The organism is Duganella caerulea, from assembly GCF_040362985.1.
Classification (GTDB): Bacteria; Pseudomonadota; Gammaproteobacteria; order Burkholderiales; family Burkholderiaceae_D; genus Rugamonas; species Rugamonas vulcania.
This window is the reverse complement of sequence record NZ_BPWJ01000002.1, coordinates 788482-843066: the sequence shown is the minus strand read 5'-3', so window position 1 is coordinate 843066 and position 54585 is coordinate 788482. Positions and strand designations below refer to the sequence as shown.

The window sequence follows — 54585 nt, the reverse complement described above, 5'->3', positions numbered from 1 at the left end:
CATCAGCGTCAGGTTGGCGTCGACGTTTTCCATCATCGCGCTCTCGGTCAATTCCAGCTCCAGCAGTTGCGGCGGCAGCCCGCACTCGGCCAGCAGCGCCTCGATCTCGTTCATCAGGTTGGGGTCGCCCGCCTGGTGGGCCGACAGGTTGACCGCCACGTGGGCGATGCCGTCCAGCAGACCCTGGCGCCACCACAGCGCGGCCTGGCGGCAGGCGGTCTGCAGCACCCAGCGCCCCAGCGGCACGATCACGCCGCTGTCCTCGGCCACCGGAATGAACTCGGCCGGACTGACCGGCCCCAGCTCCGGGCAGGTCCAGCGCGCCAGCACCTCGAAGCCGGTCATGCGGCCGCTGCGGGTGTCGATCTGCGGCTGGTAGTGCAGGGTCAGCTCGTCGTTCTCCAGCGCGCGCCGCAGGTTGGCCTCCATCTTCAGGCGGCGGTTGGCGCGCTGCGTCATCTCCTGGCGGAACACCTGGCAGGTGTTCTTGCCCAGGCTCTTGGCGTGGTACATGGCGGTGTCGGCGCCGCGCATCAGCGACTCGGCGCCGTCGGCGTCGGCCGGGTAGATGGCCACGCCGATGCTGGTGCTCACGTGCAGCAGCTGGTGCTCGAGCTGGAACGGCTCGGCCAGCGCCTGCAGGATCTTGTGCGCCACCTCGGCCGCCTCGTCGGCCGCGTCCGAGGTCTCGACAATGACCACGAACTCGTCGCCGCCGATGCGGCAGATCAGGTCGGCTGAGCGCAGCGCGCCGCGCAGCCGCTGCGCCACCAGCCGCAGCAGCGTGTCGCCGCAGCTGTGGCCCAGCGTGTCGTTGACCACCTTGAAGTTGTCGAGGTCGAGCAGCAGCAGGCCGACCGCGCCGGCCAGGCGGTCGGCGCGGCCCAGGCAGGCGTCCAGGTGGGCGTTGAAGGCGTTGCGGTTGGGTAGCGCCGTGATGGGGTCGACGTGGGCCAGGTAGTGCAGGTGCTGCTCGGCCGCGCGCACCGCGGCGCGCATGCGCGCCACCAGCAGCCACGCCAGCGCCATCGACGCCAGCGCCACCACCAGCGTGTAGACGGCGAACGCGGCCAGGCGCCGGTACAGCGGCATCAAGGTGGCGCGCAGCACCACGCTGCCGATCACGGCGCCGTTGGCGGCCACCGGTTCCAGCACGTCCAGCGCGGCGATCGAGAACACATGGCGCTCGGCCAGCAGCGCGGCGCCGACCTCGGGCGGGGCGGCGCCGGCGCGCCGATAGCCGGCCAGCGGCACGCCGCGCGGATCGAGGATGGCGGCGCTGTCGACCGCCGGCGACAGCGCCAGCCCGGCCAGCGTCTCGGTGGCGGCGCGCTGGTCCTGGAACATCAGCGCGGCGCTGCTGTTGTTGCCGACGATGCGGGCCTGGACCTGCAGGTCGCCCAGCAGCGCGGCGCGCAGCACCACGAACTGGAACACCACCAGCAGCACGGCGGCCACGCCAAGCGCGGCGCCTGCCACCAGCAGGTTGCTGCGCGCGACCCTGAGGTCGAGCGGGCCGGCCGCCGGAGACTGATGGGCGGGCGTCATTGCACGCTCCGGGCCAGGCGCAGCAGCTTGGAGCTGAGCACCATGCGGGCCGCGCGCAGCGCGCCCAGGTCGGCCTCGAACACCACCCGCTGGTCCTCCATGGACAGCGCCAGCATGGCGCCGGCGCGGGCGATCTGGCGGTCGTTGGCGACGGTCAGCACGCTGGCGCCGCCGGCCGCCAGGTCGTGGTGCAGCTGCGGCCAGGCGTCGCGGTCCTGCCGGTCCAGCACCAGCAGATGGCAGGCGCGCGGCGCCGCGCCGGCGGCCAGCGCGTGCACCTCGAGCCGGTGGCCGTTGACGCTCTTGTCGCGCAGTTCCTGCAGCGCGGCCAGCAGCGCGTTGCCGTGGTAGGCGCACATCACCAGCGGGCTGGCCGGCGGCAGCGCCTCGGCCGGCCACTCGGCGAACACCGCGAAGTTGAACACGAAGGCGGCCTTGAGCTGCTGTTCCGACACCGGCGCCGCCGCGCCCTGCGCGCGCGCGGGAGCGCTCCAGCCCAGCAGCAGGGCCAGCGGCATCGTGGCGCACCACGCGGCGAGGACGCGTACCGTCGGCATCTCAGTACTCCAGCGTCAGTTTCAATTGCAGCCGCCGGCCGTCCTGCGCGATCGCGTCCTGCAGGTGCTCGAGCGAGGCTGGATCGGCATAGCGGCGGTTGAGCAGGTTGGTGGCGGTCAGCGCCAGGTCGGCGTGGCGCGTCAGCCGCTGCGAATACAGGTTCAGGTTGGCGACCAGGAAGGCGCCTGTGGAGCCGCCTTGGTACAGCGTGCGGCGGCCCACATACTGCGCCTCGGCGCCGACGCGCCAGGGGCCGCGCAGCGGCAGCGTCAGGTTCAGCTTGGCCAGCTGGCTGGGCGTGTTGACGTTGCTGCCGGCGCTGGCCAGGTCGTCCTGGTAGGTGCGCTGCCAGCTGTAGCTGGCCTTCAGGCGCGCCGCGTTGTCCCAGTTCTGCTCGTATTCGAGCTCGACACCGCGCGCCACCGCGCGGCCGGCGTTGACGAACATCGGCAGGCCGTCGCGCTCGACCTGCGAGATCAGCGCCGACACCTCGTTGCGGAAGGCCGAGACGGTCACGCGCCGGTTGCCGGCCAGCTGCCGCACCAGCGCCAGCTCGGCGCTGCCGATGCGCTCGCGGCCCAGGCCCGGATTGGCGCGCTGGCCGCCGTCGCCGCTGACGCTGTAGAAGCGCTCGTAGCTGTTGGGCGCGCGGTAGGCGCCGCCGTACATGGCCTTGACGGTGGTGGCGGCGTCCCACTGCCGCACCAGCGCCAGCCGCGGGCTGAACACGCCGCCGGTGGCGTCGTGGCGGTCGTAGCGCAGGCCGGCGTTCAGCAGCAGCGCCGGCGTCAGCGCCACCTGGTCCTGCAGGTACATGCCGTAGCGCCGGCCGTCGTGGTTCTCGTCCAGGTACAGCGTGTACGGCGCGACGTCGAAGTTGCGCATGCGCTGGCGGTAGTCGTCCTCGAACGACAGCCCGGCCAGCAGCTTGTGGGCGCCGGCCGTGGCCAGCAGCGTCAGCTCCGCTCCCCACCAGCGGGCGGCGAACACGTCGCGGTTGAGGGTGACGTTGGCGTCGTCGCTGGCGTAGTAGCCCAGCGAGCCGTACTCGGCCCAGTAGGCGCGCGCGCTCAGCTCGACCTGCGGCGACAGCGGCGCGTGGTAGCTCAGGTCGGCGTAGTTCTGGGTGTCGACGGTGCGCGAGCGCGGATCGTTGAAGTGCTGGCTGTACGAGGCGGTGGGCACGCCCTTGTCGCGCTCGGCGTGGATCAGGGTCGCGGTGTAGTCGCCGTGGACCGCCTTGGCGAACAGCCGGTGGCCGGATTCGTAGTCGAGCCCGTGCGCCACGCCGTCATTGGCCCCGCCGTCCGCGTACTCGGGATAGAACAGGTCGCGGCCGTCGGTCTTGTAGCGGCTGGCCGCCAGCAACCAGTCGGTGCCGGCGGCGTCGGTCCAGGCCTGGCTGGCGGCGGTGCGGCGGGCGCCGTCCTGGCCGCCCGAGACCGCCAGCGCGCTGCCCTCCATGGCCTGCGCGCGCCGCGTGATGACGTTGATCACGCCGAAGAAGGCGTTGGCGCCATAGACCGACGAGCCGGGACCCGGCACGTATTCGATGCGCTCGATCAGTTCGAGGTCAAGCGGGAATTCGCCGCCCATCGGGGCGGTGTCGAACACCGCGTCGTTGAGGCGGTTGCCGTCGATCTGCAGCAGGAAGCGGGTGTTGTAGTCGCCCGGCCGCAGGAAGCCGCGCGCGCCCAGGTAGGTGTAGTTGCGGTCGTAGCTGGCGTAGACGCCGCGCACGCTGCGCAGCACGTCGGCCAGCGTGCGCCAGCCGTAGGCGCGGATGTCGGCCGCCGTGATCACGGTGACGCTGGACGGCGCCTCGCTGGCGCGCTGCACGAACTTGGAGGCGCTGTAGACCTCCAGCTCCATCAGCTGCTCCAGCGGCAACGCGGTCAAGTCCTGCGGCGTGTCGCCGGCCCGCGCCGCGCCGTGCCCCAGCGCGCACAGCGCACAGAGGATGGAGAGGCGGCGCCGCGCTGGCCGCCATTGCTGTATCAGTACCATTTACTGCCTTGCAAGGTTGAACGAGGCGAGCCGATACGCAACACCTGGAGTATTACCATGGTACAACATCCCGCCGGGCGCGTCGCCCGCCGCGACGGGGCGGGCATGATTACAACAATCATCAAACGACGGAACGAAATTTTGGCTTATGCCGCATTTACCGCACACAACAGCATTTTCCGGTTGACATGCCTTGCATACGCACACAAACTTGCATGATGCACAAGCCTTCGATGACCTCCGTTTTCCGCCCGGGCGGACGCATTCCACGCTGGCTGGCGGGCGCGCTGTTCTGCGCCGGGCTGCAACTGTCGGCTGTTTGCAACGCCAGCGAGCACCTGATGATCGACTACGTGGTGTCCAACAGCGCCCAGCGCGCCGCCTGGCTGGGCATCATCGGCCAGTTCGCCGCGGCCAATCCCGACATCCAGGTCGAGCACCACGGCTATCCGCAGGAGCCCTACAAGCGCGACTTCCTCGCCCGCCTGAACACCAGCCGCGCCGACGTGGCCTTCTGGTACGCGGGCGAACCGCTGCGCGAGGCCGCCCGCAACAAGCTGCTGTCCCCGCTCGACGGCGAGCTGGCCGCGCTGCTGAAAAAGAAGAAGTTCTCCGCCGCCAGCATCGACGGCACGCGCGTGGACGGCGAGGTGTATGGCTTTCCGCTGTATCACTACGTGTGGGGCTTTGTGTACCGCAAGTCGCTGTTCGCGCGGCTCGGCCTGCGGCCGCCGTCCACCTGGAGCGAGTTCCTGCTGACCTGCGAGCGCCTGCAGGCCGAGGGCGTGACGCCGCTGGCGGTCGGCGCCCGCAGCGGCTGGCCGGCAGCCGGCTGGTTCGACTATCTCAACCTGCGCATCAACGGCATCGAGTTCCACCGCAAGCTGCTGCGCGGGGACATCGGCTTCGGCGACGCGCGCGTGCGCCAGGTGTTCGACGTGTGGGGCGACCTGCTGCGCAAGGGCTATTTTCTGCAGGCCACGATGGACCAGGAAATGGACCGCGTGCTGCCCTACCTGTACCGCGACCACGTGGGCATGACGCTGATGGGCAGCTTCATCGCCGCCAAGTTTCCGGCGGCGGTGGCGGGCGACATGGGCTTCTTCGCCTTCCCGGACTACACGCCCGGCGCGCCCGCGTATGAGGAAGCGCCGCTCGACGTGCTGGTGCTGCCGGCGCGCGGCCTCAATCCGCGCGCGCGCAAGCGCTTCCTGAGCTTCCTGGCCGAGAGCGGCGCCTTGCGGCGGATCGCCGAAGCCGACCAGACCTTCTCGGCGCAGGCCGACGCCGCCGCGCCGCCGACCCTGCTGGGCGACGCCACCGGCGAGATCCTGGCCGGCGCCGCCGGCTACACCGCCTTCTTCGACCGCGATGCCAGGCCCGACCTGGTGGCGCCGGTGTACGAGGGACTGCGCCAGTTCCTCACGCCGCCGCACGATGCCGCGCAGGCGATCCGCCACATCGAAGAGGCGCGCCAGAAAGCCTCAGCCTCCCGCCCCTGACGGCATCGCCGTGATTGTCATCATGTTGCATTGGGGATAAACTGAAACGGCGGCGCCTTCCGGCGCGGCGCGCTCGCCACCAGGGGAAAGTCCATGCAGAACGTGGTCTATCACTTCCGCTTCGCCGACGGCCAGAGCGCCAGCTGCGCGGTTGACGCCGACGCATCGCCGGAACCGGCCGAACTGCCGGCCTGGACCGCGCTGAGCTGCCAGCAATGCGCCAACTGTCCGCTGCAGCCCGCCAGTTCTCCCCATTGCCCGATGGCGGTGCGCTTCGTGCCGCTGGTCGCCATCATGGGCAAGCTGCGTTCCTACGAACAGGTCGAGGCCAGGGTCGAGATGGCCGAGCGCAGCGTCAGCAAGCACACCACGGTGCAGCGCTGCGTGGGCGCGTTGATGGGGCTGCTGGCGGCCAGCAGCGCCTGCCCGCACGCGGACTTCCTGCGGCCCATGGCGCATTTCCACCTGCCCTTCGCCACCGAGGAGGAGACCATTTATCGCGCGGCCTCGACCTATTTGCTGGCGCAGTATTTCCTCGCCCGGCAAGGCGGCGTGCCGGACTGGGAGCTGCACGGCCTGAAGGCGCGCTACCAGGCGCTGCAAAGCGTCAACGCCGCCATGGCCAGCCGGCTGCGGCAGGCGGTGGACGAGGACGGCGCCATCAACGGCCTGATCATCCTCGACCTGCTGGCCAAGGCCCTGCCCTATTCCATCGACGACAAGCTGGACGACATCAAGGCTGCCTTCGGCGGCGTCCCGCGCTGCTGACGCGATCCGCCCGGACACAGCGGCGCCGGGCGGGCAGCGCGGGTGTCGGTCCAGTTGACACTGTCTGCGCGCGCGGCGCGTGCTCGCCGGAATCTCCAATAAGAATCAAACGCTTGCGCGTCATGGCGTCATTCTTGCGTCGTCCAACGCCGCAGGCCAGTCCTGCCTGCGTAACTGTCCCACCGGACACACGCAGCAACTGCGGAGACGACATCATGAGTACTTTTGCAAGGAGCATCGCGACACGCACGGCGACCTGGCGTCTATGCGGCGCCATCGCGCTGGCGCTGGCCGGCCTGTTGCCGGTCCAGGCCGGCGCGGCCACCCCGCGCACCGACCTGCTCAGCGGACCCGGCTGGCAGGCCAGCGCCAACGGCATCGACGGCTGGATACCGGCCTACGCGCCCTTCCCCAATCCCGTCACCATGCCCAATCCGGCGCTGAACCCGCAAGGCGTGCATGCCGACCTGATGTGGTATTGGCCCGGCCCCGGCACGCCAGGCCCGAGCAGCGGCCCCACCACCGCGTACTTCCGCCACCAGCTCGACCTGCCCTCCGGACCGGTGCCGCAGATCGTCGCGCTGGTGGCGGCCGACGACGAGCTCACGCTGAAGGTCAACGGCATCACGATCGGCAGCTATGTGCTCGGCGACCACAAGATGAGCAACAACCAGCCCGAGGTGGTGGCGATGGATCTGACCCCCGCGCTGCACGCCGGCGCCAACCAGATCGACATCCAGGCGGTCGACACCGGCGTCTACCACTGGCTGTTCTTCGACACCTACAACCTCGCCGCCTCCCCGCAAACCGTGCTGGTGGCGCGCACGCCCGACACGGTCAGCCTGGTCGGCGACAAGGACGACTTCCACGGCGGCGACGCCGCCGACGACGCGCCCAAGTCGGCCCATGTGCTGGCCATGCTGGAGAACCTGGTGGCCGCCCCGCCCGTCGAGCTGGACCAGCCGGCGGTCAACCAGTCGGTCGGGCTGACGCACTTCCTCGACCTGCCCGCCAATGCGATCGTGACCTCGGCCACCGTCAGGCTGCGCGTCAAGATGACGGGCGACCTGGTCCAGAACGACGTCATCCTGTACAACCAGAGCGCGACGGTGGCCGGCGAAGAGGCCCGCACCGTGATCGCGCTGCACGACTTGCTGGACTTTTCGCCCCAGCGCGGCGCCGTCTACGAGCTGGTCTGGAACCTCGCCAAGACGCCGCTGCGCAACTTCTCCTCGCCGGTGCCGTTCATCGGGCAGCCCGACCGGGTGGCCGACCTGCTGACGATGTTGCAGACCGACCAGCGCCTGGACGTGCTCACGGTCGACGACACCATGGTCGACTACTCCGAGCTGCGCCTCACCTACACCGTCGCCGGCGCCCCGGTGGGCGACCTCAACAATGATGGCGCGATCGACCGGGACGACCTCAACATCCTGCTGCTCAGCCTGAACACCCTGGCGTCGGGACCGGACGACCCGCGCGACCTTGACCGCGACGGCCGGATCACCGTGCTCGATGTGCGCAAGCTGGTCAACAGTTGCACCCGGGCGTTGTGCGCCAAGTAGGCAGGACCACCGTGCCGGCCGCGCGCGGCCGGCTAGCTCATTTTTGCGGGAGACCTATCATGAAAAAACTGATGTGTGCGGCACTGCTCGGCCTGTCATGCCTGGGCGCCTTGCCGCAGGCGCAAGCGCTGCAGATCACCCTGACGCCACGCGGCGGCTACCAGATCGCGCCCGGCGGCGAGGTGGTGGTGGACGTAGCCATCGCCGGCCTGCAGTCGGGCGGCCTGAGCACCGAACTGGGCGCCTACCACCTGGACCTGTACTACGATCCGGACCTGCTGTCCTACCTGGCCGGGCCGCCGTCCAGCTGGGGCACGGCGCTGGGCCGCACCGACGGCGGCGCCGAGGCGCTGGCCGTCGCCGACCAAAGCACGCCGGGCCTGCTGCGGCTCGATGAAGTGTCGCTGCTCGACGGCGTGACGCTGGACGCGCTGCAGGGCGACAGTTTCCGGCTGGCGACGCTGGCGTTCCAGGTGGGCTATCCGAGCTTGCCGGCGCCCGCCAACACCTTCCTGTTCGCCGACAGCATCCTGCTGGGCGACGCGGACGGCAATCCGATCCCGGTGGCGCTCAGCGAGATCCCGGTGCTGATCCTGCAGGTCGACGAACCCGGCACACTGGCGATCCTGGCGCTGGGCGCGGCGGCGCTGGCGTGGCGGCGCCGCGCCGGCGCCGCCCCAGCCTGAACCGCCCCGCCGCCAGCCGCGCCGCGCTGGGCGGCCGGCACGGCGCGGCACTCACCGCGCGCTGGTCGACACCTGCCCCAGCGCCTGCTGCAGCGGCTGCGCCTGCGGATTGCTGACCGCGCCGGTGGCGATATCGCGCGGCGACAGCGCGCGGCCATAGTAGGCGTTGGTCAGCTCCTGGTTGAAGCGGATGTCGTTGAGCCCCACCGCCACGGCGTCGCCGAACAGGCCCCTGGTGCCGCTCCAGGCCACCACGTCGCCGGTGCCGGCCGTGCCTTGCGCCAGCCTGGACCAGTTGAGCACGGTCAAGCCGGCGTCCGCGCTCAGGGCGAAGTTATTCTTCTTCATGAACTCGCTGACCGCCTTGTCGTTGTTGAGTATCATCGCGATCGGCCCGCCCTCGGCGCCGATCTGCAGGCCCAGCGTCAGGCCGCCCAGGTCGTAGAACGCCGGGCCGGTCCAGGCGCCGTCGGGGCGCTTGAGCAGCAGCAGCCCCGCGCCGCCGTGCGCGCCCACGCCCAGCGCCGCCTTGCCGTACGAGGGCACGATCAACACGCCCTTGGCTTGCTGCAGCAGTTGCTTCATGCGTGGCTCGGCCTCCAGTTGCCGCACCACCGACAACGCGTCGCTGACGCGCTGCGTCGCGTTCTGCGCCGGCTTGGCGGCCAGGTCGTCGGCCGACCCGGCGCGGGCGCCGGCATCCTGCACCGCGGCGGCGCCGGCCATCAACGCGATCGCGCAGGCCAGCGCGGCGCTCCTTGCTTGGTATTTGAAAAGCATGGCATTCTCCTTTGATGGGTGATCGGGGTGCGCGCGCAAGGCGCGCCAACATCATGCTAGCCCCGCGCGCCAGCCACCGGACCTGCGCTGCATCAAGCGTGCGCGCCACCGAACCACATCGCGCGCCGTGGGTCCAATGTTTGGCGGGACAGGCAGTCCTGCCGACGCCGCCACATCCGTCTATCCAATCGCCATCAGGAGAGCCGACATGAACGAGACCACCAAACTGGAAAGAACCGCCTGGAAATCCTACTTCGACAACGTGTCCAGGCTGTTGGACGGAAAGCGCGTCGAGATCGAGGTGGCCTCGCTTGCCATCGGCAGCCAGATCGCGGCCGAGTGGCTGCCGGCGCTGGGCGTGAGCTACGACGAGGAAACCGACCTGCTGGCCATCATGGCGGAAGGCTTGAACCACCTGATCCGCCATCCGCGCGAGGTGTTTGTCCAGGCCGAGGGGCGGGAACTGCAAACCATCAGCGTCACCGACGATGACGGCGCCATCCAGATCATCCGGTTCAGGGAAGCGCCGCCATCACCGGCGCCATGACACGCGCACCAATGCGGAAAAGATGGAAGGATCGCCAGCAGGCAGGCCGCTGGCTGGCACGCAGGCTGGGGGCCTACGCGGGGCGCGGCGATGCGATCGTGCTGGCCTTGCCGCGCGGCGGCGTGCCGCTGGGCTACGTCATCGCGCGGGCGCTCGCACTGCCGCTGGACCTGCTGCTGGTACGCAAGCTCGGCCTGCCCGGCTTTCCCGAATATGCGGTCGGCGCCATTGCCGACGATGGCGCCCGCCTGCTCGACACCGCCGGGCTCCAGCAATTTGGCGTGCCGCCGGCGCTGATCGAGGCCGAGGCCGCGCGCGAGCGGCAAGAGCTCGCGCGCCGGCGGCACCGCTATCGGGGCGGACGCTCCCCGCCCCAGCTGCGCGGCAGGACCGTGATCCTGGTCGACGACGGCATCGCGACGGGCGCGACCATGCGGCTTGCGGTCCGGGTCGCCCGCGATGCCGGGGCGGCCCGCATCGTGGTCGCCGTGCCGGTGGCGCCGCCGCAGGAATGCGCCGTGCTGGCGGCCGATGCCGACGAGCTGGTCTGCCTGCGCACGCCCTCGCCCTTTTATTCGGTTGGCCACTGGTACCGGGACTTCGAGCAGGTCAGCGACGAGCAGGTGGCCGCTCTGCTGGAGCGGTCCTGGAAAGGCGTCGCGGTGCCGGAATGAGGCAGCAAAAAGGGCAGCCACAAGGCTGCCCTTCGCCGTAGCGGGGAACGATGCCGGCGACGGCTCAGCGCACGTCCAGCAGCTCGACGTCGAAGACCAGGGTGGCGTTCGGCGGGATCGGACCGGCGCCGTTTTCGCCGTAGCCCATGTTGGCGGGCACGATCAGCGTGCGCTTGCCGCCCACCTTCATGCCCTGCACGCCCTCGTCCCAGCCGGGGATGACGCGGCCGCCGCCCAGCGGGAAGCTGAAGGCTTCGCGGCCGACCGAGGAATCGAACTGCGCGCCGTGCTGCAATGGCGCGTTCGGCTCGTACAGCCAGCCGGTGTAGTTGACCACGGCGGTCACGCCGGCTACCGCTTCCTTGCCGGTGCCGACCACGGTGTCGATCTTTTGCAGTGGCGTGGCGTTGGCGGCGGCAGCGGTAGGCACCGGCGGCTTGGCGCGGTCGCAGCCGGCCACGGCCAGAGTCAGGGTGAGGCCAATAACGCAGGTGGAGAGCAATTGTTTCATGATGTCCTTTCGTAGGCAGCGGCACAAAGCAAAAAGGGCAGCCACATCGGCTGCCCTTCTACATACTGGAGCGGGAGAAGAGTCTCGAACTCTCGACCTCAACCTTGGCAAGGTTGCGCTCTACCAACTGAGCTACTCCCGCGTGGAGTTCAAATTGTCTGGAGGCGAGGATCGGAGTCGAACCGACCTAGACGGCTTTGCAGGCCGCTGCATAACCGCTTTGCTACCTCGCCAGAGGAAACTTTTGACCAAGATGCACAGCGGGGTTACGCGCTGCGATCCGAAATTCTGGAGCGGGAGAAGAGTCTCGAACTCTCGACCTCAACCTTGGCAAGGTTGCGCTCTACCAACTGAGCTACTCCCGCATTGGAGTTACATTTTTTACTGCGCCAGCCAATTTCCGGAGAAACTGGAGCGGGAGAAGAGTCTCGAACTCTCGACCTCAACCTTGGCAAGGTTGCGCTCTACCAACTGAGCTACTCCCGCATTGGAGTCCAACATTCTAGCAGCTGACAGCCATTAACGCCAGTGCCATGTGTTCCTGATTACTTGGAGCGGGAGAAGAGTCTCGAACTCTCGACCTCAACCTTGGCAAGGTTGCGCTCTACCAACTGAGCTACTCCCGCTTCGTCGTCATCAACAACAGGCCAGCATTATAGATGATCCATAGCATCTGTCAATGGCTCTGATGTCAATCTTATCGATTCCGCTTTAAAAACCCGGCGGCCGGCCCTGGTCCGGCTTGCTGTAATCGCAGACACCGTGCGGGAAGATCCGCTGCAGCCGCGCCGTTTGCTGCGAGGTCCAGGCCAGCCCGGCGGGATAGCTGCCGTCCCTTAAAGCCTGCGCGACCGGCTTCAGCGCGCACTTGAAGACGTCGCCCCTGATCGACTCCCCAGCCACCATGCGCGGGCTGGAAAACAGCGGGAAGGCCTTGGCACACGCGCCCGGCGGCTTGGCGTCCAGGAGGCCGTCCCAAACGGATGGCCCGGCGGCGATGACGGCGCCGCCGGTATCGATGCAGCGGTCGGTGAATTCGGCCGGCGCCGCGCCGCCGCTGAGGAGCCGGTCCATGACCGACAAGGCTTCCAGCACCCTGCCCTGCATGTCGGCCTGCGACCGCGTGAACCAGATCACCTGGCGCGCGGCCTCGGCGCGGTTGGCGCGCAGCAGGCGGGCCCGCACCGAGAAGGCCTGGCGCGCGTTGTGCATGTTCAGCTCCGGCTCCAGATACGGCCGCAGGTCGATCATCGGGATGCCGAGGCGCTGGCCGGTGAACACCTGGCCCGAGCTGTAGGCCTTGCGCATCGCCTCCACGCTGCCGCTGCGGCGCGGTGCCGGCGCGCCCTCCGGATCGCGGCAGGTGGCGCTGCGCAGCATGTTGCGGCTGTCGTAGGGATCGTCCTTGCCCTGCCAGTCCACGAAGTCGGCTTGCTCCTTCCAGCCGCCGATGCAGGCGTTCAGGCGCAGGAATTCGTCGATGCCGATGCCGCCCTGCTCCAGCGCCTTCAGGCCGTACTGCACGCCCTCGTTGTCGATGGAGACAGGCGCATAGCCTTGACTGTCGGTGCCGTAAATATCCGCCAGGTCGTTCCAGTGCGTCCATTTGACCTGGTCGAACACCCCTTTGGGATAACGGTAGAAGGTCGCGGCAATGTCATACCCCTCGTGCTTGTAGCGCGGGTTCAGCACCGTCACGATCGCCATCTTCCAGCCGTTGATGCACTCGGTCGTGCCGGTGCCGCCGGTCCAGGCGTGGCGCGCGGTGTCGCTGGCGTTCATGCCTTCGATCGCGATCTGATTGGTCCACCTGGCCCACGGCGACGCCGGATCGAGCGCCACCTCGTCCTTGAAGTACTGGCTCAGTAGCGGGCAATCCGAGATGGGGATAGTCTGCGTGATCATGTCCGGATACGACTGCAGCGGGATGCCGCCATCCAGCAGGCCGGGATGATTTTGCGCGAACAGGTACTGCTGCACCGCACCGCCCGACCCGCCCAGGCCGATGGTGAACAGCGGCGCGCCATAGGCTTCGACAAAGCGGGCCTTGGTCAGCATGGCGGTCTGCCCGGCCAGGCGCATGTTGTAGTGGACGCCGGCCTCATTGCCGGACGAGCTGACGATGGCGTAGCCCTGCTCCAGCAAGGGAATCATCAACTGGCGCTCGTTGCCGCTCAAGCCTCCGGACTTGAACCACAGCGGCAAGCCCTGATGATGGCCGATGCCGACGCCGCCACCGAACCAGTACACCAGTTTGCGGTTCCAGGCCGCCGGTTCGGGCTTGGGCCCGGGCGCCAGCATGGCGATGGTGTAGATGAAGCGGTTGATGGTGCCGACCTCCACCCGCACCACGAAGGGCACGGCCGCGCCGTTGCGCTGGATGGTCTTCAGGTCGGCCGGAGGCGCCGTGTAGCCGGTGGCGGGATCGAAGGGTTTGAAGCTGCCACCGGCAAGGTAGAAGTACTGGACCCGCGTCGCGATGGCGCAATTGCGGCTGTAGCCGACGATGGCGCCGCCGCTTTCATCGATCACCGGGTGGCCGACGCCGTCCTGGTTGTCGACGATGGGCTGGCCCAAGCCGGATTCCTGCGTGCGGCAGACGAAGGGTTGTTGCTGCGCCTGCGCCGCCAGGCAGATTGAGGTTGCCGCGCAAGCGGCCAGGAATCTCCAAAGCGCCATGGCGTGTGCTCCTGATCTGATGAGGTGAGCTTCACCAGATCATAGCACTTTGCCATTAGCTAAGCGTGCCGGACTTTTCCTTGATCAGCGGCCAGGCCAGGCGCAGGTAGTAGAACATCGACCACACCGTCAGCACGGCCGCCACTTCCAGCAGGCGCGAGCCCCAGAACTGGGTGTCGATGGCGCCCCACAGCACGTCGTGGAACAGCAACAGCGGGATGGCCATCATCTGGGCCGTGGTCTTGATCTTGCCCAGCGAGCTGACCGCCACCGATTTGGAGGCGCCGATCTGCGCCATCCATTCGCGCAGCGCCGAGATGGCGATCTCGCGGCCGATGATGATGAACGACAGCACGGCATTGGCGCGGTCCAGCTGCACCAGCACCAGCAAGGCGCCCGCCACCATCAGCTTGTCCGCGACCGGGTCGAGGAAAGCGCCGAAGGCCGAGGTCTGGTTCCAGCGGCGGGCCAGGAAACCGTCGAACCAGTCGGTGACGGCGGCGACGATGAACACCAGCGTGGCCGCCAGGTTCTGATCCGCCACGGGCAGGACATTGGTGGGCAGGTAGTAGACCCCCACCACCAGCGGAATCAGCGCAACGCGCAACCAGGTCAACAGTATCGGTATATTGAAGGGCATAAGCTCGGAAATTAGTGCGGCCGTGAAAATTGTTAATGCGCCGCTAGTCTACCTTGCCGAAGCACATTAAACCAGCGCACTGTTGCTGTGCAGGTAACTCAGTGTAATTGGCGGTAAATCTCTTCGGCCAAGGCATTCGAGATGCCTTCCACCTGTTTGAGGTCTTCCACGCTGGCGTCGACCACGCCGCGCAGGCCGCCGAAGCGGGCCAGCAGGCGCTGCCGGCGCTTGGCGCCGATGCCTTCGATCTCCTCCAGGCGCGAGGTCTGGCGCGTCTTGGCGCGCTTGGCGCGCATGCCGGTGATGGCGAAACGGTGCGCCTCGTCGCGGATCTGCGCCACCAGCATCAGCGCCGCCGATTCCTTGCCCAGCTCCTGCGACGGCCGGCCGTCGACGAACATCAGCGTCTCCAGTCCAACGCGCCGCCCTTCGCCCTTGGCCACGCCGACGATCAGGCTGATGTCCAGCCCCAGTTCGGCGAACACCTGGCGCGCCATTTCGATCTGGCCCTTGCCGCCGTCGATCAGCACCACGTCCGGCATCACGCCGTCGCCGTTGGCGACCTTCTCGTAGCGGCGCATCAGCACCTGGCGCATCGCCGCGTAATCGTCGCCGGGCGTGATGTCGTTGATGTTGTAGCGGCGGTATTCGCCGTTCTGCATCTGGTGGTGATGGAACACCACGCACGAGGCCTGCGTGGCCTCGCCCTGCGTGTGCGAGATGTCGAAGCACTCCACCCGCAATGCGTCGATGTCCTCCGGCTCCAGCTGCAGCGCCTCCACCAGCGCGCGCGTGCGCGACTGCTGCGAGCCCTGCTCCGACAGCAGCCGCGCCAGCGAGATCTCGGCGCCCTTCTGCGCCAGCTCCAGCCATTTGCGCCGCTGGTCCTGCGGCTGGAAGATCAGGTTGATGCGATGGCCGCACTGCTCCTGCAAGGCCTGCATCAGCGCCGGGTGGTCGAATTCGATATTCAGGATCAGCGTGCCGGGGATGAACTTCTCGGTGTAGTGCTGGACCAGGAAGGCGGCCAGCACTTCGACCTCGATCGGCTCTTCCGCAATCGCGGCGGCGTCACCGATGTGGTTGGGGAAGTAGGCGCGGTCGCCCAGGTGGCGGCCGCCGCGCACCATGGCCAGGTTGACGCAGGCGCGCCCGCCCTGCACCAGCACGGCGATGATGTCGACGTCGGCGTCGCCGGTGGTCTCCATGCTTTGCTGGTGCAGCACGCGCGACAGCGACTGGATCTGGTTGCGCACCGCCGCCGCCTGCTCGAATTTGAGCTCGGCGGCGTAGCCGTGCATTTTCTTTTCCAGGTCGTCCATCACCTCGCTCTGGCGGCCGCGCAGGAAGCGCGCGGCGTTTTCCACATCGAGCTTGTAGTCTTCCTTGCTGATCAGGTCCACGCACGGCGCGCTGCAGCGGCCGATCTGGTGCAGCAGGCATGGGCGGGTGCGGTTGGAGTACACGCTGTCCTCGCAGGTGCGGATCAGGAACACCTTCTGCAGGATCTGCATCGATTCCTTGACCGCCCACGAGCTGGGGAACGGGCCGAAATACTGGTTCTTCTTGTCCACCGCGCCGCGGTAGTAGACCATGCGCGGCGCGTCGCCGCCGGTGATCTTCAGGTAGGGATAGGATTTATCGTCGCGGAACAGGATGTTGAAGCGCGGGCTCAGGGCCTTGATCAGGTTATTCTCAAGGATCAGCGCTTCGGCTTCGCTGTGGGTGACGGTGGTCTCCAGCCGCGCGATGCGCTCGACCATCATGGCGATGCGAGGGCTGCTGAGGTTTTTCTGGAAGTAGCTCGACACGCGCTTCTTCAGGTCGCGCGCCTTGCCGACGTAGAGCACCTTGTCGTCGGCGTCGAAATAGCGGTACACGCCCGGCAGGTTGGGCAGCTTGGCCACGGTGGCCAGCACTTGTTCGCGCGGATCGGGCGCGGCTTCCAGTTCAGTCATGCTCTTGTTTTCTCACTGCGCTTGTTCGACGATGACGAAGGCGACGGCGTATTCCTCTTCGTCGCTGACGGTCACCTGTGCCGACAGCTTATGCTTTTCCATGAATTCCTTCAGCACGCCGCTGCACACGATCATCGGCTTGCCGCTGGGCGCGTTGAGCATCTGCGCGGCCGGCCAGGTCATCGGCATGCGCATGCCCAGGCCGATGGCCTTGGAGAAGGCTTCCTTGGCGGCGAAGCGCGTGGCGACGAAGCGGATGCCGCGCGCCGCGTTCTTGGCCTTGCGCGCCAGGTACTTCTCCATCTCCTGCGGGCCGAGGATCTTGGCGGCGAAGCGGTCGCCGTGGCGCGCCAGCGCCTCCTCGATGCGCGGGATCTTGCAGATGTCGGTGCCTATCCCGTAGATCATTTGCGTGCGCCCAGGCGGGTAGAGACCATGATGGCCTTCATCTCGCGCACGGCGTTTTCCCAGCCGACGAACACCGAGTGCGCGACGATGGCGTGGCCGATATTGAGCTCGGCGATTTCCGGAATCGCGGCGATGGCTTGCACGTTGGTGTAGTGCAGGCCGTGGCCGGCGTTGACCTTCAGGCCCTTCGACACGCCATACAGCACGCCGCGATGGATGCGTTCCAGCTCGGCGGCCTGCTCGGCGCCTTCGGTGTCGGCATAGCGGCCGGTGTGCAGCTCGATCACCGGCGCGCCGATGTCGGCGGTGGCGTTCATCTGCTCCTCGTCGGCGTCGATGAACAGGCTGACACGGATGCCTTCGGCCTGCAACTGCTTGACGGCGGCCTGCACGGCGTTGAAGTGGCCGGCGACATCGAGGCCGCCCTCGGTGGTGACTTCGGTGCGCTTCTCGGGCACCAGGCAGACGTCGGCCGGCTTGATGCGGCAGGCGAAGTCGATCATCTCCTGCGTGACGGCGGCTTCCAGGTTCATGCGGGTGAGCAGCTGCGGCGCCAGCGCGATCACGTCGGCGTCCTTGATATGGCGGCGGTCTTCGCGCAGGTGCAGCGTGATGCAGTCGGCGCCGGCCTGCTCGGCCAGCAACGCGGCGCGGATCGGGTCCGGATACGTAGTGCCGCGCGCGTTGCGCAAGGTGGCGACGTGGTCGATGTTCACGCCAAGGTCGATGATGGTGCCGGAAGGTTGCAGGAAGCTCATTGGTTTATACCGTTTATTTGGTTTATAACTGCATCAGGTCGATCAGGATCTGGCGCGTGTTCAGCGGCGCGCCGCCCAGGTGGTGCGCCAGCAGGAAGCGCATCAGCTGCTTGCTTTGCGCCTGGGTGGCGGCGTCCTGGTAGTCTTCGCGCTCCATGTCGAGCAGCGTCTTGCCGGCCACGCGCGGCCACGGGTCGGCGGCGCGCTCGGGGCGCGGGCCGCGTTCCGGATCCACCACGTAGACCACATCGGCCTGCACGGTGCGGCGGGTGTCGGTGCAGCGGGTCAGCTCGGCGGCGACGCCTGTCTCTTTAAGTAGGGCCCGTTCGAATTTTCTCAAGACGATGGGCGCCGGTTCGTTGTGGGCGAGCTGGTTGAGCGTGGCGACGTAGTGGTCGAACAGGCGCGGGTGCGCGTCGTCGCGCGCCAGCAGCTTGACCAGCAGCTCGTTCAGGTAGAAGCCGCACAGCAGCGCGGTCTTCTCCAGCGGCAGCATGCCGCCCACCCATTCGGCGTCGGTCAGCGTGCGCAGTTCGGATTTGCCCACCCAGCTGGAGGACAGCGGCTGGAAGGTCTGCAGCACGCCGCGCAGCTGCGAGTGCGGCCGCTTGGCGCCCTTGGCGATCAGCGCCACGCGGCCGAAGTCGCGCGTGAACAGATCGATGATGAGGCTGGTTTCTTTGTAGGGATAGCTGTGTAGGACGAAGGCCGGCTGGCCGGCGACCTTGGTGCCGAAGGTGCGCTCGCGCGACGGCGCGCGCGGGCGCTTGACTGGCGCGGCGGCGGCCGGCGCCGAGGCGGGCACCACTTCACGCTCCGCCTCAGGCACGGCCTGCTGCGGTGCCGCTGCGATGTCGGCGTCTAGCGTGGTGGTGGACATCGCCCTCTTCTTTATTCGTAGCCGTAGGCGCGCAGACCCGCTTCGTTGTCGGCCCAGCCGGATTTGACCTTGACCCAGATCTCCAGGTACACCGGACCGCCGAACAGTTTTTCCATGTCCAGGCGGGCCTGAGTCGACACTTCCTTCAGGCGCGCGCCCTTGTTGCCGATGACCATGGACTTGTGCGTGTCGCGCTCGACCAGGATGGCGGCGAACACGCGGCGCAGGTCGCCCTCCTGCTCGAACTGCTCGATCAGCACGGTGCTGGTGTACGGCAGCTCGTCGCCCACCAGGCGGAACAGCTTCTCGCGCACGATCTCCGAGGCCAGGAATTTCTCGCTGCGGTCGGTGATATCGTCCGGGCCGAAGATCGGCGCGTTCTCGGGCAGGAAGCGCTTGATCTCTTTTTCCAGGCCTTCCAGCTGGAAGCGCAGCTTGGCCGACACCGGCACGATGGCCGCGAAGTTGAACTTCGAAGCGACCTGCTGGGCGAACGGCATCAGCGCGCCCTTGTCCTTGACGCGGTCGGCCTTGTTGATCACCAGGATCACCGGCACTTCGGCCGGCAGCAGATCCATCACCTGCTGGTCGGCCGGGCCGAAGGTGCCGGCCTCGATCACGTACAGGATCAGGTCGGACGAGATCAGCGTGTTGGTGACGGTCTTGTTGAGCGTGTTGTTCAGCGCGTTCGAATGGCGGGTCTGGAAGCCCGGCGTGTCGACGTAGATGAACTGCGCGTCGTCATGGGTCTGGATGCCCGTGATGCGGTGGCGCGTGGTCTGCGCCTTGCGCGAGGTGATGCTGACCTTGGCGCCGATGAGCGTGTTCATCAGGGTCGATTTGCCCACGTTGGGGCGGCCGACAATGGCGATGTAGCCACAACGGAAGTTGGCGGAGGTCGTTTCGGTAGTCATTTCAGTTCTCTTTTACTTGTTTGCTGCTTTGGCAGGCGGTGGCGACGGCTCATGATCAACCGCGGCCTCGGTCGTCTGCACGGTGGCGATGCCGGCCAGCTTGAGCTGGGCGGCGCGCGGCTTGGACTTGCGGCCGGCGGCCGGAGTCTTGACCAACGCTTGCTCGGCCACTTCCAGCGCCAGCTTGGCGGCGGCCTGTTCGCCGGCGCGGCGGCTGCCGCCGCGTCCGTAGACCTGGATGCCCAGCTTGGGCACCAGGCATTCGATTTCGAATTCCTGGCTGTGCGCGGCGCCGTGCGTGGCCACCACATTGTACAGGGGCAGGGAAATCTTCTTACTTTGCAGGAATTCCTGCAGCAGGGTCTTGGCGTCCTTGCCCAGGGTTTGCGGGTCGACCGATTCCAGGATCGGAATGTAGAAGGCCCGGATCACGTCGCGCGCGGGGTTGAAGCCGCCATCCAAAAAAATGGCGCCTAACAGCGCCTCAAGCGTGTCGGCCAGGATCGAAGGACGGCGGAATCCGCCCGACTTCAACTCGCCCTCCCCCAGCCGCAGGAACTGCGACAGTTCCAGCTTTTGCGCGATCTCGTACAGCGACTGCTGCTTGACCAGGTTGGCGCGCAGGCGCGACAGGTCGCCCTCGTCGATCGCCACGAAGCGCTCGTACAGGATGGAGGCGACCACGCAGTTCAGGACCGAGTCGCCGAGGAATTCCAGTCGTTCATTATGCAAACTGCTGTGGCTACGGTGCGTCAAGGCTTGCTGCAACAGGCCAGCATCTTGGAACGTATAGCCTAGACGGGTTTGCAATAACTGAAGATTCATTGTTCTGTTCTGGTGTTAAACGTGTTTATTGGTCGGTCTTGGCCGGCGGCGGCATGCCGTTCTTGGCCGTCGTGCCCTGGTATTCCAACAGCAGGCTGGCCGGTCCGACCAGCGGGATTTTCTTTTCGTAGGCGAAGCTGATTTCCACTTCGCCGTTTTCCTTGCCGATGAGCAGATCGCGGCTGGTGATCGAACTGATGTAGCCGGTGGTCGCGTTGGCGTCGAACGATTTCTGCATCTCCAGCACGGTACCGCCGGTGGCCTTGGCCGTGACGATGGCGTTCTGGATGGCGCGGTACTCGGTATAGGTCGGCACGATCTTGAGCGCCAGCACGCCAACGAAGCCCAGCGCGGCCAGCACGATGATCAGGCCGACCAGGGAAATGCCATCTTGCCGTTTCAAGCTTGCTTGCATCTTAGTCCCTTTCGCCGTGGTCCGCTGTTAGTGGATGCTGCCGATGCGGCGCAGGTTACCCAGGTTCATCCACACGAAGAATGCTTTTCCAACAATGTTCTTGTCCGGCACAAAGCCCCAGTAGCGGCTATCCGCGCTGTTGTCGCGGTTGTCGCCCATCATGAAGTAGTTACCCTGCGGAACGACGCAGGTGAAGCCTTCATACTTGTAGGTGCAGTTTTCGCTGTGCGGGAACTGCTTCACGCCATCCAGGCTCAGCGTTGGCGCCGCCTCGTTGTTGAGGATGCGGTGGCTCACGCCGGTCAAGTTTTCCTGGAACTGCTTGTTGTAAATCAGGTGTTCGTCGTCGAGGTAGTCGTCCAGGGGAGTGTACTTCACTTCCACACCGTTCACCGTCAAGCGTTTGTTCTCATACGTAATCTTATCACCCGGCACGCCAATGACGCGTTTGATGTAGTCCTGGCTCATATCCATCGGATATTTGAACACCATCACGTCGCCGCGCTGCGGGTCGTTGATCTGGACCACTTTCTGGTTCAGCACCGGCAGGCGGATGCCGTAGGTGAACTTGTTCACCAGGATCAGGTCGCCCACCAGCAAGGTCGGCACCATCGACGACGACGGGATCTTGAACGGCTCGTACAGGAAGGAGCGCAGGAAGAACACCAGCGCGATCACCGGGAAGAAGCTGCCCGAGTATTCGATCCAGGTCGGCTGGCGCAGCAGGTTGGCCTCGATGGCGGCACGGTTGCCCTGGTTGTCGAGTTTGATGCCGTCGGCGGTCAGCTTGGCGTTGCGGGCGTCGTACTCAGCCAGCGCGCGGTCGGCGGCGGCACGGCGCTGCTTGGCCAGGTAGAACACGTCCAGGAACCAGATCACACCGGTGATCACCATCAGTACGAACAGGATTAAAGCAAAATTACCTAAGATCACTTGCAGGTTCATTTGTCGTCCACTTGTAAGATTGCCAGGAACGCTTCTTGTGGAATCTCGACCGAGCCCACTTGCTTCATGCGTTTTTTACCTGCTTTCTGCTTTTCCAGCAGTTTCTTTTTACGGCTGACGTCGCCGCCGTAGCACTTCGCCAGCACGTTCTTGCGCAAGGCCTTGACGTTCTCGCGCGAGATCACGTTGACACCGATGGCGGCCTGGATCGCCACGTCGAACATCTGGCGCGGGATCAGTTCGCGCATCTTGGCCGCGACCTGGCGGCCGCGGTAGGCGCTGTTGGAGCGGTGGACGATGATGGCCAGCGCGTCGACCTTCTCGCCGTTGATCAGCATGTCGACCTTGACCACGTCCGAGGTGCGGTATTCCTTGAACTCGTAGTCCATCGAGGCGTAGCCGCGCGAGGTGGACTTGAGCTTGTCGAAGAAGTCCAGCACGATCTCGCCCATCGGCATTTCATAGACCAGCTTGACCTGGCGGCCGTGGTAGCTCATGTCCATCTGCACGCCGCGCTTGCCGATGCACAGCGTGATCACCGAGCCGACGTACTCTTGCGGCATGTACAGGTTGACCGTGACGATAGGCTCGCGGATCTCGTTGATCTTGGTGGTTTCCGGCATGCGCGACGGGTTGTCCACCTTGATCACGCTGCCGTCGCGCATCTCGACCTCGTACACCACGGTCGGGGCCGTGGTGATCAGGTCCATGTCGAATTCGCGCTCCAGGCGTTCCTGGACGATTTCCATGTGCAGCAGGCCGAGGAAGCCGCAGCGGAAGCCGAAGCCCAGCGCCTGCGATACTTCCGGCTCGTACATCAGCGCGGCGTCGTTGAGCTTGAGTTTTTCCAGCGAGTCGCGCAGCGCGTCGTACTGGTTGGCCTCGACCGGGAACAGGCCGGCGAACACCTGCGGCTGCACTTCCTTGAAACCAGGCAGCGGCGCCGGCGCCGGACGGCTGGCCAGGGTGACGGTATCGCCCACCTTGGCGGCCTTCAGTTCCTTGATGCCGGCGATGATGAAGCCCACCTGGCCGGCCGACAGCTGCGGCAGCGATACCGAACGCGGCGCAAAGATGCCGACGTCTTCCACCAGCTGCACCGAGTCGGTGGCCATCAGCTTGATCTTGTCCTTGGGCTTGAGGGTGCCGTTCATCACGCGCACCAGCATTACCACGCCGACGTAGGCGTCGTACCACGAGTCGACGATCAGCGCCTGCAACGGCGCGTCCGGGTCGCCCTTCGGCGGCGGCACCTTGGCGATGATCGATTCCAGCACGTCTTCCACGCCCAGGCCGGTCTTGGCCGAGCAGTGGACGGCGTCGCCGGCCTCGATGCCGATCACGTCCTCGATCTCGGCGATCGCGGTCGGTGGATCGGCGTTCGGCAAGTCGATTTTATTCAGCACCGGCACCACTTCCACGCCCAGGTCGAGCGCGGTGTAGCAGTTGGCCACGGTCTGGGCTTCCACGCCTTGCGAGGCGTCGACCACCAGCAGCGCGCCTTCGCAGGCCGACAGCGAGCGCGACACTTCGTACGAGAAGTCGACGTGACCGGGGGTGTCGATCAGGTTCAGGTTGTAGACGATGCCGTCGCGGGCCTTGTATTGCAGGGCCGCGGTCTGGGCCTTGATCGTAATGCCGCGTTCGCGCTCCAGATCCATCGAATCGAGCACTTGCGACTCCATCTCGCGTTCGGACAAGCCACCGCACAATTGAATGATACGGTCCGCCAGGGTCGATTTGCCGTGGTCGATGTGGGCGATGATGGAAAAATTGCGTATGTTGTTCATTAACAAATATTCAAAAACGGGTTTGAAACGACGGGGCGCAAATATAGCTCAACAGCTACGCGCAATACGAAAAAAGCGCTCCGAGCGGGGCGGTAATGCCCTGGCGAGCGCCTTGATGACAGCCACTGAAAGCAAAACGGAAGCTTTTCTACCCCCGCATTTTACCGGATTTCAGAGGGGAAAGGCCGACTTATGCAGTGCGAAATGCATATTGGTTAAGGCCCTGAGGCAAAAAATGCAGCGGAAATGCCTATTTCTTAAGCACTTCGCGCACTTTTGCCTCGTCCAGGAAGTAGTGGCACAACTCGGGCTGGGACAGGTCGGCGTACAGCACCGGTACCAGCTCGTCGAAGCGGGCCACCAGGGCCTCGTCGGCGTCGACATCGATCACGTCGACGGTGATGGGCCGCCCGGGCGTCTGCAGGCGCATCAGGGCGTCCAGCATGTCCTGGCAGAGGTGGCAGTAGCTGCGTGAGTAAAGAGTGAAGTGCATGGTCCCTGCCGCCGCCCGCCACCGCCGTCGCCCCCGCGAAAGCGGGAGCGACGCGGCGCGGCGGCCGGCTTCCTTACTTGGCGCTAGGACGCAGGGAAATGTACTGCGTCACGTCGCCACGGCGCACCAGCAGCACCGAGGCCTTCTTCGCATCGAGCTTGGCCACGGCCGCGTTGAACTGCTTGGCGTCCTTGACTTCGATGTTATTCAACTGCAGCAGCACGTCGCCCTCCTGCAGGCCCGCGCGGCCGGCAACGCCCTCGGCCGCATCGACCACCACGCCGCCGTCGACGCCCAGCTCCTTCTTCTGCTCGGCGGTCAAATCGCTGACCTTCAAGCCCAGCGCGTTGGCCTTGACCGTCGCTTCCGGCTCGGCCTTGCCGCCCTTGCCTTTGCCAACCTTGGCGCCCTTGTCCGCTTCCAGCTCAGCCACAGTCACCGGCAGGTCCAGCTGCTGACCCTTGCGCCACACGGTCACCACGGCCTTGCTGGCCAGCGCGGTGCCGCCCACCAGGCGCGGCAGGTCCGACGAACGGTTCACCTGCACGCCGTTGAACTTGAGGATGATGTCGCCCGCCTTGATGCCGGCCTTGTCGGCGGGACCGCCCGGCTCGACCAGCGACACCTCGGCGCCCTGCGCGCTCTTCAGGCCCAGCGACTCCGCCACTTCCTTGCTGACTTCGCCGATCTGCACGCCGATGCGGCCGCGCGTGACCTTGCCGTTTTTCTTCAGCTGCTCCGACACGCGGATCGCCTCGTCGATCGGCACGGCGAACGAGATGCCGTTATAGCCGCCCGACAGCGTGGCGATCTGCGAGTTGATGCCGATCACCTCGCCGCGCATATTGATCAGCGGGCCGCCCGAGTTGCCGGGATTGACCGCGACGTCGCTCTGGATCAGCGCCAGGTAGTCCCCGGTGTCGCGCTGTTTGGCCGAGATGATGCCGGCGGTGACGGTGTTCTCCAGGTTGAACGGCGAGCCGATCGCGATCACCCATTCGCCGACGCGGATCTTGTCCGAATCGCCCATCACCAGGAAGGGCAGCTTGTCGCCCTCGATCTTCAGCACGGCGACGTCGGTGCGGGCGTCGGCGCCCAGCACCTTGGCCTTGAACTCGCGCTTGTCGGTCAGCGTGACGAACACCTCGTCGGCGCCATCGACCACGTGGGCGTTGGTCATCACATAGCCGTCGGCCGACAGGATGAAGCCGGAGCCGACGCCGCGCTGCACCGGCTCGTCGGATGGCGCCTGGCGGCGGCCGCGCGGCGTGCCCTTGCCGCCGGGGCCGGGCTGCGGCAGCGCGCCGCCAAAGAAGCGGCGCAGGAACTCTTGCATTTCCTCCTCGCCCGGTTGGCCGTCCACGCCGCCGCGGCCGCCCAGCTTGAGGCGCTCGGTGGTGCGGATGTTGACCACGGCCGGGCCGACGCGGTCGACCAGGTCGGCGAAGTCCGGCAGGCCGATGACGGCGCCGGTGACCGGCGCGGCGGCCGTCGCGGGCGCCAGGCCGAGCGCGGCCGGCGAGATCCATACGCTTGCGCTGACCAGCAGCGCGGAAAGAGTTTTACTACCAACGGAGAAATTATTTTTCATGGAAAGTATCGGTCTTTATAAAGTTCTGGAACGCAAGTGCCCCTCGGGCGAGGTGCGCGAGGCTAAGGCTAGCGTATGGTAAGCGAAAACGCGTCCGACGGCACACTCAACAATGCATTCCGTGCAAGCGTTTCAGGGCAGGATGACATCCGCAGGCGATTCCGCCGGGTCCGGCTTCGCCGGATCGGCCGCGCGTTCCGGCGCGGCGGCGGGCACATAGACGGGCTCGGCAGCAAGACGGGCCGCCAGCGAGGCGCCGAAGCCGTCGCTCAGCGCGCCGCTGGCCTGGTCGCGCAGCACGTCGCCCGTCAGATGGTAGGCGCGCCAGGCCGCCTGCCCTTCCGCCGTGTCGAGCGCCGCCAGCGCCAGCTCGCGCTCGCTGTCCGCCAACTCACCGTCGGCCAGCGCCGAGATGTTTTCGTGCAGTCTTTTCTGGGTATCCATCGCGTATCCCGCCATGTCAAAACATGTCCACCGCGCCCTTCCGGGGCGTATTGCCGGACGCCAATAACACTTGCCATCATTCGCCCCTTACCAGCGCTTGTCAACTGGCATGTCCAGCAAGGGTCGCAACTTTTCAGCGATGACTTCGCGGGCGCGGAAGATGCGGCTGCGCACCGTGCCGATCGGACAAGCCATGATGTCGGAGATTTCCTCATAGCTCAATCCCTCGATCTCGCGCAAGGCGATCGCGGTGCGCAAATCCACGGGCAAGGCATCCATCGCCGCGTTGACGGTCTGGGCGATCTGCTTGCTCGCCAGCATGGATTCCGGCGTGTTGATGTCGCGCAAATGCTCGCCATCGTTAAAGGCTTCGGCTTGTTCGGCGTCTGCTTCGGTCGACGTGGGCGTACGGCGGCCCTGCGTCGCCAGAAAATTCTTGGCGGTGTTGATGCCGATGCGGTACAGCCACGTGTAGAAGGCCGAGTCGCCGCGGAAATGGCGCAGCGCGCGGTAGGCCTTGATAAACGTCTCCTGCACCACATCCTCGGCTTCGGCCGGATCGTGGACGATACGCGACAGCAGGCGCATCAGCCGGCGTTGGTACTTAGCCACCAGCAAATCGAACGCCTGCTTGTCCCCATCCCGCACCCGGTCCACCAGCACCTGGTCACACTCACGTTCTGTCGTCACTCCTGCATCCCTCGGTGGCCTGCAGCGTTGCCGAACTCTTTATCCATATGTCTTTAGCCATATGCTATAGAGTTAGCTCGCTGCAAGAAGTTCACAGTGTTCGCGGTTTTATTTCAGCCCGGGCCGCGATGGCCCGGCAAGCCAGCGACAGGGCGCGCCAATCGGCGCGCGTGACGCTGTCGGGCAGCACCGCCACCACCTGCGCCTTGCCATCGCCGTCGCCCAGCCGCAGCAACAGCAAGCCCGGCCAAATGGTCGAGCCGTCCAGCAGGCGCAGCACCACCCCTGTTTTTTGGTATACCGTCAGCCGCAGCTGGCCGACACCGGAAATATCAAGCTCACACGCATTACGGCATGGACGTCCGCGCCACAGGCCGAGCAGCCCGGCCAGCGCACAGCTCAGCGGCGCGCACCAGCCCGGACAGGCAGCGGCCGACGCCAGCACGCCACAACACAGGCCGGCATGCAGCAGCCGCAGGCCGGACGAGGGGCGAACGATGACAGAGACCGCAATCGACATGACAGCCGGGTACGTCCAACAACCGTACGTTCAACAAAAAACAGGGGATTACATTCGGAAGCGCCGGCCGCGAAGGCCGGGCAATTCTGGCGCCGGCGAATGCCGGCGCCGAATCCACGCTCACCCTGATTGGACAGGGCTGGCGTGGATTGGTTCAACGCGGGGTCGAACTTTTGCGGACTTTAGATCTTGCCAAACACCAGGCTGCCATTGGTGCCGCCGAAGCCGAACGAGTTCTTGACTGCATACTCGATCTTCATCGGACGGGCCACGTTGGCGCAGAAGTCCAGGTCGCAAGCGGGATCCTGGTTGAAGATGTTGATGGTCGGAGGCGACACCTGATGGTGGACCGCCAGTACCGTAAACACCGCTTCCAGGCCGCCGGCGCCGCCCAACAGGTGACCGGTCATCGACTTGGTCGAATTGATCACCATGTTCTTGGCGTGCGCGCCGAAGGTGCGCTTGATGCCCTGCACTTCCGCCACGTCGCCTTGCGGGGTCGACGTGCCGTGGGCGTTCAGGTAGTGCACCTGGTCGGGATTGATGCCGGCGTTGGCCAGCGCGGCAATCACCGACTTGCTGCCGCCGCTGCCATCTTCCAATGGCGAGGTCATGTGATAAGCGTCGGCGCTCATCCCGAACCCCAGCAGTTCAGCGTAGATCTTGGCGCCGCGCGCCTTGGCGTGTTCGTACTCTTCGAGCACCATCACGCCGGCGCCCTCGCCCAGCACGAAACCGTCGCGGTCCGTATCCCATGGACGGGACGCGGTCGCTGGATCGTCGTTGCGGGTCGACAGCGCGCGGGCCGAGGCGAAACCGCCCAGACCCAGCGGCGACACGGTCGATTCCGCGCCGCCAGCCACCATGACGTCGGCGTCGCCGTACTCGATCATGCGGGCTGCCACGCCGATGCAGTGCAGGCCGGTGGTGCAGGCCGTGACGATCGACAGGTTAGGACCACGCATGCCGTACTTGATCGACAGGTTGCCCGAGATCATATTGATGATCGAGGCAGGCACGAAGAACGGCGAGATACGGCGCGGACCGCGCTTGTCGTACTCTTGCTTGGTTTCTTCGATCAGCGGCAGGCCGCCGATACCGGAACCGATGATGACGCCGATGCGATCAGCGTTCTCTTCGGTGACGACGATGCCGGAGTCTTGCACCGATTGGATGCCGGCCGCCATGCCGTAATGGATGAAGGTATCCATGTGGCGCGCTTCCTTAGCGGGGATGTAATCCTCGATATTGAAGCCTTTGACTTCACCGGCGAACTTGGTGGTGAAAGCTTGCGCATCAAACTTGGTGATGTTGGCAATCCCGGATTTACCCTCGGTGATCGCGGCCCACGATTCGGCAACAGTATTGCCGACCGGAGTCACGGCGCCCAGGCCGGTGATGACAACACGACGGTTTTTAGAACCTCTCAAGCGATTCTCCTAAAGTCGATCGGGCAGAAATTACGCCTTGACGTGGGCGGTAGCGTAGTCGATCGCTTGCTGCACGGTGGTGATCTTTTCTGCTTGTTCGTCAGGGATTTCCATTTCGAATTCGTCTTCCAGGGCCATCACCAGTTCCACGGTGTCCAGGGAGTCAGCGCCGAGGTCGTCGACGAACGAGGATTCGATCTTGATGTCTGCTTCGGCGACGCCCAGTTGCTCAGCGACGATTTTCTTAACGCGTTGTTCGATATCCGACATGTTATGGCTCCATTTTGTTTGTTACGGAAAGCGCGCATTTTATCAGGTTTGCGCACTGAAAAACTAATTTCGGTAGCTGCTGCGAATTTAACTGCAACTCATCCGAAATCACTGCTAAAAGACGAGAAACGGCGGTTTTCAAGCCACCGAAGCCCATCAATTCATGTACATCCCGCCGTTCACGTGCAGGGTGGTACCGGTAATATACGCCGCCTGCGGCGACGCCAGGAAAGCGACCGCGGCAGCGATATCCTCGGGCTTGCCCAGGCGCGCCAGCGGAATCTGCGTCAGCAAGGCGGCGTGCTGCTCTTCGCCCAGCGCCTTGGTCATGTCGGTGTCGATGAAGCCCGGCGCCACGCTGTTGACGGTGATGTTGCGGCTGCCGATCTCACGCGCCAGCGCGCGGCCCATGCCCTCCACGCCGGCCTTGGCGGCGGCGTAGTTCATCTGGCCCGGATTGCCGGAGGACGCCACCACCGAAGTGATGTTGATGATACGCCCGGTCTTGGCTTTCATCATGCCGCGCAGGACGGCGCGCGACAGGCGGCCGACCGAGCTCAGGTTGGTGGCGATGACGCTGTCCCACTCTTCATCCTTCATGCGCATGGCCAGCTGGTCCTGCGTGATGCCGGCGTTGTTGACCAGGATGCCGACGGCGCCGTAGGTCTTGCCGATCTCGTCGATGACGGCGGCACAGCGCGCGGCGTCGGTGACGTTGAGGACCATGCCCTTGCCGGCTTCGGCGCCGATTTCCGCCAGATAGGCCGAGATCGCTTCAGCGCCGGCTTCGGTGGTGGCGGTGCCGATCACGCGGGCGCCTTGACGCGCCAGCTCCTGGGCAATGGCCTTGCCGATGCCGCGCGATGCGCCCGTAACCAGGGCAACTTGATTCGTTAAATTCATGGGTATCCTTAGACGTTTAGGGAGTGTGCCTGAAGACCTGGCAGCTTATTTGAGCGCGGTCAACACGCGTTCCAGCGAGGCCTGGTCTGTGATCGCGTCGCCCACCAGGGTGGCGTCGATGCGCTTGGTCAAGCCCATCAGCACCTTGCCCGGGCCGCATTCGACCACTTGCGTGATGCCTTCGGCGGCGACCTTCTGCATGGTTTCCACCCAGCGCACCGGCGCGGCGGCCTGGCGCACCAGCGCATCCTTGATGCTGGCCGGGTCGGTCAGCACGGCGACGTCGACGTTGTTGATCAGCGCGATCTGCGGCGCCGAGAAGGTCAGGCCTTCCATGTAGTCGCGCAGGCGGTCCGAGGCGGGCTTGAGCAGCGACGAGTGGAACGGCGCCGACACCGGCAGCTTCATGGCGCGCTTGGCGCCCTTGGCCTTGGCGATCTCGCAGGCGCGCTCGACAGCGATGGTGTCGCCGGCGATCACCACTTGCGCCGGCGCGTTGAAATTGACGGCCTCGACCACCGAGCCGACCACGGCGGCGGCGGCTTCGGCGCAGGCGGCGCGGACGTCGTCGTCCGACAGGCCCAGCACGACGGCCATGGTGCCCATGCCGACCGGCACGGCTTCCTGCATCGCTTGCGCGCGGAAGCGCACCAGCGGCACGGCGTCCTTGAACGAAATCACACCGGCCGCGACCAGCGCCGAGTATTCACCCAGGCTGTGGCCGGCAACGATGGACGGCAGCGGACCGCCGGCGGCGATCCAGGCGCGGTACACGGCGACCGCGGCGGTCAGCATGACCGGCTGGGTGTTGGTGGTCAGGTCCAGTTCTTCCTTCGGACCTTCGGCCATCAGCTTGCCCAGGTCGAACTGCAGCGCGTCGGACGCCTCGGCGATGGTTTGCGCCACCACCGGGTTGCCGGCGAAGCCATCCATCATCGCGATCGCTTGCGAACCCTGGCCCGGAAATACAAAAGCAAATTTAGTCATACTTCATCCATCTCATTTTTATTGAACGCTACGCTAGCATGCCATCGTGACAGCTTTGCTACCGCTGAACCCGTTAGAGTTCTAATTCTAATCCGGCCCGTTAAAAACGCGCCAAAACCGCGCCCCAGGTAAATCCTCCGCCAACACCTTCCATCATGATGTTCTGGCCTTTCTTGATGCGGCCATCGCGCACGGCGACGTCCAGCGCCAGCGGGATCGAGGCGGCCGAGGTGTTGCCGTGCTGGTCGACCGTGACCACCATCTTCTCGGCAGGCAGGCCCAGCTTCTTGGCGGTGCTGTTCATGATGCGGATATTGGCCTGATGCGGGATCAGCCAGTCGATCTGGTCCGAAGTCATGCCGGCCTTGTCCAGCGCTTCGTGCGCGACCTTCTCCAGCACCGACACGGCCAGCTTGAACACGGCCGGACCGTCCATGTACAGGAAGGCGCTGCCGGCAACCGCGCCACCATCGACCGAACCCGGCACGCTGAGGATGTCCGAATGACGGCCGTCCGCGTGCAGCTTGGTGGCCAGGATGCCCGGCTCTTCCGACGCGCTCAGCACGATGGCGCCGGCGCCGTCGCCGAACAGCACGCAGGTGGTGCGGTCGTCGAAGTTGAGGATGCGCGAGAACACTTCGGCGCCGATCACCAGCACGTTCTTGTGCACGCCGGCGCGGATGAAGGCGTCGGCGGTGGAGACGGCGTAGACGAAGCCGCTGCACACGGCCTGCACGTCGACCGCCGCGCTGTTGTTGGTCATGCCCAGTTTTTTCTGCACGATGCAGGCGGTGCTGGGGAAGCTGCCGAAGAAGTCCGGCGTCGAGCTGGCCAGCACGATAAGGTCGATGTCATTAGGCTGCAGGCCGGCCATCTCCAGCGCCTTTTTGGCAGCGTTGACCGCCAGGTCCGACGATTTCTGCTCCGGCTCGGCGAAGTGGCGCGCCGAAATGCCGCTACGGGTGACGATCCATTCGTCCGAGGTCTCAATCCCTTTGGCGGCGAGTTGATCAGCCAGGTCCTGGTTGGTCACCCGCTTTTCCGGCAGGTAGCTGCCGGTGCCTATAATTTTGCTGTACAAAGTCATGCCGTTCTACCGTCCACTAAATAGTTGAGCCAGGTACTTCGGGGGTATCCGTGTTGCGCGGCATGAGCTCGGCGATCATTTCCGAGATATGTCCCAACACGTCATTTTTTGCAGCATCATACGCGCGTCGGATCGCCCATTCATAGGAATAGGCATCGGCGCCGCCATGGCTCTTGAACACCAGGCCGCGCAGGCCCAGCAGGCTGGCGCCGTTGTGGCGCGATGGCTGGAAGCGGTCCTTGACCGCCTTCAGCGCGCCGCCGCCCAGCAAGGCGCCCAGCATGGTCAACAGGTTGCGCTTGAATTCGGTGCGCAGCGTGTCGCCGAAGAAGCGGGCCACGCCCTCCACCGCCTTCAACGTCACGTTGCCGACAAAGCCGTCGCACACCACGATGTCGGTGGTGCCCTTGAAGATGTCGTTGCCTTCGACGTTGCCGTGGAAATTGAGCGCGCCGCGCTCGTGGTCGGCCTGCAGCAGCTTGCTGGTGGCCTTGACCACTTCGTTGCCCTTGATGTCCTCGGTGCCGACGTTCAGCAGGCCGATGGTCGGGCGGGCGATCTTTTCCATGGCCGAGACCAGCACCGAGCCCATGATGGCGAACTGGTGCAGGTGATGCGGCTCGCAGTCGACGTTGGCGCCCAGGTCCAGCATATAGGTCGGGCCATTTTTCTGGTTCGGCATGATGCCGCAGATGGCGGGACGGTCGACGCCGGTCATGGTCTTGAGCACGTAGCGGGACACCGCCATCAGCGCGCCAGTGTTGCCGGCCGAGACGCAGGCCTGGGCCTTGCCGTCCTTGACCTGCTCGATGGCGACGCGCATCGACGAATCCTTCTTGCGGCGCAGGGCCACTTCGAGCGGATCGTCCATGGTGACTTGTTCGGAGGCGTGTTGCACGGTGATGCGCGGATGCGCGTCGGCGTGCTGCTTTTTCAATTCCGCGCGGATGACGTCTTCCAAACCGACCAAGATCAGTTCAGCGTCAGGCTCACGTTTGAGGAAGGAAACTGCTGCGGGGATAGTGACCGACGGGCCGTGATCTCCACCCATGCAGTCGATAGAAATTTTGATTGTCATTTGTTTTGATTCAGTACCACGCTCCAGCCCGGATAGGGCAAGCTGCGGCAAGCTGCGGACCAACAACATCCAGGTCTACGCGTTTCAAAATGACGGTGTGCAAAAGAGGATTGCAGCCGATGATAAAGAAAAAGCGATGCTTCGCGAGTTATCCACGTAGCACCGCCTATTTCCAGGTCCAGCAAAAGCGTCGATTACTCGTCGTTTTTGGTTTTCAGGACTTTACGACCACGGTAGAAGCCGTTAGGGCTGATGTGGTGACGCAGGTGGGTTTCACCGGTGGTTGGCTCGATGCCCAGTTGTGGAGCAACCAGGAAATCGTGCGAACGGTGCATACCGCGCTTCGAAGGGGACTTCTTGTTCTGTTGAACTGCCATGTTAATGACTCCTAATACATAAGTTCTAAAATTTTAACACATTCGACCAGCAAATACATGCGAATCGAGTATCCTGCCGGCAAAACTGAACCGGCATAGTTAAACTGAGATTTACTACACTTCACTGCTGACTTGCCATACTCGATTTACTACACGCGTTTGACACGTTCTTTACAACACTACTTATTCGGTACTGCTTATTCGGATTTAAGGCCCTTGAGGGCGTCGAACGGCGACAACTTTTCGCTTTTCGCCTTGTCCAGCAGAGCGGAATCGGGGCAGACATCATGTTTCGGCGTGTGCGGCAAGGCCAGCAGCGCTTCGTCTTCCACCAGGTCCATCAGCTCCATGCTGCGGCTGCCGACGATGACATCGATCGTCTCGTCGTTGATCATTTCTTCGATTTCATCCGCCTGCGTGTCATCCTTGCCCAGCATCAGGACCGTCGACGCGTCGATGGTGTGAGCGTAAGGCGTCAGGCAGCGCTGGCAGACCAGTTGCACGGTGCCGGCAACCGACAGCGTCATCTGCGGGAAGCCCATCTTGCTGGTGCTCCCTACTGCTTTCCAGGTGATCGTGCCGGACGCATCCGCACAATCCTTGGTCAAACGGGTCATCTCGGCAACAGGCGTCACGCCTTGCTGGCTGCCGTTGCTCCGACAAAAATCAAAGGCGTCGATCACAATAGCATTCATTACAGAAATTTCCCCGGAAAACCTGCGATAATAACAGGGTTTTCATCGTCAAGTCAAAGCCTTAACGCTTTTTTCGTTCTTTTTGTGCCGCTGGCACTACCGGCGACAGAGCATATAACATTCCCCTCATGACATCAAGTTTACTCGTACTCGCCTCCAGCTCCGCCTACCGCAGGGAACTCTTATCACGGCTGCAACTGCCGTTCGACGTGGCGGTGCCCGATATCGACGAAGCCCCGCTGCACGGAGAGACGCCCAGCGCCACCGCGCTGCGTCTGGCGCGCGAGAAAGCCGCCGCCGTGGCCGCCAAGCTGCCGGGCCGCATCGTCATCGGTTCCGACCAGGTCGCCACGCTGGACGACGAGCAGATCGGCAAGCCCGGCAACCACGCCAACGCCCTGGCCCAGCTGCAAAAGATGCGCGGCCGCGAGGTGATCTTCCACACCGCGCTGTGCGTCTGGGATGGCCGCGACGGCACGGCACAAGTGGAAGACATCCAGACCGTCGTGAAGTTCCGCGACCTGCCGGACGCCGAGCTCGACGCCTACCTGCGCATCGAGCAGCCCTACGACTGTGCCGGCAGCGCCAAGAACGAGGCGCTCGGCATCGCCATCCTGGAACGCATCGACAGCAGCGACCCGACCGCCCTCACCGGCTTGCCTTTGATCGCGCTGACAGGCATGCTGCGCAAGATTGGCGTTTCCTTTTTTAATACCTGACTGTTTTTATGACCGGCACCCTCTTTTTAATACCGAACACCCTGGGCGAGACTGAAGCGCTCTCCTCCGTGCTGCCCGAACAGGTGCAGCAGATCACCTCGCAGCTGGACTACTTCGTCGCCGAGAACGCCAAGACGGCGCGCGCCTTCCTCAAGCTGGTCAACGCCCGCCATCCGCTGGCCAAGCCGCTGCAGGAAATCAAGATCTCCGAGCTGAACGTCAACACCCCGGCGGCCGCGCTGGCGGGCCTGCTGGCGCCGCTGCTGGCCGGACAGGACGGCGGCCTGGTGTCGGAAGCCGGCGTGCCGGCGGTGGCTGATCCCGGCGCCGACCTGGTGCGGCTGGCGCACCAGCACAATATCCCGGTGCGGCCGCTGGTGGGCCCGTCGTCGCTGCTGCTGGCCGTCATGGCGAGCGGCCTGAACGGCCAGAGCTTCGCCTTCAACGGCTACCTGCCGACCGACGCCGCGCAGCGCGCCACCCGCATCAAGGAACTGGAACAGCGCTCGCGCAAGGAAAAGCAGACGCAGCTGTTCATCGAAACGCCCTACCGCAACGCCGCCATGCTGGAGGCGCTGGTGACGGCCTGCGCGCCCGGCACGCTGCTGTGCGTGGCGACGGACCTGAGTCTGCCGTCGGAAACCATCCGCACCATGAGCGCGGCGCAATGGAAGAGCGTGAAGGCGCCGGACTTCCACAAGAAGCCGACCGTGTTCCTGCTGCTGGGCCAGTAACTCAGATGCCGCGGGTGTAGTCGGTCACCCACTCGATCGCGGCCAGCTGGATGGCGTACAGCTCGGCCGGCGTCAACGCCAGCTGGTGCAGCAGCTGCGCCAGCTGCTTGCCGTCGCGGTCGCGCTCGATGTGCTCGATCAGGTTGAGCATGCTGCCGTAGTCGCCGCTGCGGTGCAGCAGCGCGGCGCGCACCTCGTCCAGCACGTTCACGCTTTCCAGCACGTCGCGCATGTGGATGGAGAACAGCGTGTCCATCAGCGACATCACCCCCACCGTGAAGCCGATATCGGCGCTGACGCGCTGCCCCGGCCGCAGGTGCTCGACCATCAGCTCCATGGTCTTGCCGCGCGTGGTGGCCAACTGCAGCAGCGGCGACGTGAATTCCTGCGCGCTGCCGGTCTTGACGTACAACAGGATCTGCAGCCAGCGCTTGAGCTGGCGCCGTCCCAGCACCATCAGCGCGTGGCCGATCGAATTGATGCGGTAGCGCGCGCCGACCGCCGGCGTGTTCACCAGCCGCAGCAGGTTAAGCGTGATCAACGCGTCGTGCTTGACGCTGCGTTCGATCTCGTGGCTGCTGGCGTCGGTGTTGAGCAGATCCAGCAGGTGCAGCACGCTGCGCTGCGACGGCGAGATCTTCTTGCCGCTGAGGATGACGGGACGCGCGAAATAATAGCCCTGGAAGTACTCGAAGCCCAGCTCCATGCACTCCTGGAACTCCTCGATCGTCTCGACCTTTTCGGCCAGCAGCTTTTGCTTGGGGTTCTTCAGCACGCGCGCCAGCGCCGGCAAGGTGCCGGGCTGCATGTCCTTGATGTCGACCTTGATGACGTCGCACAGCGGCTGGAATTTCTGGACGTCCTCGGACTGGCCGATCACGTCGTCCAGCGCGAACTTGAAGCCGGCCTGCTTGAGCTCGCGTATGCGGTCCAGGATTTCCGGCGTGGCCTTGACGGTCTCCAGGATTTCCAGGATGACCTTGTCGTTGGGCAGGAAGCGGATGAAGTCGCTCATCAGGCCGATGGCGTCGACGTTGACGAAGGCCATCTGGTCGCCCACCACGTGTTCCATGCCCAGCTCGGAGGCGTGGGCGATCACGGTGGCGGTGGCCTCGGCGTCGTCGGTGACGTCGGCCTCGTTGCGGGTGCGGGCGTCGCGGAACAGCAGCTCATACGCCACCAGCCGTTGTCCACGGTTGAGGATGGGCTGGCGGGCCAGAAAGAAATTATCGGCTAGCTTGGACGGCATGGTCGGCGGCGCGATCATCATGGGAAGCCCCCATTCGCAATCTGCTCATTCGGGCTGCCGTCTCCAGCGACAACCCGCTAACTAGCAGCCTATACCTCCCAGTACCGTCCTGACAATGTTTTTCTAGCGTGAAACTGGCCGGCGCACCGCGTTGTTGCGCGTAGCCATCGGCTTTCCGCTTTCCAGCGTGAAGCGGGCGCCGGAATCCTTGCCCAGCACCTTGACTAGGTAGGGCATGACTTCCTTGAGCATCGGCTCCAGCGTGTACGGCGGATTCAGGATGAACATGCCGCTGCTGTGCAGGCCGAAGCCGTCCGGCATCGGCGTGTTGGTGGTCAGCACGACGTTGAGCCAGTCGCTGCACTGCAGCTGCTTGAGCTTGTCGGCAAACTGGCGCGACTCCATGCGCTGCAGCAGCGGATACCAGACCGCGTAGGTGCCGGTCGGGAAGCGCACCAGCGCCTCGGCCAGCGTGTCCTTGACCTTTTTGTAGTCCTGCTTGTCCTCGTACGGCGGATCGATCAGCACCAGCGCGCGGCGCGACGGCGGCGGCAGCAGGCCCTTCAGCGCCTGGAAGCCGTCGCCACGGGTGATCAGCACGCGCTTGCCGCGCGTGGTCGGGCGGATGCCCTGCTGCGCGGCGTGCTCTTCCAGTTTGCGGAAGTTATCGGCCAGCAGCTTGGAGTCGGCCGGATGCAGCTCGAACAGGCGCAGGCGGTCCTGCTCGCGCGCGACCTGGTCGGCGATGTACGGCGAGCCGGGGTAGTAGCGCATCTTGCCGCTCGGGTTCATGGCGCGGACCAGGTCGACGTATTCCTTGATCGGCGCGGGCATGTCGGTGCGCTCCCACAGCGGGCCGATGCCGGTGTCGTACTCGGCGTTCTTGGAGGCGAATGTGCCGTCGAGCGCGTACACGCCGGCGCCGGAGTGGGTGTCGATGTAGCTGTAGGCCGTATCTTTCTGGTTCAGATACTGCATCAACTGGATGGTCACGAAATGCTTCAATACATCGGCGTGATTACCCGCGTGAAAGGCGTGGCGGTAACTCAACATAAGCTTGGTACTCTCAATAAGATGGTGCGGAACAATCCCGCATTATCCACTAGAAAGCCTCGCCAACCAAAAAAGCGCCCATATCGTTTGCATCAAAGCGAGCCCCGCCGTGCTGACTAAGATGGTACAGCCGGGCCGCATCCGCTGGCGTGGCGTACTTTCATGGAGGACATCATGGCATTCAACAACGTAGGTCCGCTCACCTACCTGGCGCCGGGGCAAACGGCGTACTGGAGCTACACCTATGGCACCGACCACGGCACGCAGTTCGCCACGGCCGACGTCAAGGCCCCCAACCTGGGCGCCATCCACATGGCGGACCAGCAAAGCAAGCGCAAGGAAAACAACGGCAACGCCACCTATTTCGTCCAGATCCACAACCAGGGCATAGGCGGCGCCTTTCACAATCTGCAAGGCGGAGGCATGTCATGAAAATGACCATCATTACGGACGACCAGAACAACATCCTGGGCGCGGTGCAGGGGCATTCCCTGTCGGATAAACAGGGCAACGTGGAGGCCAGCGTCTCGTTCGGCCCCGGCCACATGACCCACATGGTGGAGGTCGATGACGACCTGGCCACCATCAACGACCTGGACGACTTCCAGAATCGTCTGAACCAGCATCTGCAGCAGCATCTTGCCAAGCCTTGAGGCAGGCAATCGCGGCGGGGGCCGGCCTGCCCCGCCGCTTCAGGCCGTTCAGGCCACCTTCTTGTCGAAGAATTGCTCATCCTCGGTCGAACCGTGCAGCGCCGTGGTCGACGACTGGCCGTTCTGGATGCATTGGGTGACCGCGTCGAAATAGCCGGTGCCGACTTCGCGCTGGTGCTTGACCGCCGTGAAGCCCTTCTCGGCCGCGGCGAATTCCGCCTCCTGCAATTCCACGAAGGCCGACATCTGGCGGCGCGCATAACCGTGCGCCAGGTTGAACATGCCGTAGTTCAGCGCATGGAAGCCAGCCAGCGTGATGAACTGGAACTTGTAGCCCATGGCGCCCAGCTCCTTCTGGAACCTGGCGATGGTGGCGTCATCCAGGTTTTTCTTCCAGTTGAACGATGGCGAGCAGTTATAGGCCAGCATCTTGCCGGGGAATTTGGCGTGCACGGCCTCGGCGAAGCGCTTGGCGAAGGCCAGGTCGGGCTTGCCGGTCTCGCACCAGACCAGGTCGGCGTATGGCGCGTAGGCCAGCGCGCGCGAGATCGCCTGGTCCATGCCGGGCTGGACATTGTAGTAGCCTTCCACCGTGCGCTCACCGGTGCAGAACGGCTTGTCGTTGTCGTCCACGTCCGAGGTCAGCAGATCGGCCGCCTCGGCGTCGGTGCGGGCGATCACCAGCGTCGAGGTGCCCATGACGTCGGCCGCCAGGCGGGCCGCGGTCAGCTTTTCCACCGCCTCGCGCGTGGGCACCAGCACCTTGCCGCCCATGTGGCCGCATTTCTTGACCGAGGCCAGCTGGTCCTCGAAGTGCACGCCGGCGGCGCCGGCGTCGATCATGGATTTCATCAGCTCGTAGGCGTTCAGCACACCGCCGAAACCGGCTTCGGCATCGGCCACGATGGGGGCGAAGTAGTCGATGTCGTCCTTGCCTTCGGACCACTGGATCTGGTCGGCGCGCTGGAAGGTATTGTTGATGCGCTTGACCACCATCGGCACGGAATTGGCCGGATACAGCGACTGGTCTGGATACATTTCGCCGGCCAAGTTGGCGTCGCCGGCCACCTGCCAGCCGGACAGATAGATCGCCTTCAGGCCGGCCTTGACCTGCTGCATGGCCTGGTTGCCGGTCAGCGCGCCCAGGGCGTTGACGTAGGGTTCGTTGTTGACCAGGTCCCACAACTTTTCGGCGCCGCGCTTGGCCAGCGTGTGCTCGATCTGCAGGGAGCCGCGCAGGCGCACCACGTCCTCGGCGGTGTAGGTGCGGGTCACGCCCTTCCAGCGGGGGTTGGTGTCCCAGTCCTTTTGCAAGGCTGCGATTTGCTGTTCACGAGTTGCCATGATGCTCTCCTATTTAAAAACGAAATCCGTTGAATAAATAGTAGCCGCTTCCGTGCCGTGCACCAATAGTCTTATATAAGACATATAACTAAATATAAATTCATATGAATCAAATAGATAGCTATCAATTCCCATGATGCGGAACGAGATTTCTTGAAATGGAAGAGAAAAACGCCGCGCAAGGCCGCGTCTTTCCGCGATGTGAAACGGAGGCCTCGCCAGATGAAAAATCGCGGCTTTGAAATGAAAACACCCCGCAAGCCCAAAGGCTACGGGGTGTCAGGGAAATGCAGGGCCGGTGTCAGGCTTGGCGACGGCGGGCGGCAATGCCGAGCAGGCCCAGGCCGGCCAGCAGCATGGCATAGGTGCCGGGCTCGGGAACGGCCTGCACCGTGAAATCGGCCGCACCGACGTAGGCACCGGTCATCGAGAAGTAGCTGATCGACGGGGAATGTTCCAGGAAGCCGTGGAATTCGCCTTGGTTCAGGCCGCCAGCGGTGAAAAAGCTCAGGGTGGTCGAGTCGATCAGGGTATGGTTCGCGTCGTAGACCGCGATCGTCGCCGGGCCGTAATACCGCGGCGAATAATTGAAGAACGCGCCGACGCCGGCAACCGCCTGGCTGAACGCCAGCGTCATGGTGCTGACTTGGTCGTTGGTGCCGGCCATCGTCAGACCCTTCCACACGCCGTTATCGGCAAAGCCGTAGGCGCCGCTGTAGCCGAAGACCGAGTCGCCATAGGCGCTGCTCCATTCCACGCCGGGCGCCAGGCTCAGGGGACCGGAGCCGAAATAACTCAGCTCCGGCATCGTCAAGACCACTCCGCCCGGCAACGACGTCACAGGCGCGGCGTGGGCGGACAGGCCGGCAAGCGCGCACAACACAGCAAACGTAAGTTTTTTCATGGAGAACTCCTGCAATGTGGCGCTAAGCATTAAAGATTGATATATTGCAATATTTGCACGCAAACGCACTATAGTCAATCTATTATTGCAAAAACACCACAGAAGTTTCCATTTTGAAAATGCTTTTTTTCAGGCTCAGGCAAGCATCTGCTGCGCCACCAGGATGCCGTCGGCATCGGCATAGATCCAGTCGCCGGGCTGCACCGGCACGCCCTGGATGTGCACCCGCACATTGCGCTCGCCGGCGCCCTTCTTGCTGCTTTTTTGCGGATGGGCGCCCAGCGCGCGCACGCCGATCTCGCAGGAATTGATCTCGTCGGTGTCGCGGATGCAACCGTCGACGATAATGCCGGCCCAACCGTTATCCTGCGCCAGCAGGCCGAGCTGTCCACCGACCAGCGCGCGGCGCAGGCTGCCGCCGCCGTCGATCACCAGCACGTTGCCGCCGCCCTGGGTTTCCAGCATCGAGCGCACCAGCGCATTGTCCTCATGCACCTTGAGGGTGGTCACGCGGCCGGAAAAGCGCATCTGCTTGCCGAAGTGGCGGAAGACCGGCGGCAGCACGGCAAGGCGTCCATCCTCCAGCAGATTGGCGTTATCGTCGCATAAATCGGTGGTTGCAAAGCTCATCATCGTCCCGCACAGTTGTTAAAGGTAGCAAGGATTCTATGCTGTTTTCGGCACGGCCACCACGCGCGTCTTGCTGCCCACGCCGATCGTGGTCAGGATCACCAGCGCCTGGAACACGGCGATGCCGACGAACACGCCGGACGGATGGTTGGCGTCCATCAGCGCGCCGAACAGCAGCGGGCCCAGCGCCAGGCCGCTGTCCAGGCCGGAATACACGACGCCGAACACGCGTCCGGTGGCGTTGGCCGGCGCCGCGCCGCGTATCAGCAAATCGCGCGACGGCCCCGAGATGCCGGTCACCAGGCCGATCGCTCCCATCAGGACGACCGCCATCCAGGCCGGCACCACGGCCGCCGCCATCAGCAGCGCCATCAGCGCCGCCGAGCCGAACGCCAGCATGATGATGCGGTCGTGATGGCGGCTGCCCGCGCCCAGGAAGCCGCCGTACAGCATGCCCACCGCCGAGGCGATCATGAAGGCGGTGTAGGCCGTGGTGGCCCATGCCAGCGACATGCCGTACAGGCTCACCAGGCTGGTGGCCGCGAAGCTCTGGATCCCGGCAAGCGCCACCGCCGAGATTAGGAAGAAGGCAAAGCACATCCACACCACGTGCAGCCGCAGGAAGCCGAGCGCGCCACCCTTGCCCGCCCCGGATGCAGCAGCCACCGGCACCGGCGCCGGCTCGGGGCGCAAGGCATGGCGGTTCCAGACCAGCAGCGCCAGCACCGCCAGCGGCAGCAGCGCCGCGCTCAGCAGCGCCGTGCGCCAGTCGGTGCGGCTGGCCACGAAGGTCAGGAACAGTGGCGACATCGCCCATCCGATATTGCCGCTGATGCCGTGCACCGAAAAGCCATGCGCCAGCCGCGCCTTGGATACCCGCTGGTTAAGCAGCGTGTAGTCGGCCGGATGGAACACGCTGTTGCCGCAACCGGCCAGGAAGGCGCCCAGCATCAGCTGCACGTAGCTGTGCGCGCTGGAGAGCATCACCGCCGACAAGCCCAGCAGCGCGATGCCGCTGAACAGCACGGCGCGCGCACTGTAGCGGTCGACCACAAAACCGGCCATCGCCTGCCCGACGCCGGACACGCTGAAGAACACCGTCATCAGCAGGCCCAGCTCGGCATAACTGAGCTGGAATTCAGGCTTCAGCCAGGGAATCAGCGCCGCCAGGATCACGTGGTAAAAGTGCGAAGTGCCATGCGCCAGCCCGACCAGGCCGATGACCCGGGCGTCCTGCCGCAGCAAGGATGTATCGTTCATACCGCCTCCCTGTTAAAAAAGAAAGCACAGTGTAAGCATTTGGCGGCAGTCTGATTTAAGATAGAGCGTCAACATTTGTCGCCAATCCGCCATGCCGGTTTCCGTCGTCACGCACACGCAGTTCAACTGGAATTGCGAATTCCCCACCCCCGCCCGGCCGCTGACCATGTCCGGCCGCGACCTGCCGGCCGACGCCGTGCTGCTGCCCCACCACCACCCGTGGGGCCAGTTCACCTACGCGATGCAGGGCGTGATGCGCGTGACGGCCAACCACAGCAGCTGGATCGTGCCGCCGCATCGTGCCATCTGGATCGCGCCGGATGTCGAGCACGCGATCACGGTGCTGGAGCCGACCCGGCTGCGCCCGCTGTGCGTGCACGCCAGCCGCTCGCCCTTCCCCGAGGCCTGCAAGGTGGTGGAAGTGTCCAGCCTGCTGCGTGAGCTGCTGGCCACGCTGGAGCAGCACGACCAGGAAGAGCAATCCCAACGCGAGCAACTGCTGTCCGAGATGATCCTGGACGAAGTGCCGCGCTGCGCCGCCCGTCCGCTGCGGGTACCGCTGCCGCACGACAAACGCCTGAAAACCCTGTGCGACGCGCTGATCGCCGATCCCGGCGCCGAGCTGACGCTGGAGGCCTGGGCCGGCCGCGTCGGCGCGTCCGAGCGCACGCTGACGCGCCTGTTCGAGCGCGAGCTGGGCATGAGCTTCAGCCAGTGGCGCCAGCACGTGCGGCTGGCCCACGCCGCGCCGCTGATCACGCGCGGCGTGCCGCTGTCGCAGGTGGCCGCGCAGCTCGGTTATGCCAGCCAGTCGGCCTTCTCGGCCATGTTCAAGAAAACCTTCGGCAGCACGCCCACATCTTTTTTTGCTGAAAAATAGATAATCGGTCAAGTTTTCAATTTGCGCACCGTTAACGTTGTCTTGGACGAAAGTACGGTACATTAGTGGAAACTCAACAACTGGAACAACGCTATCGGATGACAGACCTGTCACTCTTCACGACCGAACAGATCGCCGCGCTGCTTGCAGCGCTGCCGGACCCGGCGTTTATCTTCACGCGCAGCGGCAAATACGCGGCCCTGTTTGGCGGCACCGACGCGCGCTACTACCACGACGGCAGTTCGCTGGTGGGCAAGCGCATCGGCGACGTCCTCAACGCCGAGAAGGCGGCCTGGTTCCTGGCGCAGATCGCCGTCGCGCTGGCCAAGCGTGGCCTGCACGTGGTCGAGTACCAGCTCAACCGCAAGGACGTGAAGGGCCTGGAAAGCGAAGGCCCGGACGACACGATCTGGTTCGAAGGCCGCGCGCAGGCGCTGGATTATCAGGTGGATGGCGAGGACGCCGTGCTGTGGGTGGCGAGCAATATCACCACCAGCAAGAAGCTGGAGGCCCTGCTGCGCATGCAGAGCGAGACCGACGCGCTGACCGGCCTGGCCAACCGCCGCAAGCTGATGCAGGCCCTCAACGACAGCCACGGCCTGCACGCCCGCTACCGGACGCCGGCCTCGGTGCTGATCTTCGACATCGACAATTTCAAGGACATCAACGACCGCTACGGCCACCTGAGCGGCGACAAGGCCATCCAGGTCACGGCCGACGTCTGCCGGCGCGAGCTGCGCACCACCGATTTCCCGGCGCGGCTGGGCGGAGACGAGTTCGTGATCCTGATGCCGCACACCACCTGGGAACAGGCGATGCCGATCGCCGAGCGGCTGCGCCAGCGCATCGCCGAGCAGCTGCGGGAACTGGGCACGCTGGGCCAGGGCGCCACCATCAGCGGCGGCCTGAGCCAGATGCTGCCCGGCGACACCTCAATCGAGGATGTGCTGAAACGGGCGGACGATGCGCTGTACCGCGCCAAGCATGGCGGGCGCAACCGCATCGTCCATCACTAGCCGAATGATCAGCTGAAGACCAGCTCCCCGTTCACGGCGTCGACCTGGATGGTGTCCTTGGGACCGAAGCGGCCTTGCAGGATCAGCTTGGACAGCGGATTTTCGATCTGCTGCTGGATCGCCCGCTTCAACGGCCGCGCGCCATACACCGGATCGTAGCCCGCCTCGGCGATCTTCTGCAGCGCCGCATCGGTGACCGCCAGCGTCATCTCCATCTTGGCCAGGCGCTGTTCCAGGATCGCCAGCTGGATCTTGGCGATGGCGCCGATGTTCTTCTCATCAAGGCCGTGGAACACGACGATTTCATCGATGCGGTTGACGAACTCCGGACGGAAGTGCGAGCGCACCTCGGCCATCACCGCCAGCTTGACCACGCCGGGATCGGCATCCTCCATCGCCTGGATCTTGTGCGAGCCCAGGTTGGAGGTCATGATGATCACCGTATTCTTGAAGTCCACCGTGCGGCCCTGGCCGTCCGTCATGCGGCCGTCGTCCAGCGCCTGCAGCAGCACGTTGAACACGTCCGGATGCGCCTTCTCCACCTCGTCGAGCAGGATCACGCTGTACGGCTTGCGGCGCACGGCCTCGGTCAGGTAGCCGCCCTCGTCGTAGCCCACGTAGCCGGGCGGCGCGCCGATCAGGCGGGCCACCGAATGCTTCTCCATGAATTCGCTCATGTCGATGCGGATCATCGATTCCTCGGTGTCGAACAGGAAGCCCGCCAGCGCCTTGGACAGCTCGGTCTTGCCGACGCCCGTCGGCCCGAGGAACATGAACGAACCATACGGACGGTTCGGATCGGACAGGCCGGCGCGCGAACGGCGGATGGCGTCGGCGACGGCGGAAATCGCCTCGTCCTGGCCGACCACGCGCTCGTGCAGCTTCTCCTCGATGTGCAGCAGCTTGTCGCGCTCACCCTGCATCATGCGCGAGACCGGGATGCCGGTCGCGCGCGACACCACCTCGGCGATTTCCTCGGCGCCGACTTCGGTGCGCAGCAGCTTGGGCTGCGCGGGCGCGCCCTCCTTGGCGTTGATGCTCTCGGCCTGCTTGAGCTGCGCTTCCAGCTCGGGCAGGCGGCCGTACTGCAGTTCCGACACGCGCTGCCAGTTGCTCTCGCGCGTGGCCTGCTCCATCTGCAGCTTGATGCGGTCGATCTCTTCCTTGATGTGGGTACTGCCCTGCACCACCGCCTTCTCGGCCTTGAGGATTTCCTCGTAGTCGTTCAACTCGCGCTGCAGGCGCGCGATCTCTTCTTCGATCAGGTCCAGCCGGCGGCGCGAGCCTTCGTCCTTCTCCTTCTTGACGGCTTCCTTCTCGATCTTCAGCTGGATCAGGCGGCGTTCCAGCTTGTCCATCACCTCCGGCTTGGAGTCGATCTCGATCTTGATCTTGGACGCGGCTTCGTCGATCAAATCGATCGCCTTGTCGGGCAGGAAGCGGTCGGTGATGTAGCGGTGCGACAGCTCGGCCGCGGCGATGATGGCGGCGTCCGAGATGGCGACCTTGTGATGCAGCTCATACTTGTCCTGCAGGCCGCGCAGGATGGCGATGGTGGCCTCCACCGACGGCTCGTCGACCAGGATCTTCTGGAAGCGGCGCTCCAGCGCGGCGTCCTTCTCGATGTACTTGCGGTATTCGTCCAGCGTGGTCGCGCCGACGCAATGCAGCTCGCCGCGCGCCAGCGCAGGCTTGAGCATATTGCCCGCGTCCATGGAGCCCTCGGCCTTGCCGGCGCCGACCATCGTGTGCATCTCGTCGATGAAGACGATGGTCTGGCCCTCGTCCATGGCCAGCTCCTTGAGCACGGCCTTCAGGCGTTCCTCGAACTCGCCGCGGAACTTGGCGCCCGCCACCAGCGCCGCCATGTCCAGCGACAGCACGCGCTTGCCCTTGAGCGAATCGGGCACCTCGTTGTTGACGATGCGCTGCGCCAGGCCCTCGACGATGGCGGTCTTGCCGACGCCGGGTTCGCCGATCAGCACGGGATTGTTCTTGGAGCGGCGCTGCAGCACCTGGATGGCGCGGCGGATCTCGTCGTCGCGGCCGATCACGGGATCGAGCTTACCGGCGCGGGCGCGCTCGGTCAGGTCCAGCGTGTATTTTTTCAGCGCCTCGCGCTGGCCTTCGGCGTCGGCGTTGTCGACCTTGGCGCCACCGCGCACGGTGTCGATGGCCGCCTCCAGCGACTTGCGGGTCAGGCCGTTCTCGCGCGCCAGCTTGCCGGCGTCGGATTTATCGTCGGTCAGCGCCAGCAGCACCATCTCGCTGGAGATGAACTGGTCGACGCGCTTCTGCGCTTCCTTGTCCGCCAGGTTCAGCACGGAGACCAGCTCGCGGCCGGCCTGCACGTCGCCGCCGTTGCCGGACACCTTGGGCAGGCGCTCGAGCGACGCGCCCAGCGCCTTGGTCAGGCCGCCCACGTTGACGCCGGCGCGCTGCAGCAGCGAGCGCGCGCTGCCGTCGCTCTGGTTCAGCAGCGCGGTCAGCAGGTGGACCGGTTCGATGTATTGGTTGTCGTTGCCTACGGCCAGACTCTGCGAGTCCGACAGGGCTTCCTGGAGTTTGGTGGTGAGTTTGTCTTGCCGCATGGAATTGCTCCAATTAATTTAACTTATCGCCTACATAGGGGTGTGCGATCAAGTTTCAAGGAGACGCCTTTTTATTTAACAAATCCATGACCCACATCAAATTACGCGGCAGTGCTCCATTTCTTCAATGCAACATCGTCGCTGACGCGGGCGTCGACCCAGCGGGCGCCGTCAGGGGTCTGTTCTTTTTTCCAGAACGGGGCTTCGGTCTTCAGGTAATCGATGATGTATTCGCAGGCGGCGAAGGCCTCGCCGCGGTGGGCGGAGGTCACCGCCACCAGCACGATCTGGTCCAGCGGCTTGAGCGGCCCGACGCGGTGGATCACCAGCGCGCCGTATATCGGCCAGCGCTGTTTGGCCTGCTCGATGATGGTCTGGATGGATTGCTCGGTCATGCCGGCGTAGTGTTCCAGCTCCATCTCGGCCACGCTGGCGCCCTCGTTCAGGTCGCGCACGGTGCCGACAAACGACACCACGGCGCCCACCTTGGGATTGGCGGCCCGCAGCTGCGCCAGCTCGGCGCTCAGGTCGAAGTCGCCGGTCTGGATGCGGACGCTGTCGGCGCTCATGCGCGCTCCGCTGCGCCGATGCGGCGGAACAGCTGCTCGATGCGGCTGGCGGTGCGGTCGTCGGCCAGGGCCGGCATCGCGCACAGCTGCAGGTAGGCGCTGCCGGCGCTCTGCGGCTTCTGGCCGGACTTGAGCGACGATTGCAGCACCTCGACCTGCATCTTCAGGCGTTCGCGCGCGAACTCGGCGCCGCTGTCGACGCCGGCCACGATCTCCAGCCGCAGCACTTCATCGAGCAGCTTGGCGCGGTTGCGCTCCAGTTGCTCGGCGTAGGCGCCGCGCTTGCCGTCCAACGCGCCCAGCGCCGCGTTGAATCGGCCGTGCAGGGCGCGCTCGTAGTCGGGCGCCAGCGGCGGCAAGGCCGACCAGCGGCTCTGCCAGTCGGCGCCGTCGATGGCCGCGCCGTCGTCCGGCGTGCCGATCGCGCTCTCCAGCGCCTGGCACAGGCGCAGCTTGTCGCGCAGCGCATTGGCCTGGGCCGCGCCGGCGCGGCGCTTGATCGCGTCGGCCTGGCCCTGCACCGCCGCCACCGCAGCTTGATAGCGCTGCTGGATACGCGCTTCCGATGCGCGCGGCACGGCGCCTGCGGCATGCCAGGCCGCCGCCGCGTCGCGCAGCGTCTTGGCGATGGCCGCCAGCTGCGCCTTGTCCTCGCCGCTGAAGGTGGCCGTTTCCAGTTCCTTGCACAGCGCCTCGCGCGCATGCAGGTGGGCCTTGCGTTCGTGGTCGGCGGCGTGCGCGCTCTCCTTGCGCTTGGCGAAGATCGCATCGCAGGCGGCGCGGAATCGCTGCCACAGCGCCTGCTCGGCCTTGCGCTCCAGCGGCAGCGCCTTGGCCTGCTCCTGCCAGCGCTCCTGCAAGCGGCGCAGGTGATCCAGCGTGTGGCGGTCGCCCGGCTGCATCTGCTCCGCCTCGGCGATCAGCAGCTCGCGCTTGGCGGTTTCGATCTTGCGCTGTTCGGCCAACGGCGCCAGCATCTGCGCCAGCGCCTTGTCGAAGGCTTGATCGAGCTTGCGCTTTTCCTTGCGGTCGATGGTGCCCAGGCGGCCCCACATCTGGCGCAGGCGCTGGCCGGCGGCGGCCACGTTCTTCAGGTCCGCGCCCTCCGCCACGGCGGCGGCGGCCATGTTGCGGGTCTCGTCGATCAGCGCCTGGGCCTTGGCGGCGTTGGCGTGGCGCTCGTCGGCCAGCTGCTTGAAGTGGGCGGCGGCCGGCGCGTAGGCGGCGGTGCAGGCGCTGTCGAAGCGCTCCCACAGGCTCTTGGGCGCGTGGCCGGAGACCGCGTCCAGCGACTTCCAGCGTTCGCGCATGCTGCCGACCTTCTTGGCCAGTTCGCTCATCGCCAGACCCTGCGCGGGCAGCTCCTCGACCGCCTTGACCAGCTCCTCGCGCGAGACGTTGCCGCCCCAGCGCGCCCAGTCGCCGAGCCGCTTCAACTCGGCGCGAACGTGGTTCAGGCGGTCGGTCTGGGCCGGCGTCAAGCGGGTCTTGTGCTCCTTGAGCCACTTGTCGTGATCGGCGGCGGCGTGCAACAAACCTTGCTCCAGCGCGGCTTCCATCGCGTCCAGCGTTTCGAGGAATTTCTTGTCGGTTTCCTTGGGCGCGGCCGGTTTCTTCGGCTCGCGCGCGGCGGGCGCCGGCGCGGCTGGTGCCTCGGCGGCCGCTTCGGCGGTGGGCGCGGCGGGTGCGGCTTCGGGTTCGACAGCGGCAGCGGCGCGCTGGCTCGCTGCCGACAAGGCGGCGCGGCTCTGCTCCAGCGCCTGCGCGTAGTCGCTCAGCAGATGCTTGGGCAAGGCGTTGTGTTCGGGGGCTTGCTGGTATTCGGCCTGGGCGGCGGCGTGGCGTTCCAGCGCCTGCTGCGCTTCCTCCGGCGGCAGGCCGGCGGACGGCAGCTGGCGCAGCGCGGCCATGGCGTCGATGATGGTGCGCTGCAGATTGACCTGCGCTTCCAGCCGGGCCGCCAGCGCGGCGCGCGCGGCGGCGTACGGTTCGGCCAGCGCCGGCACGGCCGCGGTGATCTGCCATTGGCGGTCCAGGTCGGCCACCTGGTTGGGGGTCAGCTTCTCATCCTGCAGCAGGCGCTGGGCAAGCTCCAGGCAGGCCTGCGCTTTTTGCTGCTCGGCTTGCTGATAGCGGATCGCGTCCAGCCGTCCCTGCATCAGCTTGGCGACGCGGCGGTCGGTGTTGCGCATGGCCTGCAGCACCCGTTCGAGCTGCGGCTGCGACTGCACATGCTCGGCGGCGGCCAGGCGCACGCCGGCGAATTCGCTCTGCAGTATCAGCTCGACGGCGGCGGCCTCGTCGCCCGCCAGCGAGGCGGCGCGCTGGGCCTGTTCCTCGCGGCGGCTGGCCGATGCGGCAGCGGCGGCGCCCTGCTCGGGAGTCGCCTCGGCGGCCTGTTGATCGGCCGCCTGGTCGGTAGTTCGCTTGAAGATGAAATCGAACATGGTGCGCTATGAGATGGCTAAAACCACCATCATAGCAAAGCAAGGGGAATTTGCTTGAAGCGTATGCTAATTAGGCGGTTATTTCATCGCCGGCAACTGCCGGGTGGAACGGACATGCGGCGCCGGCGCAGCTTGCGCCTCGCTTTCCTCGACACTAATCACCGGCAGCACCTGCAGGCCGGGAATGCTGATCTGGCCGTCGTCCACCACGCGCAGGGAGCCGGCCAGGTTGCGCGCCGCCACCGCCTTCGGCTTGGCCGCCTCGACCGCCGCCACCGGCACCATGCCGGCACGCTTCATCTCTTCCAGATGCTTGTCATGCATCATCAATTGATTCGCGATGGAAAACCAGGTTTCGCCGGCGATCGCGTGGCGGGCGATCGCGAACAGCTCCTGCTCTTCCTTTTCCAGCCGCTTGAGCAGCGAGGAGCAAAAGGTTTCGATGCTTTCGCAGATGAGGTTGACCTGGTCCTCGCGCACATCGGCCACCGAGCCCAGCTTTTCCTGCAGCATGCGGATCGACAGCAGCGCCGCCTGGTTCAGGCGGTTGAGCTCGTCGAGCAGCTGGTCGGCGCGCTCGGTCGCCTCGCGCAGCGCGGGGATCAGGTACATCTCGGTTTTGCGCCAGTGGCAGGCCTGGTAGAGGCTGTTGAGGTTTTCGCAGGCGTATTCCAGCTGCGAAAGAGTGATGCTGTTCTGATGCATCAGCGTGGAGCGCACATACTTTTGGAAAGATAACAAACTGAGGCGGACACTCGCGTGTTCCACCGACAGCGCTACCAGAGTATATGTGGCAGTTAACATTCTGACTCCCAAGGCTGAAGTTGCGAAACGCCCGGATGGGCGGCAAAGAGCGGAAGTAAAAGTGTAAATAAAGCCGACAAACACGCTTTGACCTAGAACAAATTCAGGGCCTGGCGTTATACACATCAATATATAACAACCCGGCCGCGAATGCTATCGCAACGACAACTGTAGCCGCACCATGCCCGCTTCAGGATGCGGCAAAACCACGCCGCCGAAATGGCGCACCAGGTTTTGCACGCCGAGGTTCTCCGCCAGCGCGTCGCCGACGATCTCGCCGGTGCCCTGGCTGCGGAAATAATCGACCAGTTTCTGGAACAGGATGTAGCCCAGCCCCTTCCCTTTCAAATCGGAACGCACGATGATGGCGAATTCGGCGGACTGGTTGTCCGCGTCGGCCACGGCGCGCACCACGCCCAGCGTTTCCGGCTCGCCGCCCGGACCGTTGCGGGTGGCGATGAAGGCCATGGCGCGGTCGTAGTCGATCTGCGTCAGCCGCGCCAGCTGGGACGGCGGCAGCTCGCGCATGGCGGTGAAGAAGCGCAGCCGCACGTCGTCCGGGTCCAGCGCCGCGAAGAACAGCTGGTGCTGCGGCGCGTCCTCCGGCCGGATCGGCCGCAGCAGGATGCGTCCGCCCTGCCAGTCCAGCTCCTGCTCCAGCTCCAGCGGATAGGGACGGATCGCCAGCTCGCCGCCGCTGCGGGCCGGCGCCACCCGCACCTGCGCGGCCAGCGCCACCACGCCGCCGCCGATGGCCAGCAGCGGATTGAGATCGAGTTCGGCCAGCTGCGGCAGGTCGGCCAGCATATCGGCCACCTGCACCAGCGTGCGGCACAGCGCGTCGGCGTCGGCCTCGGTCTGGCCTTGCGCCAGCAGGCGCGCCACGCGGGTGCGGCCGACCATGTCGCGCGCCAGCACCATGTTCAGCGGCGGCAGGCCGGCGGCGCGGTCGGCCGCCACCTCGGCCGCGATGCCGCCCTGGCCGAAGAACACCACCGGTCCGAACACCGGATCGGTGCCGGTCTGGATGCGGGCCGCGGCCAGCGTGTGGCCGGTCAGCGCGGCCTGCTGCGGCGTGGCCAGCGCGATGCCGTAGGCCGACAGCAGCGCGCGCGCATCCTGGTCGGACAAAGTGCCACGCCCGGACGCCAGCGCCGACGCCACCAGCGCCCGCGCCGCCGCGCGCTCCGGCGCCGAGGTGGCGGGCAGGCGCGCCGGCACTTCCATCAGCAGCTCCTGGTTGCGGCGGTACTGGGCGATCTGCAGGAAGCCGTGCACCGCCTTTTCCGGCGTGTCGTAGGTGGGCAGCCCGGCGTCGGCGAACACCTGGCGCGCGGCCGCCACCGAGCGTCCGCCCAGCCAGCAGGACAACACATTCTTGGACGCGGAGCGCATCAGCGGCGCCACCGCCTCCGCGATCCGGCCGCTGTCCACCATGGCCGTCGGCGCGTGCAGGAACAGCAGCGCGTCGGCCTGCGATTCGCGCAGCAGCGCCTCGACCGCGCTGGTGTAGCGCTCGACCGGCACATCGGCCAGCAGGTTGACGGGATTGTCCAGCGGCGCCTCGGCGCGCTTGAGCAGGCGCAGGGTCTCGTCCGACAGGGGCGCCAGCCGCGCGCCGCTGCATTCAAGCGCGTCGGCCGCGATCAGGCCCAGGCCCACGCCGTTGGTCAGCACCGCCAGCCGCTCGCCGCGCTGCGGGCGCTGGCGCGCCAGCGTCTCGACGGCGTCGAACAGGTCTTCGGTGGAATGCACGCGCAGCATGCCGGCGCGGCGGATCGCGGCGTCGAACACCAGGTCGGCGCCGGGGGCGGCGTCGCGCCCCACCTTCAGCACGATCACCGGCTTGCCGCGCGCCGCCAGCCGGCCCGCCGACATGAACTTGCGCGCACTGCTGACATCCTCGATGCACAGCAGGATAGCCTCGGTCTCGACGTCGCCGGCCAGGTAGTCCAGCAGGTCGCCGAAATCGACGTCGGCGCCCTCGCCCATCGTGACGAAGCGCGAGAAGCCGATGCCGCGCAGGCTGGCCCAGTCCAGCACCGCTGTCCCCAGCGCGCCCGATTGCGACACGAAGGCCAGCTTGCCGGGATCGGCGGCGATGTGCGTGAAGCTGGCGTTGAGCCCCGCCGCCGGCGACTGCAGGCCGACGCTGCCCGGTCCGAGGATGCGCATCAGGTAAGGCCTGGACGCATCGAGCACCGCCTGCTGCACGCTGCGGCTGCCGGCGCGCAGGCCGTCCAGCCCCGCCGTCATGACAATGGCTGCGCGGGTGCCGCGCGCGCCCAGTTCGGCGATCACGCCGGGAATGGTGGACGGCGGCGAACACACGATCGCCAGGTCCGGCGCCGAGGGCAAGGCCGCCACCCGCGCGTAGCACGGCATATCGTGCAGCACCTGGTACTTGGGATTGAGCGGCCAGATCGCGCCGCCGCGCGCGAAGCCGCCCTGCGCCAGGTTGGCCAGCACGCGGGTGCCGATGCGCTGCGGGTTGTTCGAGGCGCCGATCACGGCCACCGAACGCGGTTGGAACAATCGGTCGAGATTCCTGATGCTCATGCTGCGATGCTCCTGTTTTACCGGCGACTACCAGCGCGAAGCATGGTCCTCGGTCACACCCATCATCTGCGTGACCACGCGTTTCGGTTGATCCGGCGCGCTGCGCACCCAGCCCGTGAAAGTGCCGACCGGCTGCAGGTAGCGGCTGGCCGCCACCACCAGGTTCTGGTCGTCGCGGCGCGCGCCCTCGGGCGTGAAGTACAGCTCCAGCAGGTCGTCCTCGGTGAAGATGTGCCACTGCGACAGCGGATCGCTGCTGTCGTAGATGAAGTGCGCCGGCGCCAGCGCGTGCACCTGGCCGTCCAGCCACAGCGCGTTCTCGTTGCCGCCGAAGTAGCCCGACTGCAGGTTGAAGCCCATCTCCAGGTCGTGCGCCGAGGCCCAGCGCCACGCGGTGTTCCGCGCCAGCAGGCCGTTGGAGTAATCGAAGCTGGCGACGCCGCCGGCCAGGTCGTAATCCTCGCGGAAGGTGCGCACCTCGCCGCTCAGCGGCATGCCGGACGACTTCTGCGTCGCATGCACCGAGCCATGCGCCACCGGCCCGGTGGCCAGCAGCAGCGGCGAGGCGCCGGGACCGAATTCGGCGTCGATCTCCAGGTAGTCGCAGCGCAGAGTCACGCCGAAGCTGCCGTCGCCGCGGCTGTCGATGGCGATGCTGCTCTTGCGCGTCTTGAAGCGGCTCGACGCGCCGGCATGGTCGGCCAGCCGCGCCGACAGGCCGGGCAAGCCGTTCTCGCCGAAGTTGGCCAGCATGTCGCCGTCGTTGCGGTCGAAGGCGTAGGCGAACGCGGTGCTGGTCCAGCCCAGGTCGACGATGGCGACCGCGCAGAACAGCTGTTCGGTGCACAGCGCGACGTAGTGCCAGCGCTTGTGGTGGAAGCGGCGCCACAGGCGGTTGCGCGCGAACGGCGCGGCCAGCCGGCTCCAGTCGATGTGGCCGACCTGGCCGGCGTAGCGGCCGAACAGCGGCTGGCCGTCGGGGCCCAGCAGGCTGTGGGGGGCGGCGGGCAGGCTCATTGAACTCCCATCATGCGGCTTCCATTTCTTCTTTGATGTTGTGATCCAGCGCGGCGCGCAGCAGCGGCGCGAAGCTTTCCGGCGCGGCGTGGACGATGCGTATCTCGGGGCATTCGTGCCAGTTGGCCAGGCGCTGCAAGGCGCCGGCGACGTCGCGCACGAAACGGTCGCTGACGCGCACACCCGGCTCCAGCACCAGCGACTTCAGTTCAAACACGCCGCCGCGCCGGTGC

The 54585-nt window shown here is 65.5% G+C and carries 55 protein-coding genes and 5 tRNA genes (2 of these 60 cut by a window edge); 13 read left to right on the top strand and 47 right to left on the bottom strand.

All coding sequences use genetic code 11. From position 1 onward, the window contains the following. The 3 genes in view from ACUJB0_RS08715 to ACUJB0_RS08705 are tightly spaced (at most 1 nt apart) and all read right to left on the bottom strand, a layout consistent with a single transcriptional unit that may run on beyond the window. Window positions 1-1548, bottom strand: partial view of a putative bifunctional diguanylate cyclase/phosphodiesterase gene (locus ACUJB0_RS08715; protein ID WP_444844863.1) — the 5' portion only. Its footprint begins 348 nt before the window's first position; only the first 1548 of its 1896 coding nucleotides appear in the window; the start codon lies at window positions 1546-1548; its stop codon lies off the left edge, out of view. Next, entirely contained in the window at window positions 1545-2105 is a 561-nt protein-coding gene (locus tag ACUJB0_RS08710) for a YfiR family protein (protein WP_444844862.1), read from the bottom strand. Before ACUJB0_RS08710 ends, ACUJB0_RS08715 begins: the two co-directional genes overlap by 4 nt. Before the next feature lies 1 nt (window position 2106). Continuing rightward, window positions 2107-4113, bottom strand: a complete 2007-nt coding sequence (locus tag ACUJB0_RS08705) for a TonB-dependent receptor plug domain-containing protein (protein WP_444844861.1) — start codon at window positions 4111-4113, stop codon at window positions 2107-2109. Window positions 4114-4328: 215 nt separating this feature from the next. On the opposite strand from ACUJB0_RS08705, the gene ACUJB0_RS08700 reads away from it, so the two are divergent. From ACUJB0_RS08700 to ACUJB0_RS08685, 4 genes are all read left to right on the top strand, one after another. Continuing rightward, complete coding sequence (locus ACUJB0_RS08700) at window positions 4329-5615, top strand: ABC transporter substrate-binding protein (protein ID WP_444844860.1); 1287 nt, start codon at window positions 4329-4331, stop codon at window positions 5613-5615. A gap of 93 nt (window positions 5616-5708) precedes the next feature. Further along, the gene (locus tag ACUJB0_RS08695; RefSeq protein ID WP_444844859.1) at window positions 5709-6383 is read left to right on the top strand and encodes a DUF6901 family protein; all 675 of its coding nucleotides are present in this window, start codon (window positions 5709-5711) and stop codon (window positions 6381-6383) included. 215 nt (window positions 6384-6598) lie between these two features. Continuing rightward, window positions 6599-7948 (top strand): hypothetical protein, encoded by a 1350-nt coding sequence (locus ACUJB0_RS08690; RefSeq protein WP_444844858.1) that lies wholly within the window; start codon window positions 6599-6601, stop codon window positions 7946-7948. A gap of 59 nt (window positions 7949-8007) precedes the next feature. Then, the gene (locus ACUJB0_RS08685; protein WP_444844857.1) at window positions 8008-8634 is read left to right on the top strand and encodes a PEP-CTERM sorting domain-containing protein; all 627 of its coding nucleotides are present in this window, start codon (window positions 8008-8010) and stop codon (window positions 8632-8634) included. A gap of 51 nt (window positions 8635-8685) precedes the next feature. Here the strand turns inward: ACUJB0_RS08685 and ACUJB0_RS08680 are convergent, their stop codons facing one another. Beyond that, window positions 8686-9414 carry a lipid-binding SYLF domain-containing protein gene (locus ACUJB0_RS08680; protein WP_444844856.1) on the bottom strand — a complete coding sequence of 243 codons (729 nt, stop codon included), beginning with the start codon at window positions 9412-9414 and terminating at the stop codon, window positions 8686-8688. 208 nt (window positions 9415-9622) lie between these two features. Here ACUJB0_RS08680 and ACUJB0_RS08675 point away from each other — a divergent pair, with 208 nt between their 5' ends. Both ACUJB0_RS08675 and ACUJB0_RS08670 read left to right on the top strand, forming a co-directional pair. Further along, entirely contained in the window at window positions 9623-9961 is a 339-nt protein-coding gene (locus tag ACUJB0_RS08675; protein WP_444844855.1) for a DUF5335 family protein, read from the top strand. Then, complete coding sequence (locus ACUJB0_RS08670; RefSeq protein ID WP_444844854.1) at window positions 9958-10635, top strand: phosphoribosyltransferase; 678 nt, start codon at window positions 9958-9960, stop codon at window positions 10633-10635. Before ACUJB0_RS08675 ends, ACUJB0_RS08670 begins: the two co-directional genes overlap by 4 nt. 64 nt (window positions 10636-10699) lie before the next feature. Here the strand turns inward: ACUJB0_RS08670 and ACUJB0_RS08665 are convergent, their stop codons facing one another. The 28 genes from ACUJB0_RS08665 to plsX all read right to left on the bottom strand — a co-directional run bounded on the left by ACUJB0_RS08665 (window position 10700) and on the right by plsX (window position 32851). Continuing rightward, window positions 10700-11146, bottom strand: coding sequence for an FKBP-type peptidyl-prolyl cis-trans isomerase (locus tag ACUJB0_RS08665; protein WP_444844853.1), 447 nt, complete (start codon window positions 11144-11146; stop codon window positions 10700-10702). Window positions 11147-11212: 66 nt separating this feature from the next. Beyond that, a tRNA-Gly gene (locus ACUJB0_RS08660) sits at window positions 11213-11288 on the bottom strand. Window positions 11289-11305: 17 nt separating this feature from the next. Then, a tRNA-Cys gene (locus ACUJB0_RS08655) sits at window positions 11306-11379 on the bottom strand. A gap of 56 nt (window positions 11380-11435) precedes the next feature. Beyond that, a tRNA-Gly gene (locus tag ACUJB0_RS08650) sits at window positions 11436-11511 on the bottom strand. 45 nt (window positions 11512-11556) lie between these two features. Beyond that, window positions 11557-11632, bottom strand: a tRNA-Gly gene (locus ACUJB0_RS08645). A 64-nt stretch (window positions 11633-11696) separates the two neighbouring features. Continuing rightward, window positions 11697-11772, bottom strand: a tRNA-Gly gene (locus ACUJB0_RS08640). Window positions 11773-11857: 85 nt separating this feature from the next. Continuing rightward, the gene (locus tag ACUJB0_RS08635; RefSeq protein WP_444844852.1) at window positions 11858-13825 is read right to left on the bottom strand and encodes a DUF6351 family protein; all 1968 of its coding nucleotides are present in this window, start codon (window positions 13823-13825) and stop codon (window positions 11858-11860) included. A 55-nt stretch (window positions 13826-13880) separates the two neighbouring features. Continuing rightward, entirely contained in the window at window positions 13881-14465 is a 585-nt protein-coding gene (gene pgsA, locus ACUJB0_RS08630) for a CDP-diacylglycerol--glycerol-3-phosphate 3-phosphatidyltransferase (RefSeq protein ID WP_444844851.1), read from the bottom strand. Window positions 14466-14563: 98 nt separating this feature from the next. Continuing rightward, window positions 14564-16423 carry an excinuclease ABC subunit UvrC gene (uvrC, locus tag ACUJB0_RS08625; RefSeq protein ID WP_444844850.1) on the bottom strand — a complete coding sequence of 620 codons (1860 nt, stop codon included), beginning with the start codon at window positions 16421-16423 and terminating at the stop codon, window positions 14564-14566. Between the two features lie 12 nt (window positions 16424-16435). Beyond that, on the bottom strand, window positions 16436-16831 hold the full coding sequence (gene acpS, locus ACUJB0_RS08620) for a holo-ACP synthase (RefSeq protein ID WP_444844849.1): 396 nt from the start codon (window positions 16829-16831) through the stop codon (window positions 16436-16438). Next, window positions 16828-17589, bottom strand: a complete 762-nt coding sequence (pdxJ, locus tag ACUJB0_RS08615) for a pyridoxine 5'-phosphate synthase (RefSeq protein ID WP_161093051.1) — start codon at window positions 17587-17589, stop codon at window positions 16828-16830. The genes acpS and pdxJ overlap by 4 nt, the downstream gene beginning before the upstream one ends. Window positions 17590-17611: 22 nt before the next feature. Continuing rightward, window positions 17612-18469, bottom strand: a complete 858-nt coding sequence (recO, locus tag ACUJB0_RS08610) for a DNA repair protein RecO (RefSeq protein ID WP_444844848.1) — start codon at window positions 18467-18469, stop codon at window positions 17612-17614. A gap of 11 nt (window positions 18470-18480) precedes the next feature. Then, on the bottom strand, window positions 18481-19383 hold the full coding sequence (gene era, locus ACUJB0_RS08605) for a GTPase Era (protein ID WP_444844847.1): 903 nt from the start codon (window positions 19381-19383) through the stop codon (window positions 18481-18483). A 12-nt stretch (window positions 19384-19395) separates the two neighbouring features. Then, window positions 19396-20208, bottom strand: a complete 813-nt coding sequence (gene rnc / locus ACUJB0_RS08600) for a ribonuclease III (protein ID WP_444844846.1) — start codon at window positions 20206-20208, stop codon at window positions 19396-19398. A gap of 25 nt (window positions 20209-20233) precedes the next feature. Next, the gene (locus ACUJB0_RS08595; protein ID WP_161085966.1) at window positions 20234-20623 is read right to left on the bottom strand and encodes a DUF4845 domain-containing protein; all 390 of its coding nucleotides are present in this window, start codon (window positions 20621-20623) and stop codon (window positions 20234-20236) included. A gap of 27 nt (window positions 20624-20650) precedes the next feature. Beyond that, window positions 20651-21568, bottom strand: a complete 918-nt coding sequence (lepB, locus tag ACUJB0_RS08590) for a signal peptidase I (protein WP_117013709.1) — start codon at window positions 21566-21568, stop codon at window positions 20651-20653. Further along, entirely contained in the window at window positions 21565-23358 is a 1794-nt protein-coding gene (gene lepA / locus ACUJB0_RS08585; protein ID WP_444844845.1) for a translation elongation factor 4, read from the bottom strand. Before lepA ends, lepB begins: the two co-directional genes overlap by 4 nt. Window positions 23359-23608: 250 nt before the next feature. Then, window positions 23609-23851 (bottom strand): glutaredoxin family protein, encoded by a 243-nt coding sequence (locus ACUJB0_RS08580; RefSeq protein WP_444844844.1) that lies wholly within the window; start codon window positions 23849-23851, stop codon window positions 23609-23611. Window positions 23852-23924: 73 nt separating this feature from the next. After that, complete coding sequence (locus ACUJB0_RS08575; RefSeq protein ID WP_444844843.1) at window positions 23925-25442, bottom strand: DegQ family serine endoprotease; 1518 nt, start codon at window positions 25440-25442, stop codon at window positions 23925-23927. 132 nt (window positions 25443-25574) lie between these two features. Continuing rightward, window positions 25575-25886 (bottom strand): sigma-E factor negative regulatory protein, encoded by a 312-nt coding sequence (locus ACUJB0_RS08570; RefSeq protein WP_161085963.1) that lies wholly within the window; start codon window positions 25884-25886, stop codon window positions 25575-25577. Window positions 25887-25973: 87 nt separating this feature from the next. Next, window positions 25974-26576 carry an RNA polymerase sigma factor RpoE gene (gene rpoE, locus ACUJB0_RS08565; protein WP_117013706.1) on the bottom strand — a complete coding sequence of 201 codons (603 nt, stop codon included), beginning with the start codon at window positions 26574-26576 and terminating at the stop codon, window positions 25974-25976. A 91-nt stretch (window positions 26577-26667) separates the two neighbouring features. Continuing rightward, entirely contained in the window at window positions 26668-27096 is a 429-nt protein-coding gene (locus ACUJB0_RS08560) for a protein YgfX (RefSeq protein ID WP_444844842.1), read from the bottom strand. A 182-nt stretch (window positions 27097-27278) separates the two neighbouring features. Continuing rightward, complete coding sequence (fabF, locus tag ACUJB0_RS08555; protein ID WP_444844841.1) at window positions 27279-28526, bottom strand: beta-ketoacyl-ACP synthase II; 1248 nt, start codon at window positions 28524-28526, stop codon at window positions 27279-27281. Window positions 28527-28556: 30 nt separating this feature from the next. Beyond that, complete coding sequence (gene acpP, locus ACUJB0_RS08550) at window positions 28557-28796, bottom strand: acyl carrier protein (RefSeq protein WP_008449912.1); 240 nt, start codon at window positions 28794-28796, stop codon at window positions 28557-28559. A 156-nt stretch (window positions 28797-28952) separates the two neighbouring features. Beyond that, complete coding sequence (gene fabG / locus ACUJB0_RS08545; protein ID WP_444844840.1) at window positions 28953-29699, bottom strand: 3-oxoacyl-ACP reductase FabG; 747 nt, start codon at window positions 29697-29699, stop codon at window positions 28953-28955. Window positions 29700-29744: 45 nt separating this feature from the next. After that, window positions 29745-30686, bottom strand: coding sequence for an ACP S-malonyltransferase (gene fabD / locus ACUJB0_RS08540; protein ID WP_444844839.1), 942 nt, complete (start codon window positions 30684-30686; stop codon window positions 29745-29747). Between the two features lie 100 nt (window positions 30687-30786). Further along, window positions 30787-31773, bottom strand: coding sequence for a beta-ketoacyl-ACP synthase III (locus ACUJB0_RS08535; RefSeq protein ID WP_444844838.1), 987 nt, complete (start codon window positions 31771-31773; stop codon window positions 30787-30789). Between the two features lie 16 nt (window positions 31774-31789). Beyond that, a complete protein-coding gene (gene plsX / locus ACUJB0_RS08530) occupies window positions 31790-32851 on the bottom strand; it encodes a phosphate acyltransferase PlsX (RefSeq protein WP_117013700.1) in 1062 nt (353 codons plus the stop codon). On the opposite strand from plsX, the gene ACUJB0_RS08525 reads away from it, so the two are divergent. Then, window positions 32823-33011: a hypothetical protein gene (locus ACUJB0_RS08525; protein WP_217916506.1), complete on the top strand. Its 189-nt coding sequence runs from the start codon at window positions 32823-32825 to the stop codon at window positions 33009-33011. The two genes, plsX and ACUJB0_RS08525, sit on opposite strands and share 29 nt — an antisense overlap. 34 nt (window positions 33012-33045) lie before the next feature. Here ACUJB0_RS08525 and rpmF read toward each other — a convergent pair whose 3' ends face one another. Further along, window positions 33046-33228, bottom strand: coding sequence for a 50S ribosomal protein L32 (rpmF, locus tag ACUJB0_RS08520; RefSeq protein WP_008449924.1), 183 nt, complete (start codon window positions 33226-33228; stop codon window positions 33046-33048). A gap of 197 nt (window positions 33229-33425) precedes the next feature. Further along, entirely contained in the window at window positions 33426-33923 is a 498-nt protein-coding gene (locus tag ACUJB0_RS08515) for a YceD family protein (RefSeq protein WP_444844837.1), read from the bottom strand. Window positions 33924-34051: 128 nt separating this feature from the next. Between ACUJB0_RS08515 and ACUJB0_RS08510 the strand changes: the two genes are divergently transcribed. Beyond that, entirely contained in the window at window positions 34052-34642 is a 591-nt protein-coding gene (locus ACUJB0_RS08510) for a Maf-like protein (RefSeq protein ID WP_444844836.1), read from the top strand. Between the two features lie 8 nt (window positions 34643-34650). Then, complete coding sequence (locus ACUJB0_RS08505) at window positions 34651-35376, top strand: SAM-dependent methyltransferase (protein ID WP_444844835.1); 726 nt, start codon at window positions 34651-34653, stop codon at window positions 35374-35376. Between the two features lies 1 nt (window position 35377). On the opposite strand, the gene ACUJB0_RS08500 is transcribed toward ACUJB0_RS08505, so the two are convergent. Together ACUJB0_RS08500 and ACUJB0_RS08495 are read right to left on the bottom strand one after the other, a co-directional pair. After that, window positions 35378-36646 (bottom strand): EAL and HDOD domain-containing protein, encoded by a 1269-nt coding sequence (locus ACUJB0_RS08500; RefSeq protein ID WP_444844834.1) that lies wholly within the window; start codon window positions 36644-36646, stop codon window positions 35378-35380. A 102-nt stretch (window positions 36647-36748) separates the two neighbouring features. Next, window positions 36749-37678: a 23S rRNA (adenine(2030)-N(6))-methyltransferase RlmJ gene (locus ACUJB0_RS08495; RefSeq protein WP_444844833.1), complete on the bottom strand. Its 930-nt coding sequence runs from the start codon at window positions 37676-37678 to the stop codon at window positions 36749-36751. Window positions 37679-37852: 174 nt separating this feature from the next. Between ACUJB0_RS08495 and ACUJB0_RS08490 the strand changes: the two genes are divergently transcribed. After that, on the top strand, window positions 37853-38110 hold the full coding sequence (locus ACUJB0_RS08490; protein WP_444844832.1) for a hypothetical protein: 258 nt from the start codon (window positions 37853-37855) through the stop codon (window positions 38108-38110). Then, window positions 38107-38331 carry a hypothetical protein gene (locus ACUJB0_RS08485; protein ID WP_161092662.1) on the top strand — a complete coding sequence of 75 codons (225 nt, stop codon included), beginning with the start codon at window positions 38107-38109 and terminating at the stop codon, window positions 38329-38331. Before ACUJB0_RS08490 ends, ACUJB0_RS08485 begins: the two co-directional genes overlap by 4 nt. A 48-nt stretch (window positions 38332-38379) precedes the next feature. Here the strand turns inward: ACUJB0_RS08485 and aceA are convergent, their stop codons facing one another. The 4 genes from aceA to ACUJB0_RS08465 form a co-directional block, all read right to left on the bottom strand. Continuing rightward, a complete protein-coding gene (aceA, locus tag ACUJB0_RS08480; RefSeq protein ID WP_444844831.1) occupies window positions 38380-39675 on the bottom strand; it encodes an isocitrate lyase in 1296 nt (431 codons plus the stop codon). 301 nt (window positions 39676-39976) lie between these two features. After that, window positions 39977-40579, bottom strand: a complete 603-nt coding sequence (locus ACUJB0_RS08475) for an FxDxF family PEP-CTERM protein (protein WP_444844830.1) — start codon at window positions 40577-40579, stop codon at window positions 39977-39979. 135 nt (window positions 40580-40714) lie between these two features. Further along, window positions 40715-41209: a ribonuclease E activity regulator RraA gene (rraA, locus tag ACUJB0_RS08470; RefSeq protein ID WP_444844963.1), complete on the bottom strand. Its 495-nt coding sequence runs from the start codon at window positions 41207-41209 to the stop codon at window positions 40715-40717. A gap of 36 nt (window positions 41210-41245) precedes the next feature. Next, window positions 41246-42469 (bottom strand): MFS transporter, encoded by a 1224-nt coding sequence (locus ACUJB0_RS08465; protein ID WP_444844829.1) that lies wholly within the window; start codon window positions 42467-42469, stop codon window positions 41246-41248. A gap of 91 nt (window positions 42470-42560) precedes the next feature. Here ACUJB0_RS08465 and ACUJB0_RS08460 point away from each other — a divergent pair, with 91 nt between their 5' ends. After that, a complete protein-coding gene (locus ACUJB0_RS08460; RefSeq protein WP_444844828.1) occupies window positions 42561-43349 on the top strand; it encodes an AraC family transcriptional regulator in 789 nt (262 codons plus the stop codon). Between the two features lie 98 nt (window positions 43350-43447). Then, window positions 43448-44365, top strand: a complete 918-nt coding sequence (locus ACUJB0_RS08455) for a GGDEF domain-containing protein (RefSeq protein ID WP_444844827.1) — start codon at window positions 43448-43450, stop codon at window positions 44363-44365. Window positions 44366-44373: 8 nt separating this feature from the next. Here the strand turns inward: ACUJB0_RS08455 and clpB are convergent, their stop codons facing one another. The 7 genes from clpB to ACUJB0_RS08420 all read right to left on the bottom strand — a co-directional run. Next, entirely contained in the window at window positions 44374-46956 is a 2583-nt protein-coding gene (gene clpB, locus ACUJB0_RS08450; protein WP_444844826.1) for an ATP-dependent chaperone ClpB, read from the bottom strand. Window positions 46957-47057: 101 nt separating this feature from the next. Next, window positions 47058-47525 (bottom strand): molybdenum cofactor biosynthesis protein MoaE, encoded by a 468-nt coding sequence (locus ACUJB0_RS08445; protein WP_444844825.1) that lies wholly within the window; start codon window positions 47523-47525, stop codon window positions 47058-47060. Continuing rightward, window positions 47522-49972, bottom strand: a complete 2451-nt coding sequence (locus tag ACUJB0_RS08440; protein WP_444844824.1) for a DUF349 domain-containing protein — start codon at window positions 49970-49972, stop codon at window positions 47522-47524. The genes ACUJB0_RS08445 and ACUJB0_RS08440 overlap by 4 nt, the downstream gene beginning before the upstream one ends. A 78-nt stretch (window positions 49973-50050) precedes the next feature. Further along, window positions 50051-50677, bottom strand: coding sequence for a hypothetical protein (locus ACUJB0_RS08435; RefSeq protein ID WP_254452198.1), 627 nt, complete (start codon window positions 50675-50677; stop codon window positions 50051-50053). 252 nt (window positions 50678-50929) lie between these two features. Next, window positions 50930-53335 (bottom strand): bifunctional acetate--CoA ligase family protein/GNAT family N-acetyltransferase, encoded by a 2406-nt coding sequence (locus ACUJB0_RS08430; RefSeq protein WP_444844823.1) that lies wholly within the window; start codon window positions 53333-53335, stop codon window positions 50930-50932. 27 nt (window positions 53336-53362) lie between these two features. Further along, a complete protein-coding gene (locus tag ACUJB0_RS08425) occupies window positions 53363-54352 on the bottom strand; it encodes a DUF2804 domain-containing protein (RefSeq protein ID WP_444844822.1) in 990 nt (329 codons plus the stop codon). A gap of 10 nt (window positions 54353-54362) precedes the next feature. Beyond that, window positions 54363-54585 carry the final stretch of a winged helix-turn-helix domain-containing protein gene (locus ACUJB0_RS08420; RefSeq protein WP_444844821.1) on the bottom strand. 1022 nt of this gene lie beyond the right edge of the window, so only the last 223 of its 1245 coding nucleotides appear in the window; its start codon lies off the right edge, out of view — the gene reads right to left on this strand; the stop codon is at window positions 54363-54365.

Excerpts from the sequence above, each read along its gene's own strand:
- ACUJB0_RS08710 (WP_444844862.1), bottom strand. The coding sequence starts at position 2,105 with ATGCCGACGGTACGCGTCCTCGCCGCGTGGTGCGCCACGATGCCGCTG.
- ACUJB0_RS08705 (WP_444844861.1), bottom strand. The coding sequence starts at position 4,113 with ATGGTACTGATACAGCAATGGCGGCCAGCGCGGCGCCGCCTCTCCATC.
- ACUJB0_RS08700 (WP_444844860.1), top strand. The coding sequence starts at position 4,329 with ATGATGCACAAGCCTTCGATGACCTCCGTTTTCCGCCCGGGCGGACGC.
- ACUJB0_RS08695 (WP_444844859.1), top strand. The coding sequence starts at position 5,709 with ATGCAGAACGTGGTCTATCACTTCCGCTTCGCCGACGGCCAGAGCGCC.
- ACUJB0_RS08690 (WP_444844858.1), top strand. The coding sequence starts at position 6,599 with ATGAGTACTTTTGCAAGGAGCATCGCGACACGCACGGCGACCTGGCGT.
- ACUJB0_RS08685 (WP_444844857.1), top strand. The coding sequence starts at position 8,008 with ATGAAAAAACTGATGTGTGCGGCACTGCTCGGCCTGTCATGCCTGGGC.
- ACUJB0_RS08680 (WP_444844856.1), bottom strand. The coding sequence starts at position 9,414 with ATGCTTTTCAAATACCAAGCAAGGAGCGCCGCGCTGGCCTGCGCGATC.
- ACUJB0_RS08675 (WP_444844855.1), top strand. The coding sequence starts at position 9,623 with ATGAACGAGACCACCAAACTGGAAAGAACCGCCTGGAAATCCTACTTC.
- ACUJB0_RS08670 (WP_444844854.1), top strand. The coding sequence starts at position 9,958 with ATGACACGCGCACCAATGCGGAAAAGATGGAAGGATCGCCAGCAGGCA.
- ACUJB0_RS08665 (WP_444844853.1), bottom strand. The coding sequence starts at position 11,146 with ATGAAACAATTGCTCTCCACCTGCGTTATTGGCCTCACCCTGACTCTG.
- ACUJB0_RS08635 (WP_444844852.1), bottom strand. The coding sequence starts at position 13,825 with ATGGCGCTTTGGAGATTCCTGGCCGCTTGCGCGGCAACCTCAATCTGC.
- pgsA (WP_444844851.1), bottom strand. The coding sequence starts at position 14,465 with ATGCCCTTCAATATACCGATACTGTTGACCTGGTTGCGCGTTGCGCTG.
- uvrC (WP_444844850.1), bottom strand. The coding sequence starts at position 16,423 with ATGACTGAACTGGAAGCCGCGCCCGATCCGCGCGAACAAGTGCTGGCC.
- acpS (WP_444844849.1), bottom strand. The coding sequence starts at position 16,831 with ATGATCTACGGGATAGGCACCGACATCTGCAAGATCCCGCGCATCGAG.
- pdxJ (WP_161093051.1), bottom strand. The coding sequence starts at position 17,589 with ATGAGCTTCCTGCAACCTTCCGGCACCATCATCGACCTTGGCGTGAAC.
- recO (WP_444844848.1), bottom strand. The coding sequence starts at position 18,469 with ATGTCCACCACCACGCTAGACGCCGACATCGCAGCGGCACCGCAGCAG.
- era (WP_444844847.1), bottom strand. The coding sequence starts at position 19,383 with ATGACTACCGAAACGACCTCCGCCAACTTCCGTTGTGGCTACATCGCC.
- rnc (WP_444844846.1), bottom strand. The coding sequence starts at position 20,208 with ATGAATCTTCAGTTATTGCAAACCCGTCTAGGCTATACGTTCCAAGAT.
- ACUJB0_RS08595 (WP_161085966.1), bottom strand. The coding sequence starts at position 20,623 with ATGCAAGCAAGCTTGAAACGGCAAGATGGCATTTCCCTGGTCGGCCTG.
- lepB (WP_117013709.1), bottom strand. The coding sequence starts at position 21,568 with ATGAACCTGCAAGTGATCTTAGGTAATTTTGCTTTAATCCTGTTCGTA.
- lepA (WP_444844845.1), bottom strand. The coding sequence starts at position 23,358 with ATGAACAACATACGCAATTTTTCCATCATCGCCCACATCGACCACGGC.
- ACUJB0_RS08580 (WP_444844844.1), bottom strand. The coding sequence starts at position 23,851 with ATGCACTTCACTCTTTACTCACGCAGCTACTGCCACCTCTGCCAGGAC.
- ACUJB0_RS08575 (WP_444844843.1), bottom strand. The coding sequence starts at position 25,442 with ATGAAAAATAATTTCTCCGTTGGTAGTAAAACTCTTTCCGCGCTGCTG.
- ACUJB0_RS08570 (WP_161085963.1), bottom strand. The coding sequence starts at position 25,886 with ATGGATACCCAGAAAAGACTGCACGAAAACATCTCGGCGCTGGCCGAC.
- ACUJB0_RS08560 (WP_444844842.1), bottom strand. The coding sequence starts at position 27,096 with ATGTCGATTGCGGTCTCTGTCATCGTTCGCCCCTCGTCCGGCCTGCGG.
- acpP (WP_008449912.1), bottom strand. The coding sequence starts at position 28,796 with ATGTCGGATATCGAACAACGCGTTAAGAAAATCGTCGCTGAGCAACTG.
- fabG (WP_444844840.1), bottom strand. The coding sequence starts at position 29,699 with ATGAATTTAACGAATCAAGTTGCCCTGGTTACGGGCGCATCGCGCGGC.
- fabD (WP_444844839.1), bottom strand. The coding sequence starts at position 30,686 with ATGACTAAATTTGCTTTTGTATTTCCGGGCCAGGGTTCGCAAGCGATC.
- ACUJB0_RS08535 (WP_444844838.1), bottom strand. The coding sequence starts at position 31,773 with ATGACTTTGTACAGCAAAATTATAGGCACCGGCAGCTACCTGCCGGAA.
- ACUJB0_RS08525 (WP_217916506.1), top strand. The coding sequence starts at position 32,823 with ATGCAGTCGATAGAAATTTTGATTGTCATTTGTTTTGATTCAGTACCA.
- plsX (WP_117013700.1), bottom strand. The coding sequence starts at position 32,851 with ATGACAATCAAAATTTCTATCGACTGCATGGGTGGAGATCACGGCCCG.
- rpmF (WP_008449924.1), bottom strand. The coding sequence starts at position 33,228 with ATGGCAGTTCAACAGAACAAGAAGTCCCCTTCGAAGCGCGGTATGCAC.
- ACUJB0_RS08515 (WP_444844837.1), bottom strand. The coding sequence starts at position 33,923 with ATGAATGCTATTGTGATCGACGCCTTTGATTTTTGTCGGAGCAACGGC.
- ACUJB0_RS08510 (WP_444844836.1), top strand. The coding sequence starts at position 34,052 with ATGACATCAAGTTTACTCGTACTCGCCTCCAGCTCCGCCTACCGCAGG.
- ACUJB0_RS08505 (WP_444844835.1), top strand. The coding sequence starts at position 34,651 with ATGACCGGCACCCTCTTTTTAATACCGAACACCCTGGGCGAGACTGAA.
- ACUJB0_RS08500 (WP_444844834.1), bottom strand. The coding sequence starts at position 36,646 with ATGATGATCGCGCCGCCGACCATGCCGTCCAAGCTAGCCGATAATTTC.
- ACUJB0_RS08495 (WP_444844833.1), bottom strand. The coding sequence starts at position 37,678 with ATGTTGAGTTACCGCCACGCCTTTCACGCGGGTAATCACGCCGATGTA.
- ACUJB0_RS08490 (WP_444844832.1), top strand. The coding sequence starts at position 37,853 with ATGGCATTCAACAACGTAGGTCCGCTCACCTACCTGGCGCCGGGGCAA.
- ACUJB0_RS08485 (WP_161092662.1), top strand. The coding sequence starts at position 38,107 with ATGAAAATGACCATCATTACGGACGACCAGAACAACATCCTGGGCGCG.
- aceA (WP_444844831.1), bottom strand. The coding sequence starts at position 39,675 with ATGGCAACTCGTGAACAGCAAATCGCAGCCTTGCAAAAGGACTGGGAC.
- ACUJB0_RS08475 (WP_444844830.1), bottom strand. The coding sequence starts at position 40,579 with ATGAAAAAACTTACGTTTGCTGTGTTGTGCGCGCTTGCCGGCCTGTCC.
- rraA (WP_444844963.1), bottom strand. The coding sequence starts at position 41,209 with ATGAGCTTTGCAACCACCGATTTATGCGACGATAACGCCAATCTGCTG.
- ACUJB0_RS08465 (WP_444844829.1), bottom strand. The coding sequence starts at position 42,469 with ATGAACGATACATCCTTGCTGCGGCAGGACGCCCGGGTCATCGGCCTG.
- ACUJB0_RS08460 (WP_444844828.1), top strand. The coding sequence starts at position 42,561 with ATGCCGGTTTCCGTCGTCACGCACACGCAGTTCAACTGGAATTGCGAA.
- ACUJB0_RS08455 (WP_444844827.1), top strand. The coding sequence starts at position 43,448 with ATGACAGACCTGTCACTCTTCACGACCGAACAGATCGCCGCGCTGCTT.
- clpB (WP_444844826.1), bottom strand. The coding sequence starts at position 46,956 with ATGCGGCAAGACAAACTCACCACCAAACTCCAGGAAGCCCTGTCGGAC.
- ACUJB0_RS08445 (WP_444844825.1), bottom strand. The coding sequence starts at position 47,525 with ATGAGCGCCGACAGCGTCCGCATCCAGACCGGCGACTTCGACCTGAGC.
- ACUJB0_RS08440 (WP_444844824.1), bottom strand. The coding sequence starts at position 49,972 with ATGTTCGATTTCATCTTCAAGCGAACTACCGACCAGGCGGCCGATCAA.
- ACUJB0_RS08435 (WP_254452198.1), bottom strand. The coding sequence starts at position 50,677 with ATGCATCAGAACAGCATCACTCTTTCGCAGCTGGAATACGCCTGCGAA.
- ACUJB0_RS08430 (WP_444844823.1), bottom strand. The coding sequence starts at position 53,335 with ATGAGCATCAGGAATCTCGACCGATTGTTCCAACCGCGTTCGGTGGCC.
- ACUJB0_RS08425 (WP_444844822.1), bottom strand. The coding sequence starts at position 54,352 with ATGAGCCTGCCCGCCGCCCCCCACAGCCTGCTGGGCCCCGACGGCCAG.